Here is a 57,671-nt window from a genome sequence, read left to right on the forward strand (position 1 = left end):
TTGGCCGCCAGTGCGGCGCGCAGTTCGGTCAGACTTTTTTCATGCATTGCGTTTTGTCCTGGAAAGCGCGGCAGCGCGGATCACGCTGCCGTGTAGGCGTTCGATTGCGCGCCGGCGAGCCCGGCCGGGTGTGGGTTCCCAGCAGCACCCGCGAGGGCCGCCCGGAAAACGGCATGCTGTTTTCCGGCGCGCTGCCCGCGGGCCGCGCGGCGCTCGCCATGCGGGTCTTACTCGATCACCTTCGGCACGAGATACAGACCGTCCTGCACGGCCGGCGCAGGACGCTGAAAAGCTTCGCGATCGATCGTTTCGGTCACCACGTCGTCGCGCAGGCGCAGCGCGACGTCTTCGATCTGTTCGATCGGATGGGCAAGCGGCGCGATGCCTGTGGTATCGACCGCCTGCATCTGCTCGACGAGGCCAAAAAAGTCGTTGAGCTGGGCAAGCGTGTGTTCGGCGTCGGCGTCGGCCAGTTCGAGCCGCGCGAGATGCGCGATGCGCTTAACATCGGTCAGGGTCAAAGCCATGCAGTCACCGGAAAAAGTGGCAGACCGCCGCAGCGCGAAAAGAGCGCTGCGACAGTGGGTTACGACGCGGGAGGATGACCTCGAAAAAGGGGCCAGCGGCGGCAAAAAGTGCCGTCCGTTTCCTTCAAAACATCCAAAATTATAAGGTATCATTACGCGTTCGACCCAAACCCGGACCGACTTACCAAGGCCTTTCTGGACAATTCGTAAAGATAGTTCGGATATTTCTGACTCGGCCTTGCTTCGGCCTCCGGTAGACTCCCTCGCAGCTTCAAGTTCCGGTGGCGCCGCTTCGCCCGGTTGAAGCTGTTATTTTTTTCCGCTGCCGCCCTGCGCATCGTTGCGAGGGCCGGCCCCAAGCGAGACAGGATTTTGAATGTTCGGTTTTTTGCGCAGCTACTTCTCCAACGATCTGGCGATTGATCTAGGCACCGCCAACACGCTCATCTACATGCGTGGCAAAGGCATCGTTCTCGATGAACCGTCGGTGGTTTCGATCCGCCAGGAAGGCGGTCCCAACGGCAAGAAAACCATTCAGGCAGTCGGCAAGGAAGCCAAGCAGATGCTTGGCAAGGTGCCGGGCAATATCGAGGCGATCCGCCCCATGAAAGACGGCGTGATCGCCGACTTCACGGTGACCGAGCAGATGATCAAGCAGTTCATCAAAACTGCTCACGAGTCGCGCATGTTCTCGCCGTCGCCGCGCATCATCATTTGCGTGCCGTGCGGTTCGACCCAGGTCGAGCGCCGCGCCATCAAGGAAGCGGCTCACGGCGCAGGCGCTTCGCAGGTGTATCTCATTGAAGAACCCATGGCCGCCGCAATCGGCGCCGGCCTGCCGGTGTCGGAAGCGACCGGCTCCATGGTCGTCGACATTGGCGGCGGCACGACCGAAGTCGGCGTGATCTCGCTCGGCGGCATCGTGTACAAGGGCTCCGTGCGCGTGGGTGGCGACAAGTTCGACGAAGCTATCGTCAACTACATCCGCCGCAACTACGGCATGCTGATCGGCGAGCAAACCGCCGAAGCCATCAAGAAGGAAATCGGTTCGGCCTTCCCGGGTTCCGAAGTGAAGGAAATGGAAGTGAAGGGCCGCAATCTGTCGGAAGGCATTCCGCGCAGCTTCACCATCTCCAGCAACGAAATTCTCGAAGCACTGACCGATCCGCTCAACCAGATCGTCTCGTCGGTCAAGATTGCGCTCGAACAAACGCCGCCGGAACTGGGCGCGGACATCGCCGAGCGCGGCATGATGCTGACGGGCGGTGGCGCGCTGCTGCGCGATCTGGACCGCCTGCTCGCCGAAGAAACCGGTCTGCCGGTGCTCGTCGCTGAAGACCCGCTGACGTGCGTCGTGCGCGGCTCGGGCATGGCGCTCGAGCGCATGGACAAGCTCGGCAGCATCTTCTCGTACGAGTAAGCGAGCGAGATCGATGTCAGTAGCGCGGATCTGGCAAACGGCCCCTTGCGGGCCGGTTTGCCGTTGGCTGGGCCAACCAGCCTCCGTACGCTGAACCCGCGTTTCCAGCGCGCCGCCGCCTCACCCAACCGCTTACGCCCCCGGCGCCGACCATGGAATACAGTCCGCCGCCCCTGTTCAAGCAAGGCCCATCCGCTCTCGCCCGACTGCTGTTTTTCGTCGTGCTCGCGCTGGCTTTGCTGATCTCCGACGCACGCTTCAAAACGCTCGAAATCGTTCGGGGTGTGCTCGGCGCGGGTCTTTATCCGTTGCAACGCGCGGCGCTCGTGCCGCGCGACGTCTTCATGGGCGCCGCCGATCTGGCCGTGACCAGCGCCACGCTGCGCAGCGACAACGAGAAGTTGCATACCAGGAACCTCCAGCTCGCACAGCAGGCGAACACGGCGGCTGAGCTATCCGCTGAAAACGCCCATTTGCGCGCGTTGCTGCAACTTTCGCAACGTGCGACCACGCAATCGCTGCCTGCGGAAATCCAGTACGACACACGCGATCCGTTCACGCAGAAGGTCGTAATCAATCGCGGCGCGCAGCAAGGCATCCAGAACGGATCGCCCGTCGTCAACGAAGACGGCGTGATCGGCCAGGTTACCCGCGTGTTCCCGCTACAGGCCGAAGTAACGCTGCTCACCGACAAAGACCAGGCTGTGCCGGTGCAGATCGTTCGCACCGGCTTGCGCAGCGTGATCTATGGCACGCCGAAGGGCGACACGCTCGATCTGCGCTTCGTGCCGATCAGCGCCGACGTCCAGACGGGCGACGAACTCGTCACGAGCGGGCTCGACGGCGTGTATCCGCCGGGGCTGCCGGTTGCCAAGGTGGTCCGCGTCGATAAGCAGGCGGACACCGCATTTGCGCGCGTCATCTGCCTGCCTATCGCGCCGGTACGCGGCGCGCGTCAGTTGCTGGTGCTGCATTACGTGGCCGACGTGCCGCCGCGTCCAGCCGAAGAGCCGGAGCTGTCCGCTAAAGACGCGAAGGCAAAGAAAGGCGCGAAAGCGGCAGACAGCAAGGCCGCCGCCGATAAATCCGCCAAGCCAGCGGAAAAACCGGCCGCTGACAAGAACACCCCCAAGCCCGCGGCAAGCGCGCCTGGGCAGGCAGGTAAAGCGGCGCCCGCCGACCAGAAACCCGCTGCGTCAAAGAAACCCGCCGCCGTCGAAAAAGCCAGGCCACAAGCCGCGCCGGGGGTGAAGCCATGAACCGTCCGCAATACATTCTGCAGCCGGTCAATCCGTACTTCATCGCGTTCAGCCTCGCTGCGGCCTTTCTGCTGAACCTGATGCCGTGGGGGCGCCTGATCGGCGTGCCGGACTTCGTCGCGCTCGTGCTGCTGTTCTGGAATGTGCATCAGCCGCGCAAGGTCGGCATGGGGATCGCGTTTTTCCTGGGTCTGCTAATGGACGTGCACAACGCCAGCCTGCTGGGCGAGCACGCGCTCGCGTACACGCTGCTGTCGTATGGCGCGATCACGATCCATCGCCGCGTCCTGTGGATGTCGCTCGGCGTGCAGACTTTCGCCGTCATGCCGCTGCTGGTGATCGCTCAACTGGTGCCGTTCGTCATCCGTCTGCTGACGGGCGCGGCCTTTCCAGGCTGGGGTTATCTGATCGACGGGTTTGTCGAAGCCGCGCTGTGGCCCGTCGCGAGCCTGCTGCTGCTGATGCCGCAACGCCGGCCAGCCGACCCCGACGATACGCGGCCGATTTAACCAGCCGTCGAGCGCGCAAGCAGTCCTCATGGAACTCAACTTTTCAGCCCGTTCGACGCCCATCGCTGTTCATGCCTTCCGGTTCAGGCCGGATCAGGCGCACACTCATGATGGCCGTCGCCCGGCCTTTTGCAGAATCGCATGACCGAATTCAAGGACACTCAGCAACAGCTCTCGAAGTTCCGCCTGCGGGTCGCGGCGGCGGGCCTGTTCGTGTTCGTCTGCTTTGGGCTGATCGGCTTTCGCTTTCTGTTCCTGCAGGTGTGGCACTACAGCAAATACTCGCTGCAGGCCGACGAAAACCGCATTTCAGTCGCGCCGATCGTGCCGAACCGCGGCATCATCACTGACCGTAACGGCGTAGTGCTGGCCAAGAACTATTCCGCTTACACGCTCGAAATCACGCCGTCCAAGCTGGGCGCGCCGCTCGAAACAGTGATCGACGATCTGGCCTCGGTCGTGTCGATCGACGCACGTGACCGGCGCCGCTTCAAGAAGCTGCAGGAAGACTCGAAGAACTTCGAAAGCCTGCCCATCCGCACCCGTCTGACTGACGACGAAGTCGCGCGCTTTACCGCGCAGCGCTTCCGTTTTCCGGGCGTGGAAGTGCGCGCCCGCCTGTTCCGCCAATATCCGCTCGGGCCGACGGCGGCGCACGTGATCGGCTACATTGGCCGCATCTCTCAGCGCGACCAGGATCGTATCGACGACGCCAGCGATCAGAACGACAGCGATCCGGAACACTACGATCCGCGTCTGGACGCAAACAACTACAAGGGCACTGACTACATCGGCAAGATCGGTGTCGAGCAAAGTTACGAGACCGAGTTGCACGGCCAGACAGGTTTCGAGGAAGTCGAAGTCACCGCCGGCGGCCGGCCCGTGCGGACGATGTCGCGCACGCAGGCAACGCCGGGCAACAACCTCGTGCTGTCGCTCGACATCGGTTTGCAGCAGGTTGCGGAGCAGGCCTTCGCGGGCCGCCGCGGCGCGCTCGTCGCTATCGAGCCGGCCACCGGCGACGTGCTCGCGTTCGTCTCCGCGCCGAGCTTCGATCCGAATTCGTTCGTCGACGGCATCGACCAGCAGACCTGGGACGAACTCAACAACTCGCCTGACCATCCGCTGCTGAACCGGCCGCTGCACGGTACTTATCCGCCTGGCTCGACATATAAGCCGTTCATGGCCCTCGCCGCCCTATCGCTGCACAAGCGCACGCCGGGTTGGGGTTTTCAGGACCCCGGCTCCTACACTTTCGGCGGTCACACGTTCCGCAACGACGTGCGTTCGGGTCAGGGTTGGGTCGACATGAACCGCGCGATCGTCGTGTCGAACGACACTTACTTCTACATGCTCGCTCACGATCTGGGCGTGAACGCCATTGCCGGTTTCATGAAACCGTGGGGTTTCGGCCAGATCACGGGTATCGACATTTCGGGCGAGGCGCGCGGCATCCTGCCTTCGACGGAATGGAAGCGCAAGGCCTACCGCAAGCCCGAGCAGCAACGCTGGTACGAAGGCGAAACGATCAGCCTCGGCATCGGCCAGGGCTACAACTCGTTCACGATTCTGCAACTCGCGCACGCCACGGCCACGCTCGCCAACAACGGCGTCGTGATGAAGCCGCACCTCGTGCGCGACATCGAAAATCCGATCACCAAAGGCACGCGCCCCGTCGTGCGCGATCCGAGCGACAAAATCGCGGTGAAGCAGTCCGACATCGACATCATCAAGCGCGCGATGGAAGGCGTCATAACAAACGGCACGGCGTCCAAGCTGTTCATCGGCGCGCCGTATGTCGCCGCGGGCAAGACCGGCACGGCGCAGGTGTACTCGCTGCAAGGCGCGAACTACAAAGGCCATGCGATCGCGGAGCACTTGCGCGATCACGCGCTTTTCATCGCTTTCGCACCGGCGGAGCAACCGAAGATCGCGCTCGCCCTGATCGTGGAAAACGGCGGCTGGGGCGCCGAGGCGGCCGGCCCGATCGCGCGCAAGGTGCTGGACTACTACCTCGTCGGCAAGAATAAGCCGGGCGCGGAGGCAGCGGCAGTTGCAGCGGCAGCGTCGGCGACCGAGGACGCGTCCGCGCCGGAAGTCGGCGGTGCGCCGGCGCCGCAGGAAGCCGGGCAGCCGGTCAGGATCGCCGCGGGCTTCACCGCGCTGCCGATGCCCGGAGCGGCGTCAGCCGCGGCTGCTGCGTCGGCTGCGGCCGCAGCCGCTGCGGCGAACGGGGCATCGGGCGCAGGTGCTGCGTCTGAAGCGGCTGCGGCGTCTGCCGTCACGCCCACATCAAAGTTGTCCGCGTCGACGGCGACGACCGCGACCACGCCAAAGCTACAGGCCTCGGCCACTGCGGGCACTGCGGGCACACCCGCGTCGGCGGCAAAGGGTTCCGCACCCCGCAAAACTGGCGCCCCGCGTCAACCGCGACCGGCGAGCGAGCCGGCACCGGTCGCCGCGCGCTCGGGAACCAGCACGCTACGCGATCCATCGCGCGATAACGGCACTCAAGCCACCTCGCCACGCCAGCCGGTTACCGGCGGCATCGACGAGTAAGGAGAAAGGCATGCAATTCGACAAGCGCGCCTGGATCGACCGCATCAAGCGGATGTTCGCAGGCTTCGACCGCCCGCTCGCACTGGTAGTGTTTCTGCTGCTGTGCGTGGGCATCGTCACCTTGTACAGCGCGAGTCTCGATGTACCGGGCCGCGTGGAAGACCAGTTGCGCAACATCATGCTGACGTTCGTGCTGATGTGGGCGCTCGCCAACGTTCCACCCACCACGCTGATGCGCTTCGCGGTCCCGCTTTATACATTCGGGATCGCGCTACTGGTTGCCGTGGCGCTCTTCGGCCTCACGCGCAAAGGCGCGAAGCGCTGGATCAATGTCGGCGTGGTGATTCAGCCGTCGGAGATCATGAAGATCGCGACTCCGTTGATGCTCGCCTGGTACTATCAGCGGCGTGAAGGCGTGATGCGCTGGTACGACTTTCTGGTCGGATTGGTGATTCTTGCCGTGCCCGTGGGGTTGATCGCTAAACAGCCCGACCTGGGCACCGCCGTGCTCGTCTTCGCAGCCGGCTTCTTCGTCATTTACTTTGCGGGTCTGAGCTTCAAACTGATCGTTCCGGTGTTGATTGCCGGCGTAATCGCGGTCGGCTCGATTGCGGCGTTTCAGGACAAGATCTGCCAGCCGGAAGTGCAGTGGCCGCTCATGCACGACTATCAGAAGCACCGCATCTGTACGCTGCTCGATCCGACTTCCGATCCGCTCGGCAAGGGCTTCCACACCATTCAGGCGGTGATCGCGATCGGCTCCGGCGGCCCGCTCGGCAAGGGCTGGCTGAAGGGCACGCAGGCGCATCTGGAGTTCATCCCCGAGAAACACACCGACTTCATCTTCGCCGTGTTCTCCGAGGAATTCGGGCTCGCGGGCGGCGTCGTGCTGCTCACGCTTTACATGTTGTTGATCGCGCGCGGGTTGTATATCGCCGCCAACGGCGCGACGCTATTCGGACGCCTGCTTGCAGGATCTCTGACAATGGCGTTCTTCACGTACGCGTTCGTCAATATCGGTATGGTAAGCGGCATCTTGCCGGTGGTCGGCGTGCCGCTGCCATTCATGAGTTACGGCGGCACCGCGCTGACGACGCTTGGCGTCGCCATCGGCCTGATCATGAGCGTCGCGCGACAGAAACGGTTGATGCAAAGCTAGCCGGTGGGCTGAGCTGATAGAGAGAAGCGGCTTCGTTTAGCTGCGAGACAAACTGCAAGACCGACTGCAACGCGGACTGCCAGCACGCCGCATCGCAAGTTGCAAAACAGAAAGGGCGCATCGCCAGATGCGCCCTTTCTCGTTATTGCGGTTTCACTTCCTTGTGGTCCCGCAGCTGCGCGCTCAGTTGCTGATACTTCAAGCGCGCCGCCGGATCGCCTTGCGCAGCTGCAGCCGCGTAGTAAGCCCGCGCCACGTTCAAGTTCTTGTCGACGCCGTCGCCGCCGCGTTCGTAGAAAGAGCCTGTCACATACTGCGCGGTCATATCGCCGCCCTCGGCAGCCTTCTTGTACCAGACGAACGCCTGCTGGTTGTCCCGATCGGTGCCCCGGCCATCCAGGAACTGATTGGCGAGCGCAAGCTCGGCCTGCACGTGCCCTTGCTGCGCGGCTTTCAGAAACCAGCGGTGCGCCTCGACCGGATCGCGGCCGACGAACTCGCCATCGTCATACATCTTGCCGTACACATATTGCGCGTGCGACATGTTCGCGTCGGCGGCCTTGCGCAGCCACTTCTTGCCTTCGTCGACGTTGACCGCGGTGCCTTCTCCGTTGAGCAGCATCATTGCGTAATTGAACTGCGCAAGCCGGCTGCCGCGCTCGGCGGCCTTGCGGAATTCTGCAAGCGCCGCACCGAAATTGCCGGCGTTGTAGTCGGCGACCGCGGTTTGCGTTTCCGGATCGTTCGGCTTCGCGAGACGATCCTGCGCATGCGCTGCGACGCCCGTGGTCAACGCCGCCGTAATCAACATGCGCGCGACAACGCCTTGCACCATCCACTTCATGACCTCACCTCCTGCAGCGCCTGGCGGGTTGCGCGCAACATCCACATGACGTCGGCGGCCAGAGCGATAAACCGAAAACCTGCATCGCGATGCTGCCTTGCGCTCGCGACGTCCATCGAAAAAATGCCGGCGGCAATGCCCGCCTTGTCCGCGGCGCTGACGATGCGCGCCATGGCCGCTTGCACATCGGCGTGCTTCGAATCGCCGAGATGACCGAGGCTCGCGGCGAGATCGGCGGGTCCGACAAACAGGCAATCGACGCCCGGCGTCGCTGCAATCTTGTCGACCTCGTCGAGGGCGCGCGCCGATTCGATCTGCACGATGGTCGCAATTTGCGCGTTGGCCGTTTGCACGTAATCGCGCCGCATGCCGTAGGCGGCGGCCCGCACGACGCCAGCAACGCCGCGCAGACCATCGAGCGCCTCGGCGCTCGGATATTGCGTCAGGCGCACGGCATGGGCAGCTTCTTCGGCGGACTCGATATTGGGGAACATCAGCGTGCGTGCGCCAGCGTCCATCACGCGCTTGACGAGCCAGCCCTCGTTCGCCGGTACGCGCACCACCGGTTCGCTCGGCAGATGCGCGGCGGCAATCGCACGCAATTGCGAAGTCACGTCGCCGCTGTCGTTGGGCGCGTGCTCCATGTCGATCAGCAGCCAGTCGAAGCCGGCGTGAGCGAGTGCCTCAGCGGCGGAATCGCTGCCGAGCGACAGCCATAGCCCGAACAGCGGATCGGCTTCTTTAAGACGTTGCTTGAGGGGATTGGTGAAGGTGCTCATCGCCACACTCCGTGACGATGACCAGCTTGATTGCCTGACACGAGGGGAAGCGCGCTCGTCAGGCGAGCCAGGCTCGAACGCGGACGGCTCGTTTGGCTGCTGCAACGCATTGCGGTGACCGGCATGTCTCGCTCCGTGTGGTTATCGGAGCGATCATACCGTGACAATAACGCGGCGGTTGGCCCGCGTAACGCGTGTGAGGATTAGTCGCGAACCACGTCGGCCCAACAATTCGGCGTCTCGTACAGACGCAGCTTGTGGAGGCGCAGATTCACGCCATAGTGCGCGTCATAAACGTTCGCAAGAATGTCGAACGCTACCGCCGCGAGGTTTTCCACGGTCGGGATGCGGTCGAGCACCACGGTCTTGTGGCCCGCCATTGTCTCGAGGAAGCCGCGCACTTGCGTATCGCCTTCGTAGACGAGGAACGCGTGATCCCACTTGTCGACGAGATGCTCGACGGCGAGCGACTTGACGTCGGCGAAGTCCATCACCATGCCGCGGTCGGGCGCGCCCTCCGTGTCGACCAGATCGCCTTGCAGCGTGATTTCGATCACATAGCGATGGCCGTGCAGATTACGGCACTGGCTGCGGTGATCGGGAATGCGGTGACCCGCGTCGAATTCGAGTTTTCGTGTAATCGTCAGCACGGCAAATCAGGGAATATTCAGATACTTGTGGGTCTGCATCGACAGGCGCCATTGCGGATGGCGTTTGCACCAGTCGATCGCGAGCTTGGTGTTGATGTCGCGCGACGGGCCGTCCATTGGCTGGACGAGGAAATACTCGAAGTCGAGCTTCGCGTAGTCGGACAGGCGCTGGTTGTCCTGCGGGATCACGACCTTCAGTTCGTTGCCTTTCGTGACGACGAGCGGCGCGTCCGCCTTCGGGCTCACGCAGATCCAGTCGATCGTCTCGAGCACCGGCAACGAGCCGTTGGTTTCGATCGCCATTTCAAATCCGGCCGCATGCAGCGCGTCTACCAGCGGCTGGTCGATCTGCAACATCGGCTCGCCGCCTGTGCACACGACAAAGCGTTGACCCTCGCCTTCGGGCCATTGCGACGCGATCATCTGCACGAGGTCTTCGGCCGTGCGGTACTTGCCGCCGTTCTCACCGTCCGTGCCTACGAAGTCCGTGTCGCAGAACCGGCAGACGGCGTCGGCGCGGTCTTCCTCGCGGCCCGACCACAGATTGCAGCCGGCGAAGCGGCAAAACACAGCCGGACGCCCGGCATTCGCGCCCTCGCCTTGCAACGTATAGAAGATTTCCTTGACCGCGTACGTCATGCTGCCTTCTGCCTAGATTTGTACTTGTGTACCTAAAAACGACTGCTGGAGCCCCGCTGTGGCGAGGCTTTTCACACCGGCTCGGTTACCTTTTCACCGGCGAGATAGGCTTCGTAACCACGCTTACGCAAGCGGCAGGCCGGGCATTCGCCGCAGCCGAAGCCCCATGCGTGCAATTCCGCGCGCTCGCCGACATAACAGGTATGCGTCTCTATGCGCACCAGTTCCACCAGTTCGTCGCCACCTAGCTCATGCGCGAGGCGCCACGTATCCGCCTTGTCGAGCCACATCAGCGGAGTTTCGAGCAGGAGCCGCGTGTCCATACCGAGATTCAGCGCGACCTGCAAAGCCTTCATGGTGTCGTCCCGGCAATCGGGATAGCCCGAAAAATCCGTCTCGCACATTCCGCCAACCAACACCTGCAAACCACGCCGATAAGCGATGGCCGCCGCGATCGTCATGAACATCAGATTGCGGCCCGGCACGAACGTATTCGGCAAACCGTTGGCCGTGGCCTCGATTTCGATCTCGCGCGTCATGGCCGTGTCGCTGATTGCGCCGAGCACAGATAGATCGATCATGTGATCGTCGCCGAGGCGCTCGCTCCACGCCGGGAACGTACGCACTACTGCATTGCGGAAGCCTTCGCGGCATTCAAGTTCGACGCGGTGCCGCTGACCATAGTCGAAGCCGAGCGTCTCAACCGTTTCATAACGTTCAAGTGCCCATGCGAGGCACGTGGCGGAATCCTGGCCGCCGGAAAACAGCACCAGAGCGCTACGTTTAGCGTCTTTGCGGATCACCGTGAAACTCCGTGAATGATGAGTGCCGCGTCGCGCTGCGCGAGGTGCGCCATGCAAGCAACGCGGCGCGACGCGAGCCGGCACTGCTGCCGGCCCAAAGCAGTATAGGCCGCGCCTTCGGCCTGCAAAGTCGCTGGGCGCTTATACCGTTGATCGTCGGGCGAGGGGTTCGGTGCGGATCGCGGCTCGGCCGCGGGCCCTTGAACGAATTCGGCGGGCGACGCACTCGCATGCAAGTGCTTGAACTGGCGCGATTTTATCACGCGATGCCGAACCTCGCCCGGCGCGCCCCGACGTACTACCGGCGAGCACCGAAGCAACGAAAGCTCACCGCAAAAGGAAAAGCCCCAGGAATCTTGCGATTTCCTGGGGCTGAATCCTGGTGGCCTGGGACGGAATCGAACCATCGACACGCGGATTTTCAATCCGCTGCTCTACCAACTGAGCTACCGGGCCAACGAAGAACGAAATGATATCAAAGGGTCATTCGCTGGGCAAGCCCCTTCCCGAAAAAATCTGTGGAGGTGAAATCCGCGCGCGTAACGCGGGGCTCACTCGCCTTTGTTCTTCCCGAGATCGACGCCAAGCTGTTTGAGCTTGCGATACAAGTGCGTGCGCTCCAGGCCCGTCTTTTCCGCGACACGCGTCATGCTGCCGTTCTCGCGCGCGAGGTGATACTCGAAGTACGCGCGCTCGAATGCATCGCGCGCATCGCGCAGCGGGATGTCGAACGAGATGGATGCCGTCTGCGCCGCGAGCACGCCGCTGCCCAACCCATCGGCCGAGGAGAGCATTGGCAATGCCGCCGCCGAAGCCACCGCCGAAGAATTCATCGGCGACGTCAATTTGGCGGCGGTGCCGCCCGGCGCTACTGCCGCAGTGCCGCGAGCGAGGCCTTGCTCCACGGCCTTCAGCAACTTCTGTAACGCGATCGGCTTCTCGAGGAAATTCAGCGCGCCGATCTTCGTCGCTTCGACTGCGGTGTCGATCGTCGCGTGGCCTGACATCATGATTACCGGCATCGTGAGCTGCCCTTGCGCAGCCCATTCCTTGAGCAGCGTCACGCCGTCGGTATCGGGCATCCAGATGTCGAGCAGCACCAGGTCCGGCGCCTGACGCAAACGGAATTCGCGCGCCTGCTGCGCGTTTTCCGCTGCCTCCACGACATGCCCCTCGTCGCTCAGGATCTCCGAGAGCAATTCCCGGATGCCCATTTCATCATCTACCACCAGGATGGTTGCCATTTACGCTGCCTTTGTCTGCACTGTTGCTTTTGTCTTTCCCTGCGACGTACTGCCGTGCGCAGGACGCGGTCCCGCTTCGGGAGCCGCGGCGTCGTCTGCCAGTTGAAGGAAGAGAATCGAAATTTGCGCGCCTTCGATGACATCGCCCGCTTTCAGGCGGTTTCGAATGTCGATGCGCGCGCCATGTTCGTCGACGATCTTCTTGACCATCGCAAGACCCAGGCCCGTGCCTTTCGCCTTGGTCGTGACGTAAGGCTCGAATGCACGGGTGAGGATACGCGTTGGGAAGCCCGGTCCGTTATCCGACACTGTCAGACGTACCGCGACGCGTGCCTTGCCTTCCGCGTCGGGGTCTCCGTATTCTACTGTCCTCGTCTCGAGCACCACACGTGGGTGCTCGATCTCTGCCACCGCGTCCTGCGCATTCTGCAGCAGGTTGTGAATCACCTGGCGCAATTGCGTTGCGTCGCCACGAATCGCGGGCAGCGCGGAGAGTTCGACATGAATCGCGCCCTTGCCTTCCTCGATGCCATACAGCGTCAGCACTTCGGTCACGAGATCGTTTAATTGCAGATGCGCCAGCACGGCGGGAGGCGTGCGTGCGTAGTCCCGGAAATTGTCGACCATCTGCTTCATCGCCGCGACCTGGTTCACGATTGTGGTCGCGCCGCGCTTGAGCACATCTGCGTCCGACGGCGACAGCTTGTCGGCGAGCTTCATCTGCAGACGTTCGGCCGAGAGTTGGATCGGCGTAAGCGGATTCTTGATCTCATGCGCGAGCCGCCGCGCGACCTCGCCCCATGCAATGGAACGCTGCGCGGAAATGACGTCTGAGATGTCGTCGAATACCACGACATAGCCCGACGTCTGCATGTCCTGAGCGTCGCGATCGGTCGCCGACACGAGTCGCGCACCGCGCACGAGTAATGTGAGGGGCTCGCTTTCGCCGGCCACCTGAACCGAGAACTGCTGCTGCCAGTGGCCGCCGTCGTCGTGACCGTCGCCGCTTGCCGCTTCGCGATCGGCAAACGCCTTGCGCACCATGCCGCCGAATTCGCTGAGCACGCCGATCTGTTCGAGCGCCGAGCCCAGCACCTCCTGGAACTGCTGACGGAAGATGCGCTCGGCGCCACGATTCGCGGTGGTGAGCCGGAACTGGCGGTCGAACACGAACACGCCCGCAGTGAGGTTCGCGAGAATACTTTCCAGATACGCCTTCGAATGCTCGAGTGCGATGCGATTATTCTCGACGGCCGCGCGTGCCTCGGACAACTGCCGCGTCATTGCGTTGAACGACTGGGTGAGAAAGCCGAGCTCGTCGCGCGATTTGATTTCGCGCTTCGGCGTGTAGTCACCCTCGGTGATTTCCTTCGTGCCCTGCGCGAGCAGGAACAGCGGCCGCGCGAGCTGATTGCCGAGCGCGAGCGCGAGCATCATCGCGATGAACGTGGCGAGAAAGAGCGCGAGCGTCAGCGTGCCGATATACATCTTGCGCAAGCCGGTTCGTCCGAGCGCTTTTTCCTGATACTCGCGATACGCGCGTTGCACAGCATCGGCGTTGCGTGCGAGCGATTGCGACACTGGCTGTGTGAGTTGCAGGAAGCGTTCAGTGGGCTGCAACAGCGACGCATTCGAGTCGGGAATACGCTGCACGACGCGCAGTCGCAGCGCGCCCTTGCTGCCGTGAGCGCGAGGATCGCCGTCGACTTCGCCTTCTATTGCCGCGTAGCCGCGTCCGCGCGCCTGGTCGAGCATTAGCGGCGTAGGCAAATCGTTCGGTACGAGCGACGCGTAATTGCTGGATGCCTGCGCGACCACATGCATGTCGGGCGTTGCGCCGGACATGCTGCGCGTGGGCTCGACGATTGTCGCGTCCTGCACGCCGAACTGGTCGCGCAGACGCAGCAGCGTGAGCGTCGTACCCGCGGCGTCGGCGCTCGCGAGCTGCTCGGACATCAGACGGCCCTTGGTTTGCAGATCGGACAGCGACGCGTCGAGCATGCCGCGCCCGAGGTTCAGACCGGACGTGAGCGCGGTTTCGACATTCACGTCGAACCACGACTCGATACTGCGCGACACGAACTGATACGAGACCACATAAATGATGCCACCCGGCACCACGCCGACCAGCGCCATGAAGAACGCGAGTTTTGCGAGAAGCCGCGTGCCGAACTTACCCTTTCGTAATCGCGCAATGATGATGATGACGAGCGTCGCCACCACCAGCAGAAAGATCATCGCGACCACGAGATTCGCGGCGTAAAGCCACTGGTAATAGCGGTCGAAGAATTCGGTGTTCGCGCTTGCCGCCGCGAGCAGCACGAGCAGCAACACAGCCGTCACGGCGACGGTGGAAACCAGCACGCGCACGACGATGCTGCTGACACTGGTGGCGGAGCGCACTTTATTTAGCACGTTCGGTCACCGTAAAAGTAAAGCGCTTCCATTCGGAAGCGAGATTCCAGTCGCGGTTGTTGACCGCGTCGATCTGGAACGGCTTGGGCATCAAGGCGATGTCGAGTTGCATACGCACGGACGCGTTGTACGTCTCGCCGGCATGCACTTCGTTGCGGTCGATCACGTGCCACGACGTCACGTGCTTGATGACCGCGAGCGCATCCTTTAGCGTGGTGAAGCCGAGTTGCAAACCGCCCGACGACACGCTGGACACGCGATATTCGCGCGTGAGCGGCTGAAACGACAGGCGAAGGCTTTGCGACACGTTCACCGGCTGCTCGTCGAACCAGTACCAGCGCGGCCGGCTCAACTCGAAGTCGGTTGTGAAATACAACGGGATGCCCTTATTCACGGCGTCTTCGAGATTGCTGTTCAACTCGAAGTCGAAACGCGCGTCCAGGCTCCAACCGGTGTTGTCGGCCTGCAGCGAAGCGCGCTGCACGGCAATCGAGTCGGCGTACGCCGCGCCGGGCGCGACAAGCCAGACGGCCAGCGCGACCCAAAGCACGGCAGCGAGCCGAAGCGGGAAGAAGCGTTTGATGGTCACCGTTTCTGAAAGCGCGCGTAGAAAAATCCGTCGTGGTCTGAGTTCGCGCCGGCGCTGATGTCAGCGAATTCTCCGGCATGGGAACCGGCCGATGTGTCGGCGGGCGCGCGGGCGACCGTAGGTAAAAGTTGCCCCGGCGCGTCCAATCGTACCGCATCCTGGTGCTTGTTTCCAAACCACTGCGCCTGCAACTCGCCTTCTTCGGGAAAGATCGAGCACGTAACGTAGAGCAATTCACCGCCTGGCTTCACGAGCGGCCACAGCGCGTCGAGAATGCGCCGCTGTTCGTCGACGAGCGCGGGAATATCGGAGGCGCGGCGCAACCAGCGAATATCCGGATGACGCCGGACGATGCCCGACGCCGAGCACGGCACGTCGGCGAGAATGCGGTCGAACGGCTGATCGATGTCGTCGTGCCATTTCGACGGCGTGCCCGCGTCGCCAATACGCACTTCCGCCTGGAGCTTCAGGCGCTGCAAATTTTCGCCGATGCGCCGGGCGCGCGTCGCATCGCTTTCGAGCGCGACCAGTTGCAGGTTCGCCAGTTCCAGCAGATGCCCGGTCTTGCCGCCGGGCGCCGCGCAGGCGTCGAGCACGCGCATGCCGTCACGCACGCCGAGCAACTGCGCGGCGAGTTGAGCGCCTGCGTCCTGCACCGAGACCACGCCTTCGCTAAAGCCGGGAATGCGGTCGACGGGCATGGGCGTGACGAGCTTCACCGCGTATTCGCCGGCTTTGCTCGCGGCAATATGATGCTGCTCGAGAACCTGCAGATACGCATCAACCGTCGAATGACGGGCGTTCACACGCAGCGTCAACGGACCTTGCGTGTTGCCGGCTGCGAGCACGTCCTGCCACGCGTCCGGCCATGCGCGTCTTACCGCATCGATCCACCATGACGGATAGTTCCAGCGCGCGACTTCATCTGTTTGCGCCGCTTCGAGCAGCGCCTCGCGTTCGCGCAGGAAGTTGCGCAGCACGGCGTTGACAAGCCCCTTCGCGAACGAGAATTCGCGACGCGCCGAGATCGCGCTCACTGCCTGGTCGACCACCGTGAACGGCGTGTAGGCTGCGCTGGCTTCGTCGTCGATCAGAAGCGCGATCGCGCAGGCAAGCACATGACCGACGTGCGGCGGCGGCGCCTTTTTGACGAGCTTTGCGATCAACCATTCGGCAGTCCCGAGACGGCGCATCGTGCGATAGGCGATGTCCTGCACCGCGCCGCGCGCGGCGGCCGCACTACCCTCGGGCGCAGACACGAAGACAGATTGCAGCGCGGCCGGCAAAGCCGCCCCGAGGCGGACAGCGCCAATCGCTTGCGCTGCGCAGTCGAGCGCAAAGCCGAGCGATTCCGGCGCAAGGTGCAGCACGGACAAACGGGATTCGCGCGGACGCGCCGACGAAGAAGCAGAACGCGAAGAAGGCTTTAGATTCATGGGAAGGCAAAGGCAGGCCGTGCGGTACGCGCGACACAATGAACACACATTGTAGCGTGGCGCGGCTAACGGCCCCCGCACGCGCGGCGGCCGCGGAAGCGCGCGCTGTCACCAAATTAAAAAGGCGAGTCAGAAGACTCGCCTTTGGTCATGCACTGCGCATCGCCGTTATTCGAAGCGCCCGGTTCGGGCCATTTCCATCAAGCGCGCGATGCGCTCTTCTGTGGCCGGGTGCGTTGAAAACAGATTCGCGATGCCGCCGCCGGCCAGCGGATTCATGATCATCATCTGCGCAGTGGCCGGATGCTGCTCGGCTGCCGGAAACGGAATGCCGCTCGCATAACGATGAATCTTGTCGAGCGCCGAAGCCAGCGCTTGCGGATCGCCGGAAATCTGCGCGCCGCCACGATCCGCTTCGAATTCGCGCGCACGCGAGATCGCCATCTGGATCAGCGCACCGGCAATTGGCGCGAGCAGTGCGACCGCAATGCTGGCGATCGGGTTCGTGGGACGCCCGTTTTCGTCGCGGCCGCCGAAGAACATAGCAAAGTTCGCGAGCGCGGAAATCGCGCCGGCCATAGTGGCCGAAATTGTCGAAATCAGAATGTCGCGGTGCTTCACGTGCGACAGTTCGTGTGCCATCACACCGCGCATTTCGCGCTCGGACAGCACGCGCAGAATGCCGGTGGTCGCGGCAACCGCTGCATGCTCCGGATTGCGGCCGGTGGCGAACGCGTTAGGCGCGTCTTCGTTGATCAGATACACGCGCGGCATCGGCAAGCCTGCGCGCGTGGAAAGCTCGCGCACCATGCGGTAGAACTGCGGCGCGCTGGTTTCGTCGACTTCCTGCGCGTTGTACATGCGCAGCACCATCTTGTCCGAAAACCAGTACGAAAAGAAATTCATGCCGAGAGCGATGACGAGCGCGATCGTCATGCCGCGCGTGCCGCCTATCATTCCGCCGATCACGATGAAAAGGGCCGTGATCGCGGCCATCAACATCGCGGTTTTGACCCAATTGAACATGTCTGCAACTCCTTGCCCTAACGCGGGGTTCATTTCCATGCCGCATCGTCGCGGCGCCTGATTGTAAGCTAACTGTTAGATATAGGCGCGCGCGGAAAATTCAATCATCTCGATGCGGTGGCGAGCTTGATTCCCAGGCCGACAAAGGCGCTGCCGACGCCGCGGTCCAGCCACTTCTTCACCGACGGCTTGCCGGAGAAACGCCGCGTCACGATGCCGGCGATCCAGGCGACGAAGCTGTTCCACAGCATGCTCATCACGACGAAGACGGCGCCGAGCGTGAGAAATGCGAGCGCCTTGTGATCCGTGCCGGCAGTAACGAACTGCGGAAAGAAAGAGACAAAGAAAAGCACGACCTTTGGGTTCAGTACGTTTGTCCAGAAGCCTTGCAGGAACAGCTGGCGCAGCGACTTTGGAGCACCCGCCCCGCGCGCTTCGCCGCGGGCCTCGTCTTCGGCAGGTTTCGCGAAGATAAGGCGCACGCCGAGATAAATCAGATAAATCGCACCGACAAACTTGATGACGGTGAACGCCGTGGCCGACGCGGCGAGCAGCGCAGTCAAGCCGAACGCGCAAGCTAGCGAATGGACGCAGCACCCCGCCGAAATGCCCAGCGCCGACATAAGCCCCGCGCCGCGGCCCTGCGCGACGCTACGCCCGACGATATAAGCCGTGTCAGGCCCGGGCGTCACGTTCAGCAGGAAGACCGCGACGACGAAGAATTCGAAATGGGTGATGCCGAACATGAGGATCCTCGGAACATGAGCGTTTGCATAGAGGATTTTAACGCGCGGCGACTGTCGGGCGGGGCCGTTGAGCATCGGCCAAACGGACGATGTTCAGGCGCCGCCGACTGGTGCTACTTTGCTTCGGGAAGCTGAAAACGATGCCCCGCAGCCAGCGCGAAGCCGGCCAGGAATTCGCGTACCGGCAGACGTTTGCCGCCGGGCTTCTGCAGTTGCGTGAGACGCAGCGCGCCGTCGCCACAGGTCACGACGACCCCGTCGGGCGAAACGCTGGTGATCGTGCCGGGCGCATCCCCGGCTTGCGTGGGTTCGGCCGCCGCCGCCCAGATCTTGATCGACGTGCCGTCTTCGAGCGTCGCCACGCTGCCCGGAAAGGGATCGAACGCGCGCACTTGGCGCGCGAGCACCGAAGCCGGGCGGCGCCAGTCGAGCGCGGCCTCGTGCTTGCCGATCTTTTCGGCGTACGTCACGCCCTCGGCGGGTTGCGGCGTCGAGGTCAGCTTGCCATTGCGCTCCAGTTCGACGAGCGCCGCGACTATCAGCTTCGCGCCGTGTTCGGCGAGGCGGTCGTGCAACGTAGCGGTTGTCTCGTTCGCGGAAATCGGCGTGCGCACCTCGGAGATCATGGCGCCGGTGTCGAGACCGGCATCCATTTGCATCAGCGTGATGCCGGTTTCAGCGTCGCCCGCTTCGATCGCGCGATGGATCGGCGCGGCGCCGCGCCAGCGCGGCAACAGCGACGCGTGAATGTTGATGCAGCCAAGCGGCGCGATATCGAGCACTTCCTGCGGCAGGATCAGGCCGTAGGCTGCAACCGCCATCACGTCGTGCGGCGTGGCGCGCAGGAGGTTGATGGCGGCTTCGGCCTCGGCTGGGTATTTCCCTTCCCGGCGCAGCGAAGGCGGTTGCGCGACGGCCAGCCCATGTTCTTCGGCGTAGCGCTTGACCGGGCTCGCCTGCAGTTTCATGCCGCGCCCGGCCGGGCGGTCGGGCTGCGTCAGCACGAGCGGTACCGGAAAACCGGCGTCGTGAATTGCGGCCAGCGCGGCCGACGCAAATTCCGGCGTACCGGCAAAAACAACGCGCAACGAATGGCTCATGAGCAGGGGCAGAAGCAGGAAGCGGAATGAACGCGCATTACATTGCGTGGGCGAGCTTTTTCATCTTGCTCTTGATGCGCGTCTGCTTCAGCGGCGACAAATACTCGACGAACACGCGGCCCATCAGGTGATCCATTTCGTGCTGGATGCACACGGCGAGCAAACCCTCGCAGTCCATTTCGAAGGTTTCGCCCTTTTCGTTCAGGGCGCGCACGCGCACTTTCTCGGCGCGCTCGACGTTGTCGTAAATGCCCGGCACCGACAGACAACCTTCTTCCGACAGCTTTTTCTCGTTGCTGGACCAGACGATTTCCGGATTGATGAAGGCGAGCAGTTGATCGTGCGCATCCGACACGTCGATCACGATCACGCGCTCGTGCACGTCCACCTGGGTGGCCGCAAGGCCAACGCCGGGCGCGGCATACATGGTCTCGGCCATGTCCGCGACAAGACGGCGGATGCTGTCGTTGACCTGTTCGACCGGCTTCGCGACCTTGTGCAGGCGCTTGTCCGGGTAATTGAGAATGTTCAGTAAAGCCATGATTTCGAATGTGATTTTTCGGCGCCGCCAGCCGTGTGAGGGCTCACGTTGGCCATTCGGCCAGGTTGTCGGCCCGTCGCAATACGCACACGATAGATGGTGTCGAACCGGTTCGATTCAACGCGCCAGATGCGCCAAACGACGAGCCCGCGCGGGTGGGCGCGGCGCCGCAGTTATTTCGGATGATGAAAATTTTAGCATGGCGCCCGTCTGCCCGCTGGCCCTGCACGAGGATCGCCCCGCAATGCACACCTTGCCTGCAACCCATATCGAACTCGCCGCGTGGCTGCGGCTTTCTCTCGCCGCGGGGCTCAAACCCGCGGCGCTGCGCCTGCTGCTGAGCGCCTTCGGGCTGCCGGAAGCAATTCTCCAGCAGGACCATGAAACGCTCGCCGCGATCGCCGGCGAGGCTGCGGCACGCGCCGCCCTGGCTCCCACCGGCCCTGAATTCGACGCTCAGCTCGACGCGGTAATCGCATGGCGGGAGCTGCCGGGCAACCATCTGGTTACGCTTGACGACCCGGCCTATCCGCCGGCGCTCCTCACCATGCCCGATCCACCTCCGTTGCTATATATAAAGGGCCGGCTGGACCTGTTGCATACACGAGCCGTCGCGCTGGTCGGCAGCCGCAGCGCCACGCCGCAAGGCATGGAAGACGCCGAACGGTTCGCGCGGACGTTCGCGGCGGCGGGCGTCACCGTCGTGTCGGGGCTGGCGCAAGGCATTGACGGTGCAGCTCATCGGGGCGCGCTCGAGGGCGTCGGCAGCACCGTCGCCGTGATCGGCACGGGCGCCGATCTCGTCTATCCGGCTGCGCACCACGCTCTCGCCCGGCAAATCGCGATGCAAGGCGCCATTCTGTCGGAATGGCCGCTCGGCACGCCCGCGCGCGCCGCCAACTTTCCGCAGCGCAACCGGCTGATCGCAGGACTCGTCAGCGGTGTGCTGATCGTGGAGGCGGCCATGCGTTCGGGCTCGCTCATCACGGCGCGCCTCGCGAACGAAATGGGCCGCGATATCTTCGCGCTGCCGGGCTCGATCCACGCGCCGCTGTCGCGCGGATGCCATCGCATGATCAAGCAGGGGGCGAAGCTCGTGGAGACGCCAGACGAGGTTCTGGAGGAATTGGGCTTCGCGATAACCACGCCCGTTCGGGCAAGCGCCCGGCGGGAAAGGGCGGCGACACAGGCAGCCTGCTCCGCTGCACCCGACAGTGCGGCAACCGCTCGTGCGCAGGGTGAAGAGTCGACGCTGACGGTGGCACCGGCGCGGGCATCGGACATGACCGCCTGTCGGGACCCGGACGCCCAGCGACTGCTCGCCGCCCTCGGCTACGCCCCAACGCCCCTTGAAATACTGGCCACGCGCACCGAAATGGATTACGCCCTACTACAAACGACGTTGCTGCAGCTGGAACTGGCCGGCGAGGTCAGCGCGCTGCCCGGCGGGCGTTACACCCGCGCAAGCCAAGGCCGGACCGCCGCGAACTGCTTTGACCCAGCTTGACCACTCTCCGGGATCGGCCATGCTACATTCGCGCCAAAGCATCCGACAAAGCACCTGAGGAACCACCATGCCCGCGCTGAATCTCGACACCGACCAAGACCGGATCGCCGAGCGCGTCAACGAGCCCGACACGCTGTTCGTTGCCTGCCTGTGTGCGCAATGGTGCGGGACCTGTCGCGAGTATCAGGAGGCGTTCGACAAGCTGGCCGAGCGGCATCCGGAAATCTGTTTCGCATGGATCGACATCGAAACGCATGCCGATCGCTTCGACGATCTGGATGTCGAGAATTTTCCCACCATCCTGATCGAAGACTCAGTAACGACACGATTCTTCGGCACCGTTTTGCCGCAGGCAGCGATCGTGGAGCGGATGTTGTTGGATTTGACCGCCTTGCCAGGCGTGAGCGGCGCGCCGAAATTGCGGCCCGCGCTGACCGTCGCCTGAGAGCGATCGGCCGCCTGTAGGCGCCGTTACGGCGTAGGCATTGCGGCCCGCGCGGAGCATGTTTGACGCTGCCTGGCCAGTTGCCAGGCGCGCAATTTTGATGGCGCGCTTTTATGGCAGTTGACACGCCGCGTTCGCGCCGTGTGCTATAAAGCGGTCGTTAATGGGTCGCAAGGTCGCAAACGAGGGTCGCGCCAGAAGGGCGCGCTCAAGGCCACCAACCCGGATATACCAACCTCACATCGAGTCATGTCCAAAGCACTGATCATCGCCGAAAAGCCTTCCGTCGCGAACGACATCGCGCGCGCTTTGGGCGGTTTTACCAAGCATGACGAATACTACGAGAGCGACGAGTACGTGCTCTCTTCGGCAGTGGGTCACCTGCTGGAAATCGCCGCGCCCGACGAGTACGAAGTCAAACGCGGCAAGTGGAGCTTCGCCAACCTGCCCGTCATTCCGCCGCATTTCGATCTGAATCCGATCGCCAAGAGCGAGTCGCGCCTGAAGGTGCTGACCAAGCTGCTCAAGCGCAAGGATATCGACCGCCTCATCAACGCATGCGACGCGGGGCGCGAGGGTGAACTGATTTTCCGCCTCATCGCGCAACATGCGAAAGCGAAACAGCCGGTTCAGCGTCTGTGGCTGCAATCCATGACGCCGGCCGCCATCCGCGACGGCTTCGCACGTCTGCGCAGCGACGAAGAAATGCAGCCGCTCGCCGACGCCGCACGCTGCCGCTCGGAAGCCGACTGGCTCGTCGGCATCAACGGCACTCGTGCGATGACCGCGTTCAACAGCAAGGGCGGCGGCTTCTTCCTGACCACGGTCGGTCGAGTACAAACGCCAACGTTGTCTATCGTCGTCGAACGCGAAGAGAAAATTCGCCGCTTCGTGCCGCGAGACTATCGGGAAGTGAAAGCGGAGTTCGTCTGCGCGGCCGGTTTCTACGAGGGCCGCTGGTTCGACCCGAAGTTCAAGCGCGACGAGTTTGATCCGGAAAAGCGCGACTCGCGTCTGTGGGCGCTGCCCGCAGCCGAGACGATCGTCGCCGCATGTCGCGGCCAGATCGGTACGGTGAGCGAGGAATCGAAGCCGTCCACGCAGTTGTCGCCGGCGCTCTTCGACCTCACCAGCTTGCAGCGCGAAGCGAACGGCCGCTTCGGCTTCTCGGCCAAGAACACGCTGGGCCTCGCGCAGGCGCTGTACGAAAAGCACAAGGTGCTGACCTATCCGCGGACCGACGCGCGCGCGCTGCCCGAAGACTATATGGATACGGTCAAGCAGACGCTCGGCATGCTCAAGGAGAGCAACAACTATCTCCCGTTTGCCAAGCAGGTGCTCGATAAGGGCTGGGTGAAGCCGAACAAGCGCATCTTCGATAACTCGAAGATCAGCGACCACTTCGCAATCATCCCCACGCTGCAGGCGCCGAAGAATCTGTCAGAGCCGGAACAGAAGCTCTACGATCTGGTGGTGAAGCGCTTCCTGTCGGTGTTCTTCCCGGCAGCGGAATTCAAAGTAACCACCCGCATTACCGAAGTGGTCGGGCATCACTTCAAAACCGAAGGCAAAGTGCTCGTCGAGCCGGGCTGGTTGCAGGTGTACGGTCGCGAAATCAGCGGTGAAGATGCCAACCTCGTGCCGGTGCAGAAGGACGAGAAGGTCAAGACCGACAAGATCGCCGCCCAGCAACTCGTGACGAAACCGCCTGCGCGCTACAACGAAGCCACGTTGCTGTCCGCAATGGAAGGCGCGGGCAAGCTCGTGGAAGACGACGAGTTGCGCGAGGCGATGGCCGCAAAGGGGCTGGGTACGCCGGCCACGCGCGCCGCCATCATCGAAGGTCTGCTTGGTGAGAAGTATCTGATTCGCGAAGGTCGCGATCTGATTCCGACCGCGAAGGCATTCCAGTTGATGACGCTGCTGCGCGGGCTCGGTGTGAAGGAATTGACCGCGCCGGAGCTCACGGGCGAGTGGGAATACAAGCTGTCGCAAATGGAACGCGGCAACCTGCCGCGCGACGCGTTCATGCAGGAAATTGCCCGCATGACGCAGACCATCGTCAAGCGCGCGAAAGAATACGATTCAGACACGATCCCCGGCGATTACGCGACGTTGCAAACGCCGTGTCCGCACTGCGGCGGTCAGGTGAAGGAGAATTACCGTCGCTTCGCGTGCTCGAAGTGCGAATTCTCGATTTCGAAAATCCCCGGCGGCCGCCAGTTCGAGATCGAGGAAGTCGAGGAACTGCTGAAGAACAAGACGATCGGTCCGCTGTCGGGTTTCCGCAGCAAGATGGGCCGTCCGTTCTCGGCGATCCTCAAGCTTTCACTCGACGACGAGATCAAGAACTACAAGCTCGAGTTCGACTTCGGTCAGGACGCGGGCGGCGAAGACGGCGAACCGCCTGACTTCTCCGACCAGGAATCGGTGGGCGCATGTCCTAAGTGCAAGGGCCGTGTGTTCGAGCACGGCATGAGCTACGTCTGCGAGAACTCGGTCGCGAGCCCGAAAACGTGCGACTTCCGCTCGGGCAAGGTGATCCTGCAGCAGGAGATCGCCCGCGAGCAGATGGCGAAGCTGCTCGAAGAAGGCCGCACCGACCTGCTGACCAATTTCAAGTCGTCGCGCACCGGCCGTAACTTCAAGGCGTTCCTCGTCAAGCAGAACGACGGCAAAATCGGCTTCGAATTCGAGAAGAAAGAGCCCTCAGCCAAGACGGCGGCGAAGACCGCCGCGGCGAAGTCAGCCGCAAAGGCTGGAGCAGAGCTCGAGTCGGACGAAGGCGACGCCACGGTCGCGGTGAAGGCAGCGCCGGCGGCGAAAAAGGCCGCGGCGAAGAAAGCGCCGGCAACCAAAACCGCTGCGGCAAAGAAGGCGCCAGCCAAAAAGACGGCGGCTCGTAAGACGGGCTCCTGATCGAGCGACAAGGCGGGCGTGCACGGCCCCTGCGCCGCTGCCTGCCCGATCTCAAGTTGACGATAAAAAAGCGCGATCACCAAAGGTGACCGCGCTTTTTTTTCGCCCTGCCCAACGCGCTTGTACTGCGCGGCCTGGACTCTCGAACGACGCCTTTACAGCGGAGTCAACGCCGAGAGCCGCGTGCGGTTCGACGTCTTCGCCAACGTCTTGGGCACCGGTGACAATTCGCTGTCCAGCAGACGCGACAGCGGCTCGGCGCCGTCAAAAGCTTCGGGCGGCATGGCCGAATCCGCCGCTTCGAATGACGTCTGCGATGCCGGCCGCCCGACGCCGTCTTTGATCCACTGTTCGCCGAGCAGGCTGTTCGGCGTCTGGCTGAAATGCTCGACCAGGTGATCGATGAACGTGCGCACCTTCGCGGGCAAGTGACGGCGGCTCGGATAAGCGATGTTAATCTCGACTTGTGGCAAACGGTAGTCGCCGAGCAAGCGCACCAGCCTGCCGCGCGTCATGTCGCGGCCGATCAGATAACTCGGCAGAATCGCGATGCCCATGCCGAGCAGCGCAAACTGACGCAGCATCTCCGTATTGTTTGCCACGATCACGTTCGACGGACGCACGCGCACTTCGCCTTCCGGGCCCGTAAATACGCGCTCGTCGCCCCAATATTCTGACGGCAGGCTCAGGCACGGATGCTCCAGCAAATGCTCGGGACGCGTGGGCGTGCCGTGCTTTTCCAGATACGCTGGCGTTGCACACACGGTCATGCAGCCCGTGGTCAGACGCCGCGTGACAATGCTCGCGCTGCGCATTTGCCGGGCAATGACGACACCCACGTCGAAGCCTTCTTCCACCAGATCGACCTGACGGTCCACCAGCGTCACGTCGGGAATCACTTTCGGATACCGCTCCGCGTACGTCTGCAGCACCGGAGCCAGATTGTGCAAGCCGAACACGACCGGCGCGACGATCCTCAAGGTGCCGACGGGCTCGTGATTTCGCGCGACCACCATCTGCTCGACGTCTTCTAGTTCATCGAGAATCTGGCGCGCGCGCTCGAGATAAACCTGACCGGACTCGGTCAGGGACAAGCTGCGAGTTGTTCTGTTGAGCAGCCGCGTGCCTAGACGCCCCTCCAGGTCGGCAACGTGACGGGTGGCAACTGCGTTGGAAATATCCATCGCGCTCGCGGCGCGGGCAAAACTGCCGAGATCCGCCACCTTGACGAAAACTCGCATCGACTGCAAATGGTCCATATGACAACTCCTGCCGTGTTACGGCTTCCTGACAATTGGTGATAACCAGTGGAAGCGAACTAGGGATTCTCCTACGACTCGCGCAATCGTGCAGAAGTTGCCCGCAAAAGCGGAAATTTCGTCAATTTTCGTGCGACTGTGCGCCCTAATGTGGGGCGCGAGTGTCGATTGTTCCGCAAACGGAAACAAACGTGCTGCGGCGCAGCTTGGGACAGGCCGTTGTGCGAATAGACACGACTTGGCTGTGGTCCGGTTTGCGCGTCGCCGCTTCGCACGCAACACGGCCAAAATGCTAAAAAGCCGCCCGAGGCGGCTTCCAGTTGGTAGTGACCACTCACATGGCTAGGCGGCCAGTTTGCTTTCCAGCTGGGTTTTGGCTTGCGTCAGTGCGGGCGGCAAGCCTTGCTGCAACGTGTCGAAGAGTTCGGCATGGAGCGCGAGTTCAGCGCGCCAGGCTGCGTCGTCGACGGAGATGACCTGCTCGAACTGCTCGCGGCTGAAGTCCAAACCGCTCCAGTCGACGTCTTCGTACCGCGGCGACGTGCCAAACGCATGCTCCTCGCCCTGCGCGGTGCCCTCGATGCGGCCGACCATCCAGCCAAGCACGCGCATGTTTTCGCCGAAGCCCGGCCAGACGAACTTGCCGTCGGCACCCTTGCGGAACCAGTTGACGCAGAAGATTTTCGGCAGCTTCGCGTTGATCTGCTGCAAGCGCTCGCCTGTCTTCAGCCAATGCCCGAAATACTCGCTCATGTTGTAGCCGCAGAACGGCAGCATCGCGAATGGATCGCGCCGCACGACGCCCTGCTGCCCGGCGGCTGCGGCGGTGGTCTCAGAGCCCATGGTCGCCGCCATGTAGACGCCCTCGACCCAGTTGCGCGCCTCCGTGACGAGCGGCACTGTGGTCGACCGGCGGCCACCGAAGATGAACGCGTCGATCGGCACGCCAGCCGGGTTTTCCCAGTCCGCGTCGATAGACGGACATTGCGACGCCGGCGCCGTGAAGCGCGCATTGGGATGCGCCGCCTTGCGCCCGCTCTCCTTCGCGCTCGCCGGCGTCCAGTCTTTGCCTTGCCAGTCGATCAGGTGCGCGGGCGGTTCGTCGGTCATGCCTTCCCACCAGACGTCGCCGTCGTCGGTGAGCGCTACGTTGGTGAAAATCACGTTTTCCTTCAACGTAGCCATTGCGTTGAAGTTGGTCTTTTCACTCGTGCCGGGGGCCACGCCGAAGTAGCCTGCCTCCGGATTGATCGCGTACAGGCGGCCGTCCTTGCCCGGTTTGATCCACGCGATATCGTCGCCGATGGTGGAAATTTTCCAGCCGTTCAGCCCTTCCGGCGGAATCAGCATCGCGAAGTTGGTCTTGCCGCACGCCGACGGAAACGCCGCCGCCACGTGATGTTTGCGCCCCTCGGGTGAAGTCACGCCGAGAATCAGCATGTGCTCGGCAAGCCAGCCTTCGTCGCGGCCCATTGTCGATGCAATGCGCAGCGCAAAGCACTTCTTGCCCAGCAACGCGTTGCCGCCGTAGCCGGAGCCATAACTCCAGATTTCGCGTGTTTCGGGAAAATGGACGATGTACTTGGTCGGATTGCACGGCCAGGGCACGTCTTTCGCGCCTGCCTCGAGCGGCGCGCCCACCGAATGCACGCACGGCACGAACTCGCCGTCTTCGCCGAGCACGTCGTACACCTTGCGGCCCATGCGCGTCATGATGCGCATGTTGGTGACCACATACGGGCTGTCGCTCAATTCGACGCCGATATGCGCGATCGGCGAACCCAGCGGGCCCATGGAGAACGGAACCACGTACATGGTGCGGCCACGCATCGCGCCGTCGAACAGGCCGTCGAGCGTTTCGCGCATTTCTTGCGGCGCGACCCAGTTGTTAGTCGGTCCCGCGTCTTCCGGACGTTGCGCGCAAATGAACGTGCGATCTTCGACACGCGCGACGTCGGAGGGATCGGACCATGCGAGGTATGAGTTCGGACGTTTAGCGGGATTGAGCTTTCTGAGCGTGCCGGCTTCGACCATCTGTGCGCACAGCCGGTCATACTCTTCCTGCGATCCGTCGCACCAGACGATGTTGTCCGGCTTGGTCATAGCGGCAACGCGCTGAACCCAGTCGATCAGTTTTCGATGTTTGACCCACGCGGGCGCTTCTACTGACGCTTTGACTGTGGGTTGTCCTTCGAATGATGGATGATTCATCGACTTGTCTCCGTTTGTAGTGAATAGGAAAACGGTACAAGCCCGGCGATGCTGCATGCGAGAGGCATTTAATTGGTTGCGCCAGTTCTACGAACCGACGCGCAATTGCGCAGGTCATCACGGGCTTCAACACAGTCTGTTGGGCCGATACGCGCTGGACAGGCGATGCAACCGTCTGTAAAGCGGCTTGCCTCAACACGCAACAAACTGTTAAAAACGATGTGAATCGGCCTTGCCGTCACGCTGTCGTTCTATGCGGCAGCTTCTACGGTAAGGCAATCAGCCAGACCGCCATGTGACCTGGGTCACATGATGGGACAGTCAGCATAACATTCCGTTCCGCACCAACGTGGTGCGACGCAGACACATACCATGAAGATTGCCATCCTCGACGATTATCAGGACGCCGTTCGCAAGCTCGACTGCTTTCAATTGCTGGCCGACCATGAGGTCAAAGTTTTCAATAACACCGTCCGCGGACTCGGCCAACTGGCGAGCCGTCTCTCGGAGGTCGACGCGCTTGTCCTGATTCGGGAACGCACTCGCATCAGCTCACAACTCCTCGATAAACTGCCCCGTTTGCGCATGATCAGTCAGACGGGCAAGGTGTCCAATCACATCGATCTCGCGGCTTGTACGGAGCGCGGCATCGCCGTGCTGGAAGGCAGCGGCTCACCGATCGCGCCCGCGGAACTCACGTGGGCTCTCATCATGGCGGCGCAGCGGCGCATTCCGCAATACGTGGCGAACCTTAAGCAAGGAGCCTGGCAGCAGTCGGGGCTGAAGACGTCAGCACTGCCGCCGAATTTTGGATTGGGCCAGGTGTTGCGCGGTCAGACGCTGGGCATCTGGGGTTACGGCAAGATCGGGCGGCTCGTTGCCGGCTACGGCAAGGCGTTCGGCATGAACGTATTGATCTGGGGCCGCGAGCATTCGCGTGAAGCCGCTCGCGAGGATGGGTATGGCGTGGCCGAGAGCCGCGAAGCGCTGTTCGAGCAGAGCGACGTGCTGTCGCTGCATCTTCGTTTGCACGACGACACGCGCGGCATCGTCAAGCAGGAAGACCTGATGCGCATGAAGCCGACTGCGTTGCTCGTGAACACGAGCCGCGCCGAACTGCTCGACGAGAACGCGCTGGTCAATGCGCTTTCGCACAACCGTCCGGGCATGGTCGCAATCGACGTGTATGAAAGCGAGCCGATTCTGCAGGGCTACAGCCTGCTGCGCATGGAAAACGTGATCTGCACGCCGCACATCGGCTATGTCGAGCGCGAGAGCTATGAGCTTTACTTCAGCGCGGCGTTCAGGAACATCCTGGCTTTCGACGCCGGCGATACCGCCAGCGTGGCAAATCCCGAAGCATTGCAGGGCGGACGCCGGCGTTAAGCGGCGATTTCCAGCAGATCGGGCATGCGTTGGAGAAACATCTCGCCGTCAGCGCGGCCGAGGTTGTATGCATGCACCATCTGCGAAGGACTCGTGTAGTCCCAGCTCGAAATGGGCACTTTGCGCGAGGGCTGCACGTAAAGCCGTTGTTGCGCGCCGTGAGGCACGACGAACATCTGCGGCCGCGGATAGAGACGCGTGACCATTACGAGTACGTTGCCGGGCGCGTCGGCGTCGAGCGCGCCGACGGGCACGTTGTCGACCATGCCGCCGTCGAGCACCGGGCGGCCATTGCGCCGCAAGACCGGCGTGAAAGGCGGCGTGCTCGACGACTGGAGGATCAGGTCCGCCAGATCTTCGACAGTCGCGCAATCTTGCGCGCGCACGAATTCCGGATGAAAACCAAGCGTCTGACCGAGCGTAGGGTGCAGCGTCTTGCGTACGTACTTTTCGATGTTGTACGCGATCAGGCCGGCCGCCACCGCGCTGCGCGCGCCCAGCCAGCGCGGCAGATGCGAAACGCCGATGCGAATTTCCGGCGCTTGCGCGAGCGATGAAAACTTCTCACCGTAAATGTCGAGCAGCGCCTGACGGTAGATGCGGTAGTGCGGAAAGACCGACTCGCCGCGCAGCAGGTTGCCCCAATAGGCGTTGCGTGAATTGTGACGTAGCGCGTCTTCGTAGTAGCGCATGACCCACTGTGAGTCGCGCGTGTAGAGCATGCACGCGGTCGCGGCGCCAGCGGAAATGCCGGCGATCACGCGTGGACGGATGCGCAATTCCGGTTGCACGACGTCCCAGAAACCCGCCTGCCACCAGCAACGATTGCCGCCGCCCGCGAACACAACCTGGTCGAACATCTCGATTTCCTCTAATGCTGTCTGGCGCGCGGTTTATGCGAGCAACGCGTAGGTCGTGGTTGCGTGAACGGCCATGTTGCCGGTCTCGTCCAGCAGCTCGACTTCGCCGAACACGAGATTGCGGCCGAGACGCAGCACGCGGGCCGTGATCAGCACGTCGCCGTTGCGTACAGCACGCATGAAGCTGATGTTGAGCGACACGGTTGTCATCGGCTTGAAGCCGCCGAGCGCGGCTGAAATGGCGACGATCATCGCCGTGTCGGCCGCCGCCATGAACACCTGCCCGCAGATGACGCCGCCTGAATGGCGCAGCTCGCCTGAAAAAGGCAGGCGAAGCGTTGCGCTGTCCGCGTCGACCTTCACGGGAGTCAGCGTCAGCGAACGGACCCAAGGCGCGAGGACGCGGTCGAGCAATTCGGTGATCTCTTTGTCATCCATGGCAATTCCCCGTTGAAAGCCGCGCTGCGCAGAAGCGGCGAGTGTCCGCGACATGATACCGGGACGCCGAAGGCGGCGCGTTCTCGCGGGCGCCCGTTTTGGCGAGCGACGACTCTATTGGAACGAAGCGGTATTTTTAAGAAATCTGCTAAAGGGGGCTTGGCAATGGGTGGAACATGCTGCATAATTTCGCTTCTGTTGGGGCGTTAGCTCAGTTGGTAGAGCAGCGGACTCTTAATCCGTAGGTCGAGTGTTCGAGTCACTCACGCCCCACCAAAGAATTTGAAAGGCCGGTTAGCGAAAGCTAACCGGCCTTTTTCGTTTGCTGAGGCGCGCCGGAGAGACCGCGGCAGCGCCTCGCACTTGCTCCGCCCAAAGCTCGGAAAGCACGCCTTCTCCCGACCAGCCCTCCTCATCGCATCCGCCGCGCCCGACGCCGCAACCCCAATTCGCCCGCACAGAAATTTCCAATGCGTAACGAATTATTGCGAACTATTATCATCCGTGTAATGATACTGATTCTCATTTGAGAACAAGACGATGGGTCCATCACCTTCCGGGGCAGGCAGACCGCCTGCCGGTGCCGCACGGGCGCTGGCATCCGTCGAATCAGAAAAATAGCGACAACGACAGGGTTATCGATGTTCCGAAACACGCCTCTCGCGGCGGCCGTTCTGGTCGCGTTCGCGACGCCGCTCTACGCTCAATCGACCGCAACGCCCGCGACCGGCGCCCAACCGGGATCGCCCGCCTCTGCGCCGAGCGTAAGCGCGGAAAGCGCCACATTGCCCACCGTCAAGGTGACCGGCCAAAACAGTCGATCCGCGGACTTCGCGCCTGACGTCTCCAGCGTCGGCGCAAAAGTGCCGACCGCGCTGCGCGACATTCCGCAAGCCGCGGTCGTGGTGCCGAAGGCCGTGCTGCAATCGCAGGCCGCAAGTTCGTTCACCGACGCGCTACGCAATGTGCCAGGCATCACGATCGGTGCCGCTGAAGGCGGGCAGATCGGCAACAACATCAACCTGCGCGGCTTTTCGGCGCGCACCGACATCTACCTCGACGGCTTCCGCGATCGTGGCCAGTACTATCGCGACACGTTCAACCTCGAATCGATCGACGTGCTGTACGGCCCGTCGTCCCTGTACTTCGGGCGCGGCTCGACGGGCGGCGTCATCAATCAGGTCAGCAAGCAACCGACCCTCAAGCCCCGCGCCGATGTCTCCCTGCAGGCCGGCACGCACGACCGCTACCGCACGACGGTCGACCTGGACACGCCGATCACATCGACATCCGCATTCCGGATCAACGCGTTCGGCCAAAGCCTGGGCTCGTCGCGCGACGTGATGAAGAGCAAGGACTACGGCGTCGCACCCGAAGTGAAATTCGGCATCGGCACGCCCACGGAAATCACGCTGTCCGCGCTGATCCAGCACAACCGCGATCAGCCCGACTACGGCATTCCGGCGCTCAACGGTCATCCCGCGCCGGTGAATCGCGGCACGTTCTACGGCTTCACCGACGACCGCACGATCCAGGACGTGCAGACGCTGAACGCCCGCATCGAACACCGCTTCAACGACAACCTCAAACTGCGCAACCAGACCCAGTTCAGCCACTACAGCACGGAAGCGCGCGCGACGAACGCGGCGTCGGTGCTGACAGGTCCGCTGCCTACCTCGACGGCGTTGACCAACGGCAACTACACGACGATCGATCCGTCGCGACTGTTCGTGAAGCTGCAAGGCAAGGACCGCAACATCAACGATCACTCGGTCTACAACTCGACAGACGTCGAGGCCAAGTTCAACACCGGCTTCATCAAGCACGATGTCGTCGCGGGCGTCGATCTGAGCCACGAGACGTACAGCAATCAGAGTTTCGCCACCACTACGCCGGGCCTGCCGTCGAACACGATCGCTATCGTGCCGCTCGTCGACCCGACTTATACGACGCGCCCGTCGAACGCGAAAACCGTCGCGACGAACCTTGCGGAGTCGAGCGCGAACGGCGTCGGCATCTACGCGAACGACACGGTGTCCATCGGCGAACATTGGAAGATCGTGGGCGGCCTTCGCTGGGACCGCTACGAAGCGTCGATTCATAACTCCATCAATGCGCCTTCATACGCCACGCAAACAAACTACTTCACGAGCGTTCGCGGCGGCGTGATCTGGCAGCCGGCCGATTGGCAGTCTTACTACGTGTCGTACGGTACGTCGTTTAATCCGTCGCTCGAAGCGCTCACGCTCACGAACAACACGCAGAGCCTGCCGCCCGAGCACAACAAGTCATATGAGGTCGGCGCGAAGTGGGATCTGCTGGGCGGCGGCCTGTCCGTCACCCAATCGCTCTTCAACATCGAGAAGACAAACGCGCGCACGCTGAATGCCGACGGCAGTTACACGCTCGACGGCGACGTCCGAGTGCGTGGCTATCAGCTTGGCCTCGCGGGCCACATCACCGACAAGTGGCAAGTGTTCGGCGGCTACACGTACATGGACGCGACGATCCTGAAGGCGCTAGACGGCACGACCGGCAAGACGCCAGCGAACACGCCGCGCAACATGCTGACGCTGTGGACGACGTATGCGTTCACTCCGCATTGGGAAATCGGCGGCGGCCCGATCTACACATCGTCGCGTTATGCCGCGAACAACAACTTCGTGAAAGTCGGCGGCTACACGCGTTGGGATGCAATGGCCGCGTATCACGCGAAAAAGTACGACGTCCAGTTCAACGTGCTGAATCTCACGGACAAGAACTATTACGACGCGCTGATTCCGTCGGACGGCGGACGCGCGGTGCCAGGCAACGGCCGCACATTCCTCGCGACGTTAAACTACCGGTTCTTCTGATCGCCGGAACGAGCGACCAACGTCACTCACGCCGCGCGCTTTCCCGCTCCGTCAGGCAGCGGAAAGCGCGCGGTTTCGCAGGAAAGTCCAACCATGATTGTCTCGATACCTGACGTATTCAGCCCCGCCGACGCCGCCGCCATGCGCGCGCATCTCGAAGCGTCGACGGACGCGTGGGTGGACGGCCGCGCGACGGCCGGCTATCAGGGCGCGCCAGTCAAGCGTAACCAGCAGATCGCGGAAGGCTCGCCAATTGCGCTGGAAATGGGCGACCGGATCATCGCGGCGCTCGAGCGGCACCCTCTCTTTATCAGCGCAGTGCTGCCGAACAAGGTCTATCCGCCGCTGTTCAACCGCTATGAAGGCGGTATGCATTTCGGCAGCCACGTGGACGGCGCCATTCGTCTCGTGCCCGGCAGCGGCGCGCGCGTACGCACGGACGTATCGGTCACGCTCTTCCTCACGCCTCCCGACGAATACGACGGCGGGGAACTGCTGATCGAAGACACCTTCGGCGTCCAGGAAGTGAAGTTGCCCGCCGGTCATGCGATCGTTTATCCCGGCACCAGTCTGCACCAGGTGCGGCCCGTCACGCGCGGCGCGCGGGTGTCGAGCTTCTTCTGGGCGCAAAGCCTCGTGCGCGACGATACGCAGCGCGCGATGCTGTTCGACATGGACGGCGCAATCCAGCGTCTGAACGCGTCGAACGCGGACGATGCCGCGCGTCGCACGCTCGTCGGCTGTTATCACAACCTGCTGCGCATGTGGAGCGATACGTAAAGTCGTACTAAACGGGCGGATTTGTCCTGCAAGCTGGCTAGAGCGGCGCGCATTTTTGTCCTACGCTTTAAGCGCGACGCGTAGCGCATCGGTATTTCGGCTTCGCAGTATCCAGCGAAAAATTCTGCATTCGCTGCGTTCGCATGGTCCTCCCGCGCAAATACAGTCCAACCGGCAGGAGGCAGATGTGAGACAAGCAATTGCCTGATGGAACGGTCAGGCAGCCCGGGGACCGCCTCCTCGACGAGCGGCATCGGTGCCCGGCGCACCCTCATGGAGGAAGACGATGTCGATTCGACTTGGAGAAGAAGCCCCCGATTTCACTGCCGAAACCACCGAAGGCACGATTCATTTCCACGAATGGATCGGCGACCATTGGGTGATTCTGTTTTCGCATCCAAAGGATTTCACGCCCGTATGCACCACTGAGCTAGGCTATCTGGCCGGCCTCAAACCCGAGTTCGACAAACGCAATACGAAGATCATCGGGCTAAGTGTCGACCCCGTCAGCGATCACCAGAACTGGGTGAAGGATATCGAAGAGACGCAGGGCCACGCGGTCAACTACCCGCTGATCGGCGATGCGGACCTGAATGTCGCGAAGCTCTATGACATGATCCACCCGAACGCGAGCGGCGGCACGCGCACCGCAGTCGACAACGCAACGGTACGCTCGGTGTTCATCATCGGACCGGACAAGAAGGTCAAGGCGATGCTGGTGTATCCAATGAGCGCAGGGCGCAACTTCGACGAAGTACTGCGTCTGCTCGATTCGCTGCAGCTCAACGCGAAGCATACGGTGGCGACACCCGTGAACTGGAAGCCCGGAGAGGATGTGATCATTCCGACATCCGTCTCGAACGATGATGCAATGAAGAAGTACCCCGAAGGATTCAAGACCGTAAAGCCTTATCTGCGGTTCGTCACACAGCCGCAGTAACATTGCCGTGCAATGAACCGGGCGCATTGCATGCGCCCGGTCTTTTTCGACGACGCGGGCCACGGAGCAAAATCGTGTTGATCTTCCGGCAGCTATTCGACCAGCAATCGTCGACGTACACCTATCTTCTTGCCGACAGCGCAACGCGCGAGGCCATTCTCATCGATCCGGTTTTCGAGCAGGTGCGCCGCGATACCGCGCTTATCGAGGAACTCGGGTTGCGTCTGCTATACACGATCGACACACACGTGCACGCCGATCACGTGACGGGCGCGTGGCTACTCAAACGGCGCACAGGTAGCCAGATTGCGATATCGGCTGCGAGCGGCGCGCAAGGCGCCGACCGCTATCTGAACCATGGCGAGCAATGCGTGTTCGGCTCGCGCCATCTCGAAGTTCGCGCAACGCCCGGTCACACAAATGGCTGCATCAGCCTCGCGCTCGACGACGGCAGCATGATGTTCACCGGCGATTGCCTGTTGATAAGAGGCACGGGCCGCACCGACTTCCAGCACGGCGACGCGCACGCAATGTTCCGCTCAGTTCAGAACCAGATATTCATTCAGCCGGACACGTGCCTGCTTTACCCTGCCCACGACTATCGCGGCTTGACGGTCACGAGTGTCGGTGAAGAGCGGCGTTTCAATCCGCGCCTCGGCGGTGAGCTATGCGAAGACGATTTTGTCGGATACGTGACGAACCTGCGTCTGCCGCATCCGAAGCAGATCGACATTGCGGTGCCGGCGAACCTCAAATGCGGCGTTGCGACGAACGACCCGACGCAGACCGCCGAACCGGAGTGGGCGCCGCTCGCCTACACCTTTGCAGGTATCTGGGAAATCAGTCCGCAATGGCTCGAGGACAATCTCCGCTCTGTGCAGATCGTCGACGTGCGCGAGCCGGATGAATTCAACGGACCACTCGGCCGCATTCCCGCGGCCCAGCTTATTTCCCTTGGCGATCTTGCCGCGCGTGCGAGTGAGCTCAAGAGAGAACGTCCGATCGTTGCGGTGTGCCGTGCGGGCGGCCGCTCTGCGCAAGCCACGGTAATACTGCGGCAAGCAGGATTCAACGACGTTGCGAATCTCGCCGGCGGCATGCTGCGTTGGCGCGCCGAAGGCCGCGTCGTCGAAAACGCCGCGATGTAGCCGTCAGAAAGGCCACGAACCAGCGAATTGAGCGCCGCGCAAAAGCAATTTCCTTCAATACACCTTGCCTCGCCGCCGATACCGTGAAGCCGCGTCAATCCCGCGCATTCACGTATCGAGGCACCCGATGTCCGCTTTGCTTTCCATGGCCGCGTTCGCGCTGGCTTCGTCCATTTCGCCTGGGCCCGTCAATGTCGTCGCGTTGAGCGCCGGCGCACAGCACGGATTCGCCGCGAGCCTGCGCCACGTCAGCGGCGCGACCGTCGGCTTCACGTTGCTGCTTCTGCTCATCGGCTTGGGACTGCATGAACTGCTCGTGCATTTCCCCAATCTCATTAACGTCGTCAAATGGGCCGGGGTCGCGTTTCTGCTGTACATGGCCTGCAAACTGGCGCTCGACGACGGCCATCTCGGCGCCGACAAGCTCTCACGCGGGCCGTCGTTCGCCTATGGCGCGGCGCTGCAATGGCTCAATCCGAAAGCATGGCTCGCTTCGCTGGCGGGCATGGGCGCGTATGCAGCCGAAGGCGATGGTGCACTCGTCTGGCAGTTCACCGCGATCTATTTCGTGATCTGCTATGTATCTATTGCCAGTTGGGCTTTTGCCGGTACTTTCTTGCGCAAGTACTTGCAGGCGCCAAAGCGAGTCAGGCTATTCAATCGGGTCCTCGCCGCGTTGCTCGCCGCGAGCGCGCTTTACCTGCTTGCGACGTAACGCGCCGGACAAGCGGCCTCAACTGCGATATTGCCCCGGCGTCGCGGCGACGAGCCGCTTGAAAGTGCGCTGCAGATGCGCCTGATCGGCGAAGCCTGCATCGAGCGCGACGTCTGCGATCAGACGGCCGCGCTTCAGCTGCGAACGGCTGTATTGAATCCGGCGATTGATCAGATACGCGTGCGGCGTCATGCCGTAGCGCTGCTTGAATGCGCGGATCAGATGCGATGCCGACAAGCCCGCCGCGTTGCAGATGTCCTCCAGTTTCAGCGAACTTCTGCAGTTTTCAGCGATAAATTCCGCCGCTCGCGCAAGCTGCCGGCTCGCATCGTCGTCGGAAAGAGGTGCGGGGTTTAAGCGGTGTTGTACTTCGGAGAAAAACGCAATTGCTGCGCTTTGCTTGCGCAGCAGATCCGTCTTTGCGTCGACGAGAATCGCATGCAGCCCGTTCAGTGCATTGAACAGCGCCGCATCTGTCGTCATGATTTGCGAGAACGCACGAAACGCGTGGTTCTCACTGAAGCCCAGTTCGTGCTGCAGGCCAGTGAGCCAGGCAACGTCGACGTGAAGCATGCGATACGACCAGCACTCGTCTGCAACGGGATTGCACGCGTGAACGTCGTCGGGATTCATCAGGACAACCGCACCCGCGCCAGTCCATTCGCGCGCGTGGCGGTTCACGTACAGGCTGCGTCCGCCTGTGACCGCGCCGATGGAGAACGTTTCATGAGAGTGTCTGGCGTAGCAGATCTCGCGGCCGTCCTCGATGGAACGCGCCTCGATGTGCGGCAACGCCGCGCTACGCCAGAAACGCGGCTCGCTGGCGCGCTTCGCGTGACTGATCGCCTCTGTCGTTCCGCTCATTCGTGCGCCTCCGGCTTTTACGTGGACCTCGCAAAAGCAGCAGCCGCAGCGAGGCCACTTATCGTAGCCGTCAAACGTTCAGTCAACAAGCGGACTCAGACGCTAGCCAGCCTGGCGTGAGCCGTAAGCCGTTACTTCGCCGAGATGTCGATATCGCCCAGGTATTTCGCCGCGAGCGTTTTGACGGTGCCGTCGGCCTGCACCTTTGCAATCGCCGCGTTCAGCCGCTCGCGCAGCGCCGTATCGCCTTTTCGGATGCCGTATGCGATACCGCTGCCCAGAATCTTGTCGTCACGCACCGGCTGACCGACGAACGCGTAGTCCTTGCCGTTGGGCTTCGACAGAAAACCGGTTTGTCCTGCGGGCGCCAGCACGAGCGTTGCGTCGAGACGTCCCGCGACGAGGTCCGTGTACACCTGGTTCTGATCCTGATACGGGACGACGGTAACGCCAGCCGGTTCCCAATGCGCCTTCGCGAACGTCTCCTGAATCGACGCCTGCAACACTCCCACGCGCTTGCCTTTCAACGCTTCGGGCGTGGGCAGCAGGCTGCTGTCGCGCTTTGCGATCAATTGCGTCGGCACGCGATAGACAACCGTGGTGAAATCGATCGTCTGGCGGCGCTGGTCCGTTGCGTTCATCGCCGAATTGATCGCGTCGAATTTGCGGCCTTGCAGCGCCGGAATCAAACCGTCGAACGACGTCTCGACCCACTTGCACGTCATATGCGCAGCGACGCACACAGCATTGCCGACGTCGATATCGAGACCTTGCAATTCGCCGTTAGGACCTTTGGATTCGAACGGCGGATACTGCGCTTCGAGCCCGAAACGCAGCGTCGATGTATCGGCGGCAACGGCAGCAGACGAGGCCGCCACCGATGCGAATGCGCAGGCCAGCGCCAAAAGAGGCTTGAGCAGTTTCATAGCAGGTCCCTTCTCTTCAGTTTCGTTGTAGTGCAAGCACGCTTCGTGTGGATGTAATACGGCGCGACGATCATACTGCGTTCAAAATACACCGCCGGCGCGGCCGACGTGAAGGCAGTTTCAGATCTCGCACAAACGGCGCGCGCCTTCAATCAGCGTAGCGTCGTCTTTCGAAAAGCTCAGGCGAATCAGGCCCGAATCGGTGCCGTCGCTGTAGAACGCGGACAGCGGAATCGTCGCGACGCGCGCATCGCGAATCAGGCGCAACACGAAATCGCTGTCGCTCTCATCGGAGAATCCGCGAAAACGCGCGAGCATAAAGAAGCTGCCCTCGCTCGGCAACAACTCGAAGCGCGATTCGGAAAGCGCATGCGCGAGCAGATCGCGCTTTTGCTGATAAAACGCGGACAAGCCGAGGTAACTCTCGCGATTGGACAAGGCGTCCACAAAGGCGTACTGCATCGGTGTATCGGCGGAAAACACCATGAACTGATGCACTTTGCGGATCTCGTTCATCAGCTCGGCGGGCGCGAGGCAATAGCCTACGCGCCAGCCGGTGACGTGATACGACTTGCCAAACGACGACACGATGACGCTACGTTCCGCCAATTCACTATGGCACGCCATGCTCTGATGTTTAGCGCCGTCGAACACCACGTGTTCGTAGACCTCGTCGGCGAGAATCACAATGTCCGTGTTGCGCGTGATCGCTTTCAATCGCGCGACGTCGGCTTCGCTGAACACGGTAGCGGTCGGATTGTGCGGCGTGTTGATGATGATCATGCGAGTCTTCGGCGTGATCGCGGCGGCGACCTCGTCCCAGTTCACACGAAAATCGCTCAGCGACAATTTGATCGGCACGGGCGTCGCGCCTTGCAGCCGAACGATCGGACCATAGCTGTCAAACGAAGGCTCGAAGTAAATCACTTCGTCGCCTGGGTGCACCAACGCACTGATCGTCGAATAAAGGCCTTCGCTCGCGCTCGCGATCACCGTCACTTCGCTCGTCGGGTCGTAGCGCACGCCGTAGAGCGTTTGCACTTTGTCGGCGAGCGCTTCGCGTAACGCCGCGATGCCGGCCATCGGCGCGTATTGGTTATGGCCGTCGCGCATAGCCTGCGCGACGCCGTCTACCAGCTTCGCGTCCGGCGCGAAGTTCGGCGCGCCCTGCGACAGGTTCAGCGCATCGTGTTGTGCGGCCAGTTGACCGATTACTGTGAAGATTGTCGTGCCAACATCAGGCAATTTCGAGCGGGCTTGCGTAGCGCTCTGCATAAGGCTTCTCCCTGTCTCCATCCGGCGGCGGACTGGCGGGCGCGGATCGCGCGGCCGAACAATCCAGTCGAGTGCCGGTTGAGTGATTAGGCATCAGCCAAAGAACCGTCACAATCGAAACTTTGTCATGCGCGGCATGCGTTTATGTCATGGCATGCGCGAGGGCGCGCGAGCTCTTGGAAACGGCCGCACAGGATGTTCGACGGGAGAAAGACCCACCTGCGGCCGAAGACGAACGTCCTGGAGGTATGACCGGAGGTGATGCACTAGCAGTCGCGGGCACAGCGTAGAAAGCGGCCAGCGTGACGCAGGGCTCGGGCCGATGCGCCGCAGCAATGGTAGCGGCGAGAGCGCTCAGCAAAGGTTTGCCGACGCGCCGCCCTCGCCACTTCGCCGCCGAATCAGGCGTCGTCCATCAAGCGAACCTTGACCTTCTTGCCCTTCACCTTGCCCGCGCTCAGCTTGCGCACGGCGTCACGCGCCACGCTGCGTTCGACCGCTACATACGTCGACATCTCGGTCACGTTGATCTTGCCGATCTGCGAGCCGGCGAAGCCCGCCTCGCCGGTCAGCGCGCCGAGAACGTCGCCGGGGCGAATTTTTTCCTTGCGGCCGCCGAGAATCTGCAGCGTTTCCATCGGCGGCAATAGCGGCTCGTTGCTGGCCGCGGTCAGTTCAGACAGCTTATGCCATTCGACTTCGCGTTTTTGCGCGTGCTCGAGACTGCCGACACGCCCCATCTCGTTCATGCTCGCAAGGCTCAGCGCCCAGCCCTCCTGATCGGCGCGTCCCGTGCGGCCAATACGATGCACATGCACTTCCGGATCGGGCGTCACGTCTACGTTGATTACTGCCTCCAGTTGCGCGATGTCGAGGCCACGCGCAGCGACGTCGGTTGCGACGAGCACCGAGCAGCTGCGGTTTGCAAACTGGATCAGCACCTGATCGCGTTCGCGCTGATCGAGTTCGCCATGCAGCGCGAGCGCATGAAAACCCTGGGCGCGCAAAACGTCCAGCAGATCGCGGCATTGCTGCTTGGTGTTGCAGAACGCCAGCGTGCTCACCGGACGATAGTGGTTCAGCAACAGGCCGACGGCATGCAGACGTTCGTCTTCGGTCACTTCGTAGAAGCGTTGACGGATCTTCGTATTGTCGTGCCGTTCGGCGAGCTTCACTTCCTTCGGATTTCGCAGGAATTGCTGACTGAGCTTGACGATGCCCTCAGGGTAGGTCGCCGAGAACAGCAGCGTCTGCCGCTCTTTCGGGCATTGCTTGACGACTGTTGCGATGTCGTCGAAGAAACCCATGTCGAGCATGCGGTCCGCTTCGTCCAGCACGAGTGTATTCAGCGACTGCAAAGGCAGGCTGCCGCGCTCGAGGTGATCCATGATCCGGCCCGGCGTGCCGACGACGATATGCGCGCCGTGTTCGAGGCTCGCGGTTTGCGGACGCATTGGCGTGCCACCGCACAATGTCAGCACCTTGATGTTTTCTTCCGCGCGCGCGAGACGGCGAATCTCCTGCGTGACCTGATCGGCGAGTTCGCGCGTCGGACATAGCACCATGGCCTGTACGGCGAAGTTGCGCACATCCAGACGCGCGAGCAGCGCCAGTGAAAACGCCGCGGTCTTGCCGCTGCCGGTTTTCGCCTGCGCGATCAGATCGTGGCCGGCGAGCGCGATCGGCAAGCTCGCGGCCTGGATCGGCGTCATCTCGACGTAGCCGAGTTGCGTGAGATTCGCGAGCGCGGCGGGCGGCAGTGGCAACTCACTAAACGGAGCGCCGGCGGTGGTGGGACTATTCATAGATGGTGACTCGTTATCGGCTTGAGGCCTGGGAACTATTCGGCGACGGGGCCGGGAAAGGGACGGCCTTCCATCTGCTCGTACAGCACCGAGCCGTCGTCCCCTTCGAAGCGCTCGACATAATTGCGCGCGCCGCACATCGGGCAGCGGAATAGCAGACCCTGTCCCTCGTTCTTGATGACGACGTCTGACTGATCCCACTGTGCGCCGCAGGACTGATTTCTACATGTGAACACGTTGCTTCTCCAACTGGATTCGATTATTGACTCGACTGGACGCATTACCCGAGATGGGTGTGCCGCGCACGCGGCGCGCTCACGTCCATGTCGCTGAGACCTTGAACGATGCCGCAGTCTTCTACGGCCTGTTCGCCGTGGCATTGCTCACGCAGCGTGCGCAGTTGCGCCTTGAGTTGCTGCAGTTCGTCGATGCGCGTATCGACGTGGGCAATATGCTCGTCGATCAGATCATTGATGCCGCCGCAGCCGTGACCCGGCGCGTCGGTGAGACGCAGCAGCGCGCGGATTTCGTCGTGAGTCATGTCGAGCGCGCGGCAGTTGCGAATGAAGCGCAGCCGCTCGACATGCTTCGCGGTATAGCTGCGGTAATTGGCCTCCGTGCGCTCCGCTTCGGGCAATAGCCCTTCCTTCTCGTAGAAACGGATGGTTTCGGTCGTGCAATGGGCGATTTTCGCCAATTCGCCGATTTTCATGGACCCTCCCGAGACCGGCCTTGACCTTGTAGTGGCTTCAAGGTGTTTACTAGACCACAAATCGAACGAGGAAGCCACCATGCCGCACGCTCACGAGGCACATGCCGAAACTGCCACACAGCACGACGCCTGCGCCCATAACCACGAAAAGCATCGACATGATCATGCGAGTGGAGGCTGTTGCGGCGCCTCGGCCCATGCCCCCGCGCAGTTGGAGGCACAGTTGCGGCCGTCCGAAGCGATTGGCGACGACGTGCGCACCGCGATCCGCATCATGCAAATGGATTGCCCGACCGAAGAAGCGCTGATCCGCAAGAAATTCAGTCGCATGCCGGACGTGCGCAGCATGGAGTTCAATCTCATGCAGCGCGTACTGACCGTCGTGCACGCGCACGGCGCGCTCGACTCGATTCTCGCCGCGCTTCGTTCGCTCGACTTCACGCCGGAAATCGCGGCTCCGGATTCACCGTCTTCGCAGCAAGACGCTAAACAGCGCACTCAACCCGCCGCGCCTCCACAGCCGAAGCCTTGGTGGCCGCTTGCTTTCGCGGGCGTCGCTGCGGCAGCTTCAGAGGCCGCGGGCTGGCTCGGCGCGCCCGCCTGGATGGCAGCAAGCCTCGCGCTCATCGCGATCGCTTCCTGCGGCCTGACAACGTACCGCAAGGGCTGGCTCGCCATTCGCCACGGCAACCTGAACATCAACGCACTGATGAGCATTGCGGTGACCGGCGCATTGATCCTGCGCCAATGGCCTGAAGCGGCGATGGTGATGGTGCTCTTCACCGTCGCCGAACTGATCGAAGCGAAGTCGCTCGACCGCGCCCGTAATGCAATCCAGGGGCTGATGCAACTCACGCCCGAACAGGCGAGTGTGCAGCAACCGGACGGCACGTGGCGCCTCACCGATATCAACGCGATCGCGACGGACGCCCTGGTTCGCGTGAAGCCGGGCGAGCGGATTGCGCTCGACGGAGAGATCGTTGCAGGGCGTTCTAGCGTGGATCAGGCGCCCATCACGGGAGAAAGTCTGCCGGCGGACAAGACCGTCGGAGATGCCGTGTTCGCAGGCACCGTCAACCAGACCGGCTCGTTCGACTACCGCGTGACCGCGGGGGCCAGCAACACGACGCTTGCGCGCATCATTCACGCCGTTGAGGCAGCGCAAGGCACTAAAGCGCCCACACAACGTTTCGTCGATCAGTTCGCGCGCGTCTACACGCCATGTGTGTTCGCCGTTGCGCTACTGGTGGCGCTCGTGCCGCCGCTCTTTTTCGACGGATTGTGGCAAGCGTGGATCTACAAGGCGCTGGTAATGCTGGTGATCGCGTGTCCGTGCGCGCTCGTGATTTCCACGCCGGTAACGATTGTCAGCGGTCTGGCCGCAGCCGCGCGCAAGGGCATTCTCATCAAGGGCGGCACTTTCCTGGAGCAAGGGCGCAAGCTGACCCGCATGGCATTCGATAAAACCGGCACGATCACGCACGGCAAACCGGTGCAAACCGATTTCGCGATGCTCGCCGATGCCGATGCCGACGCCGCACGTTGCCGCACGCTTGCCGCGAGTCTTGCGGCGCGCTCGGATCATCCTGTGTCGATGGCAATTGCGGCGGCGGCAAGGAACGACGGCGTGGGTAACGTCACTGTCGATTCGTTCGAAGCGCTTCCGGGGCGCGGCGTGCGCGGCGAGATAAACCGCTTGACGTACTGGCTGGGCAATCATCGGCTCGCGGAAGAACTCGGGCGGTGCTCGCCTTCACTTGAAGCGCGGCTCGGCGCGCTCGAACGTCAAGGCAAGACGGTGGTGTTGTTGAGCGACGCCGAACGCGTCCTCGCGCTCTTTGCCGTGGCGGATACGGTAAAGGAGACAAGCTCCGCCGCTATCGCCGAGTTGCACCGCGTGGGCGTCGTCACGGCCATGCTCACCGGCGACAACCCGCATACCGCTGCCGCAATCGCAGAGCAAGTGGGTGTCGACGAAGCGCGCGGCAATCAGTTGCCGCAAGACAAACTGGATGCGATCGCGCAGTGGTCGGCCGAGGGCGCGAAAATAGGCATGGTGGGCGACGGTATAAACGACGCACCCGCGCTTGCACGCGCCGACATTGGCTTTGCGATGGGCGCGATGGGAACCGGCACGGCCATCGAAACCGCCGATGTCGCGTTGATGGACGACGACCTGCGCAAGATCCCGCTCTTCATCCGCCTCTCTAAAGCGACGCATGGCGTGCTGGTGCAGAACATCGCGCTCGCGCTCGGCATCAAGAGCGTGTTCCTGGTGTTGACCGTGATGGGTCTCGGCACCATGTGGATGGCAGTGTTCGCCGATGTCGGCGCGAGTCTGCTCGTAGTGGCCAACGGCCTGCGCTTGCTGCGCAAATAGCGACGCGCAACGCGTCACGCTGTGAGGCAACTAGTGCGCAGATGAACGGCTGCTCGCGACGGATTGAGCGCCAATCGCAGCCTTCAATGTGTCCGAGGGCCGCATGCCGAAGAGCTTGCGGTAATCGGTTGCAAACTGGCTCATATGCCAGAAGCCCCAAGCGGCCGCGACGTCCTGCACCGAGCGGCAGTCTCGCGACGCATTGCACAGATCGCGGCGCGCGCCGTTCAGGCGGATTGATCGCACATAGGTTGCCGGCGCCATGCCGAGCACATCCTGAAAGCAGTATTGCAGCGTACGCCGGCTCACATGCAGACGTTCGCAAAGCTCCGGCACACCGACCGCGCGATCGCGATTCGCGAGCACATAGTCGCGCGCGTCAGAGACGATCGACTGACGGCGCGCACGCGCCGGCATTGCCGTCGGTTTAGAAGAAGCCGGCAAAGCGCCCGCGTCGAACAATTCCGCCAGCACCGACGCCTGCAAGTTCTCCCGCGCAGCCGACGACAACGGCGCAGCGCTCGCCGCACCAGGTGCGAGAAGCTCGCGCAGCAAAGCGCACATCCGCTCCTTGCGGGCCATGCCGACCGTGACGACTTCGGTTTCCGGCATTGGCTCGACAAGACTCACGCGCTCCACGTCCGCCGCGTAGCGACGCAACATCTCTCCCTTCACGACCACACCGAAAATCTCGTAGCCTGCCGACGTCAGCAGTTCGAACTCGACGCCGCCCGGACGAAAGGCGAGCGCGTCGCCGCCGATGATTTGCGCGTCGATGCGGCCGGAGCCCGCGCGGCACGTCGGAATACCGAACCAGTACGCGTCTTTCTGCACTTCGCAGGTTTGCCTCAAGGTGTGACTCGTTGTTTCAACAAACACCTGCATGTGATCGAGGCACAACTCCGTCAAGCCGCCAACAAAGCTTCCCGCCGTCAACTGGTCGTACGTCTGGTGCCAGCCATGGAGATTGCGGGCCTGCTCGTCTGCGTCGTGGGCGACACGGGTCTGCACGCAAAAGCTTGGCTGCGGCACGAGCGTGGAGCTTGCGCACGCGACGCTCGCCGGGTTGCTGCTGAGGGTTCCGATCGTCATGGCGAATCCGCGCAATGGAGTATCGAAGAGAAAAAACAAGGCAAGTCCCATGCCGATCGCACGCGCCTGCTTACTGCAGTGACTGGCTCGGCACGCGCCGCGCCGCTGTTCAATTCGTGAACAGCAACAACCGCGTTGATCAGAAACGACGCGCCGCCCTCCGTCGACTGGAGGCCAAAACACGCGCCCCGGTGCGCCGGTGCCTGCTGCGCGTGCACGTCTCACCAGCCGGGTGCATTGGCATAGATCTGGCTCTACGGTGACGCGGCCGACTTCAACGGATTGCAACCGAGCGCAACGTCGCGCCGGCTATTGCCCATTCAGACATGTGAGGAGCACACAGATGAATCACGCGGAGATGCAGTTTCTGACGACCGAATTCCCCTTCAAGAAGCAATATGCGAACTTTATCGGCGGCGAATGGGTGAAGCCCGCAGGGGGCGAATACTTCGACAACGTATCGCCGATAACAGGCGAGCCGTTCACCTCGATCCCACGTTCGCGCGAGGCCGACGTCGAACTCGCGCTCGACGCAGCGCACCGCGCTAAAGCGGCTTGGGGCAAAACCTCGACGACCGATCGCGCGAACATTCTGAACCGCATTGCGGACCGGATGGAAGCGAATTTGCAGCGTCTCGCCGTTGCTGAAACGATCGACAACGGCAAGCCGCTGCGCGAAACAATGGCCGCCGATATTCCGCTTGCCATCGACCATTTCCGCTATTTCGCGGGCGCGGTGCGCGCCCAGGAAGGCTCGATCTCCGAGATCGACGACGACACCGTTGCATATCACTTCCACGAACCGCTCGGCGTGGTGGGTCAGATCATTCCGTGGAATTTCCCGATCCTCATGGCCGTGTGGAAACTCGCGCCCGCGCTCGCGGCCGGCAACTGTGTCGTGCTCAAGCCGGCAGAGCAAACGCCCGCGTCGATTCTCGTACTGGTGGAACTGATTCAGGACCTGCTGCCCGCCGGCGTGCTGAATGTGGTGAACGGCTTCGGTCTGGAAGCGGGCAAGCCGCTGGCTTCGAGCAAGCGCATCGCGAAGATCGCCTTTACCGGTGAGACTACGACCGGCCGCCTCATCATGCAGTACGCGAGTCAGAACATCATTCCTGTGACGCTCGAACTCGGAGGCAAGAGCCCCAACATTTTCTTCGCCGACGTGATGAATCAGGACGACAGCTACTTCGACAAGGCGCTCGAAGGCTTCGCGATGTTTGCGCTTAATCAGGGCGAAGTATGTACGTGTCCGTCGCGTGTGCTGATCGACGAAAAGATCTACGACAGTTTCATGGAGCGAGCATTGAAGCGCGTCGCGGCGATCACGCAAGGTCACCCGCTCGACACGCGGACGATGATCGGTGCGCAGGCTTCGCAGGAACAGCTGGAGAAGATTTTGTCGTATGTGGATCTCGGCAAGCAGGAGGGCGCCGAGTGCCTGATTGGCGGCGAGCGCAACACGTTGAGCGGCGAGTTGAGCAAAGGCTATTACGTAAAGCCGACCGTGTTTCGCGGTCACAACAAAATGCGCATCTTCCAGGAAGAGATCTTTGGGCCGGTTGTTTCAGTGACCACGTTCAAGACCGAAGACGAAGCACTCGAGATCGCCAACGATACGCTTTACGGTTTGGGCGCCGGTGTATGGACTCGCGACGGCACGCGCGCTTATCGCTTTGGCCGACAGATCCAGGCGGGCCGGGTGTGGACCAATTGCTATCACGCGTATCCGGCGCACGCGGCGTTTGGCGGCTACAAGCAATCGGGCATCGGCCGGGAAAATCACAAGATGATGCTCGACCACTATCAGCAAACCAAGAACCTCCTCGTCAGCTATAGCGAGAAGCCGCTCGGTTTCTTCTAAGCGTTCGCGGCGAAGTGTTGATTGCAGAGCGAGCCGCATTGTGCGGCTCGCTGTGTTTAGCGAGGGTACGATGACCGACCGAAAAGAAGTAGCGCGCGTAATTGCAACTCCTGCCGCTATCCAGTTGATCGACTCGTTGCGCGCGGAACATGGCGAGGTGCTGTTTCACCAATCCGGCGGATGCTGTGACGGCAGCGCACCTATGCTGTTTCCGCAGAGCGAATTCATGGTCGGTTCGTCCGACGTGAAACTCGGCACCCTGGCAGGCGTGCCGTTTTACATGAGCGATTCGCAGTTCGAGTACTGGCAGCACACGCAGTTGATTATCGATGTGGTGCCGGGCAACGGTGGCATGTTCTCGCTGGAACGGCCAAGCGGTCTGCGCTTTCTGACGCGCTCGCGCTTGTTCGACGACGACGAGAATGCGTGGCTCGAAGCGCATCCCGTACAGCGTGTCGATGCGTGAGTTATTCCGCAGTTGAGTTTGGGTTCGGGTTCGGGTTTGCGCTTGGTGCCGCCTCAGCGCCGATTGCGGCTGTTGCCGGCGCGCCCGGCAGCGATGCGTCGCTATCGTCTTTCAGGCCCACGCCGGTGACGCCCAGCCGCCGTGCATGTGTAAGCAGATAATGTAGTTTGTGCGCGGCGAGCGGATAGTCGAGTCCTTCAGGACGCACGTTTGAAATGCAATTGCGTTGTGCGTCGCTGCAGCCCACTTTCGGCGCGTAGGTAATGTAGACGCCGAGACTATCCGGCGAACTGAGACCCGGCCGCTCCCCGATCAGCATCACGACGATCTTTGCATTCAGCAACTCGCCGATCTCGTCGCCGAGTGCAACCCGTGCCTGCCGCGCGACGACAACAGGGCCGATCGCCCAATCCACGAGTTGCGGAGTGACGGCTTGCAACAACGGAACGGCTTGTTTCGACGCGGCAAACGCCGACAAGCCGTCGCCGATCACGAACACTACATCGGGCGACTCGTCGGGTAATTGCCCGAGCGCTGCGCGACTCTCTTCGGATAAGCGCCGACCAAGGTCGGGACGCCGCAAGTAGTGCTCGCGGTCGGGCGCGGCGCTGTGCACATCCAGCGTGCTGAAGTTCTGCGCACGTAGTTGCGCGTGCAATGCGTCTGTGTCGAGCGGATGGTGCACGGCGTCACGCGCTTGTGCATGCGAAAGATTGAACGCGAGTAAAGGCGCAGTGGGGAGGCTGTTGCCTGCTCGACCCAATGCAATACGCGCGTTGGTGAACTGGCGCAGTGCATTCCAGGGGTTCTTGTCGACAGAGTCGCTCATTCGATACCCATCCAGTCGCGCACACCTTCCAGCAACGGTTGTTGTGTCGACGCACTCAGCAATGCGCCGCGCGCGTCGGCGATCTGCATCGACTCGAGCCATTCTTCAAACTCGGGTGCGCGGCGCAAGCCGAGAACATCGCGCACATAGAGTGCATCGTGGAAAGAGGTGCTCTGATAATTGAGCATCACATCGTCTGCACCCGGAATGCCCATGATGAAGTTGATGCCTGCCACGCCGAGCAACGTGAGCAGATTGTCCATGTCGTCCTGATCGGCTTCCGCATGATTCGTGTAGCAGATGTCGCAACCCATCGGCACGCCCAGCAGCTTGCCGCAAAAATGATCTTCGAGACCCGCGCGCGTGATCTGCTTGCCGTCGTACAGATATTCCGGGCCGATAAAACCCACCACGGTATTCACGAGAAACGGATTGAACTTACGCGCGACCGCATAGGCGCGCACTTCGCAAGTCTGTTGGTCGACGCCGAAATGCGCGTCCGCCGACAACGCACTGCCCTGCCCCGTTTCGAAGTACATCAGGTTGTTGCCTACAGTACCGCGCTTGAGCGACAGCCCCGCTTCGTACGCTTCCTGAAGCAGCGAGAGTGAGATTCCGAAACCGGCGTTCGCTTTCTCGGTGCCTGCAATCGACTGAAACACGAGGTCGACGGGCGCACCTTTTTCGATGGCGGCGATCGTGTTGGTGACGTGCGTCAGCACGCACGATTGTGTCGGCACCTGATAGCGCTGCCGGAATTCGTCGACCATCACCAGCAGTCTGGTGATCGCTGCAAGATTGTCGCTGGCCGGGTTGATGCCGATCATCGCGTCGCCACAGCCGTACATGAGGCCGTCGAGCATCGAAGCCGCGATGCCCTTCACGTCATCCGTCGGATGATTTGGTTGCAAACGCACCGACATGTGTCCCGGCAAGCCGACCGTGTTGCGAAAGCGCGAAATCACCGGACGCTTGCGCGCCGCTGCGATCAGATCCTGGTTGCGCATGAGCTTTGACACGGCTGCGACCATTTCAGGCGTGAGGCCGGCGGCGATGCGCGTGAGCGCATCGGCATTCGTCGTTGTGCTCAGGAGCCAGTTGCGAAAGTCGCCTACCGTCAGATGCGAAATCTCGGCGAACGCCTGCGGCGAATGATCGTCGATGACGAGACGCGTGACTTCGTCGCTTTCATACGGAATCAGCGCTTCGTTGAGGAACGTGCGTAGCGGCACTTCGGCGAGGGCCATCTTCGCGGCCACGCGCTCCTCTTCGCTCGCCGCCGCGACGCCTGCGAGTTGATCGCCGGAGCGTTGCGGGCTCGCCTTCGCCATGAGTGTCTTCAGATCGGCGAAGCGATAGGTACGGCTGCCGATTGTCTCCGTGTAGCTCATTTTTACGACTCCAGCGCCGCTGCTCGCGCAGCGGCTTCATCCGTCATTCTTCGAGCAATGCGTCCGCCGGCGCGGCCTCGCGTTGATGGCGCGTCAACAGAAAATAGACGTAGCCTAGCGCGAGGAAGATTGCGAACACTACTGCCACCAGAAAGTTGAAGTACACCATGGTCGCCAGACAGATTACCGCGGCGACCAGCGCGAACGCCGGGAACAGCGGAAACAGCGGCGCGCGGAACGGACGCTCCATGTTCGGCTCAGTGCGGCGCAGCTTGAAAAGCGACAACATACTGATGATATACATCACGATAGCGCCAAACACGGACATCGTCACGATGTTCGCCGTGAGTGTCTGCCCGCCGAACTGGATCAGCTCGTCACTGTAGATCGCTGCGATGCCGATCACGCCGCCGGCCAGAATCGCGCGATGCGGCGTCTTGAAGCGCGGATGTACCTTGGAGAGCCACTCAGGCAGATAGCCCGCGCGTGCCAGCGCGAAGATCTGCCGCGAATAGCCGAGGATGATCCCGTGAAACGACGCGACCAGACCGAACAGGCCGAGCCACACGAGCATGTGCATCCAGCCGCTGTGTTCGCCGACGATAAACTTCATCGCTTGAGGCAACGGATCGTTGATGTTCGACAGCTTGGTCCAGTCGCCGGCCGCGCCTGCGAACACCATCACACCGATGGCCAGCACGACGAGCGTCAGGATGCCGGCGACGTAGGCAATCGGGATCGAGCGTTTCGGGTTTTTCGCTTCTTCCGCGGCCATAGCAACGCCTTCGATTGCGAGGAAGAACCAGATCGCGAACGGAATGGCCGCGAACATGCCGTTGAACGAGCCCATGCTGAATGTATCCGCGCCGGCCCATCCGCCTTTCGTGAAGTTAGACCACTGGAAGCCTGGCGATACGACGCCCATGAAGACGAGCAGTTCGAAAATCGCAAGCAAGGTCACACACAACTCGAAAGCCGCCGCGATCTGTACGCCAACGATATTGAGCGCCATGAAGATGAGATACGCGCCCATTGCCGCGTGTTTCGGCTCGAGGCCAGGAAACTGCACGTGCAGATAGGCGCCGATTGCGAGCGCAATGGCCGGTGGCGCGAACACGAATTCGACGAGCGTCGCCGCGCCGGCCAGATAACCGCCGGTCGGACCGAACGCGTGACGCGCGTAAGCGAACGGGCCGCCCGCGTGTGGAATCGACGTGGTGAGTTCGGTGAAACTGAAAATGAAGGTCGTGTACATCGCGGCAATAAAGATCGCCGTGACGACGAAGCCAAGCGTACCGGCGCTCGCCCATCCGTAGCTCCAGCCAAAATATTCGCCGGAGATCACGAGGCCAACCGCGATGCCCCAAAGCTGCCACGTGCCGAGCGTCTGCTTCAACTCGTGATGCGTGACTTTACCGACGTGCTGACCGCTGGACTCTGATTTCATCGGGCGCTCCGTGAGTTTGCCGCTGCTCGACGCCGCAAGGCTTTGCGGTGTGCGGGCAGGCAGGCTTTCGCCGATGGTAGTGAGCCATTATTCGAGGTGGTATCGAAATTCGGCAAAGATGGGGGGTGGTGGGAGGGGTGGGTGGTTTGCTGGGGGTTTGTGGGCGCTCCCCCTTTGGTTCTTATAATTTTTGTATGTGCAGGCGCGTTGATGCTTGTGGAGAAAATCATGGCTGCATCCGGCTGGATCCAAACAGCATCATCAACGTCTACTTGGACACGCGCACCCGACTGACATAGCTTTTAGAGGTTCAACACCTGCCACAGTACAACTCGCCGTCTTCAACATCAAAAGCGGGCAAGGAAACCATGCTTCGTGTCCGTTCGCTCGATCTTCGTCCCTGCGTCGATATACACGTCGACCCGGCTGTAGGGTGGCTTGATGTCTACACCGTCGCGACTCGCAAAAGGCAAACTCACTTCGATCCACGCATCCCGCGATGCAAACATGGGCGTATAGAATTTTTCAGTCTGCCCAGGTGCCAGTTCACCGCGAGTGATTTGATCATTTTCGTTCAGGAAATAGGCCACCGGCTTCTGGGCGTCGGCCGAGTAGTGCAGCACGATCACCGGCCGGCAGAAGAACCATGCAGCCAGCGCGATTGCGCACAGCAAGACAATCCATTTAAGTCGTCGAGAAAGCATTTGCTAGTCGGTCACTGGGAGCATTGATGCGGCCTCTTGGCCGCAGCGTCACCTGCGCCCCAAGGCATGGGAACGGCAGATATCTTGCGAAGCAGAAGGTCGGTCGTCAACTCGTTCGGCTTCGCGGACGCATAGAGATCAATGCCGAGTTGGATCGAAATATGATCAGGCACATCGTCGGCGCTGCTCGGCCATGTGCCGTTTTGCGGATGATTCTGCATGGTCGGCCAGCGTCCGTGAGACACATCGCGACTAGCGTCACTGGCAGCCTGCGCGAGACCAGCACCGCCAATCAGCTCACTCGCGCTGAAGCCGACCGCCACGCCGACATAGCCGTAGTGAATGTTCGACCAGATATCGTAAAAGTAGTCGTCCTGTCCGTATTTCTGCCAGCCGCGATTGAAATTTCCTTTTGCTTGCAGTGCATGGCGGATGATAGGTTTGTGGTCCCACGGACGATTCGGTGCGACCCGATCCGCCCACATCTGATATGCGGCAAGTTTTTGCCCTGCGGCCATGCCGTAAAAATCGGGCATCCCGCCAAGCTTTGCGTACCACGGCAGGGCGTTCCACTTTGCCGTTTCCGCGGTTGGATCAAAACGATTTGCCTCCGCAATCTTCCTCCCTTCGGCCGTGAACGGATTTTTCTTCATTTCGTTCACGATGAATTCCGCTACGGCAATGGCATCGTTCGGATCCGCACAAAGCCGGACTTCTTTTGGGTCGACGTCGGCGATCGGCGTCGTCTGAAACGCAGCGACAAAACGCATTGGTTTCCGCCCGGCAGCGTTGCGTTGCTGGCTCCTGCAACCACGTGGCAGCGCCTGGTGCACGACATAGCCGCGCCATCGAACGCAAGTTGCTGGCCGTGGCTGCTGAAAGTCGGATCACCTTCCGTGACCGTCGCTCCACATGCAGCGCGGTCGCCCTGACGAATCCAGCCGCGGATTTTCATAGCCCATTCGCTCCCGAAACCGCATCTTTTTCGATACGCCGCGCCCCTCCTGTGCTCGAGGCAAACGACGTCAATGCGAGTGAACGCACCGTTTGCATGGGCAACAAACTTATTTGGCTGTGCATGCGTTGAAGAACATTTCGACACTTCGCAGCGATAGGGGGCGCTCGTCTTTCACAAAGGTGATCGAAAGTCTGGTCAGTTGCTGCGACATTACGCACGGGCCAGTGGGCACGTCATAGTTGACTTCCTGAACGCATTCGTCTTTCGGAAAGCGCTTGGATGTGCGCAGATTGTCGACTGACGGCTTGCCACCTCTGAGCTGCCCTTTCATATAGGTGAAGTCCGGCCTCTCGAATGCAAAGCCTGAAAATAGCTCGCTGTGAGCGTTAAACGTGCGGATCAGCCAGTCGATCCTGTCGCCGGTCGGGCTCCCCCCTTGTTCCAGGCGGCGTCCCTCGGGCGCATTGGTCAGCAATTCAAAGTTCGACTTGTCCACAGATTTGGCGAACGCATTGGCATTTGGAAAATGCGCGAAGAAATCCCGTTGCAGAGACTGCAGATCGGACGGAGTAATACAACTTTCCTGAGGCTGGGCCAACGCCGAATTGCATGCCCAGAGGGCCCATATCACGAGTGCTGCCGCGAAGGATCTTTGTACTGCCTTAACGTGTTCCATGACCTTTGGGATCTTTAATGTGATGCAGTTTGTTGAGTTCTTCAGCACTTGCTTCGGGTAGCTGCGCTCCCAAACTTCACTGCGCAGAATAAACGATCATCATATTCAGGGCACAACATCTCAGGATAGCCAACGCAGTCTTTCGGCCAGCGCTTCCGAAGAACGTTGCCGGGCTTCTCAGCTTTCCCGCCAGCGAACTTGTTATGTGAAATTTGTTACCAACCCAGTTGATGAAATACCCGCTATCTGACTGGCGCCAGTACAAATTTGGCCTTGCAGCAGTTGCAAACGGATACGACTGTCAAAATAACTGTTTGACAGATTACCGATATGCGAAACACATACGCGGGTAGCGGAAATAAATACCGCTTTACACTTGTTAATATTAGTTGGCTGGCTGATTAGTCTGAAGTTTTGTAGAATTCGCGCTGAGCGCGATGGCTCAGTCAGCTAACAAAAGAGGCGGCATGGGAGCGCAGGACATAATCGGGGTTATAATTGGCGGACTCGCCCAAGGTGAGCGCCTCTTGAAACTGGACAGCCCACTCGGCGAAAATATTTTGCTGCCGCAGCGGATTGTCGGTTATTCACGCGTTGGCCGCCAATTCGAATTTACTGCCGACGTCGTTTCCGTATCTGCAAATCTCGAGCTCAAGACCTTAATTGCGCAGCCCGTCACGTTGTGGATCCAGCAAACTGACAAATCCTATCTTCCACACCATGGCTACGTGCACACGGCGCGACGTCTCGGATCGGAAAGCGGACTGACAAGCTACCAGATTGGCTTTGCGTCGTGGACGCATTTCCTGCGCTTTCGCAACGACGCGCGGATCTGGCAGGACAAGTCCGCGGACCAGATTCTGGCCGATGTCTTTACCTTGCATCCCCAGGCGCAAGGGGCATTTCGCTTCACGCTGAGCAAGCCGCTACCCTCGCGCTCGTTCTGCATGCAATATGAGGACGATTGGAACTTTGTCCACCGGTTAATGGAAAGCGAAGGCCTTTTCGGATACTTCGAACAGGCTTCCGACGGCAAGTCGCATACGCTCGTCGTCACAGATAACCTCGACTCATTTCCGCCACTTTCACCGCAAACCGTTCAGTTCTATCGGGCGGGCACCAACAGCGAAATCGACGCGCTCGTGCAGTGGTCCGGCACGCGGACACTGCAAAGCACGACGCTCACAACACGCACCTTCGATTACAAGGCACCGAGTTCCCCGGACAATCCGAAAGGCACGACTGTGCCGACCCTCACGACCCAAGGAAATCTGCCACAACAAGCAGAGGTCTACGAATACACCGGCGCCTATACCTACGGCGAACAGTCCCGCGGCGATCTTCTTTCGAAGACCCGGATGGAGGAATGGGAATCTCGGGCAAAGCGATACTTCGGTGCAGGTGGTGCGCGAAGCGCGGATGCCGGCCACTGGTTCCAACTGGACAATCACCCCGAGCACGAAACAGATAGCGTGCAGAAACGGCAATTCGCGATCATCGAGACCACCTGGTTCGCTGAGAACAACCTGCCGGCATCAACCCAGGCCGCAGACTTCCCAAATAGCCTGAAGAGCGAACTGGCGTCGGTCAGGGCCAGTCACGCGTCCGAAAACGAATTAAAGGTCATATATGCGGACGGCAGCGAAGGATTCTTCCTTGTTGTACTTGAAGCGCAACGCAAGGTCGTCCCGTATCGCAGCCCATTCGAACACAACAAGCCGAAAATGTATCTACAGTCGGCGCTCGTCGTTGGACCAGGCAACGAAGAGGTCTATACGGATTCGCTGAATCGGATCAAGGTACATTTTCATTGGGATCGGCTCAATGCCGGCGACGAGAGGTCGACTTGCTGGGTACGCGTCGCCATGTCCGATACGGGCAGCGGATACGGTGCCGTCCATGTGCCGAGAGTCGGCGAAGAGGTTCTGGTCGATTGGGTAGACGGCGATTGCGATCGACCACTGGTAACCGCGCGAGTCTATAACGGCGCGGCGCAACCGCACTGGCATTCCAATGGACTACTGTCTGGCTACAAATCCAAAGAATATCAGGGCAGCGGCTATAACCAGATGGTGATGGACGACGCAACGGGACAGAACCGCATTCAGCTTTATAGCAGCAGCACGAATGCGCATCTGCATCTGGGGTATCTCATCGATCAAAGCGGCAACATGCGGGGCAGCTACCTTGGCAGCGGGTTCGATCTGAAATCAGATGCATATGGCGCACTTAGGGCGAGCCGCGGCTTCTATGTTTCGGCACACCCCGCCGTCAGTCAGCCGCTTGATGCGCGGGAAGCCAGCAACCAGTTGGCTAACTCGGAAGGCGTGATCAGCGCCCTGTCACAGGCTAGCGAAACCGCCCAAACCGAAAGTCTGAAGGACGGTCACGCTGCTCTGCGCAATTTCGCCGATGCCACACAAAACAGTACAACCGGGGCAATGGCAACCGGCGGTAACACGGCAGGTGGCGGCACAGGCAGCGCGAACACGTTCAGGCAGCCAATGATGTTGATGGCTGCGCCCGCGGGTATCGCGTTCGCAACGCAGAAGTCGGTTCATGTTACGGCTGACC

General features: G+C 61.6%; 50 protein-coding genes and 2 tRNA genes (2 of these 52 only partly in view). 19 read left to right on the forward strand and 33 right to left on the reverse strand.

Features of this window, described 5'->3' with window-relative positions; all coding sequences use genetic code 11:
* On the reverse strand, nucleotides 1–47 hold the start of the coding sequence (gene gatA, locus J2W46_RS17830) for an Asp-tRNA(Asn)/Glu-tRNA(Gln) amidotransferase subunit GatA (RefSeq protein ID WP_020067258.1). It extends 1,441 nt beyond the left edge of the window; the window shows 47 of its 1,488 coding nt (coding positions 1–47); it begins with the start codon at nucleotides 45–47; its stop codon lies beyond the left edge, outside the window.
* Nucleotides 48–227: 180 nt separating this feature from the next.
* A complete protein-coding gene (gene gatC / locus J2W46_RS17835) occupies nucleotides 228–527 on the reverse strand; it encodes an Asp-tRNA(Asn)/Glu-tRNA(Gln) amidotransferase subunit GatC (RefSeq protein ID WP_204522632.1) in 300 nt (99 codons plus the stop codon).
* Between the two features lie 376 nt (nucleotides 528–903).
* On the opposite strand from gatC, the gene J2W46_RS17840 reads away from it, so the two are divergent.
* The 5 genes from J2W46_RS17840 to rodA all read left to right on the forward strand — a co-directional run bounded on the left by J2W46_RS17840 (nucleotide 904) and on the right by rodA (nucleotide 7,433).
* Nucleotides 904–1,947 (forward strand): rod shape-determining protein, encoded by a 1,044-nt coding sequence (locus tag J2W46_RS17840; RefSeq protein ID WP_004189550.1) that lies wholly within the window; start codon nucleotides 904–906, stop codon nucleotides 1,945–1,947.
* A gap of 152 nt (nucleotides 1,948–2,099) precedes the next feature.
* Complete coding sequence (gene mreC / locus J2W46_RS17845) at nucleotides 2,100–3,206, forward strand: rod shape-determining protein MreC (protein ID WP_310355326.1); 1,107 nt, start codon at nucleotides 2,100–2,102, stop codon at nucleotides 3,204–3,206.
* On the forward strand, nucleotides 3,203–3,715 hold the full coding sequence (mreD, locus tag J2W46_RS17850; RefSeq protein WP_020067261.1) for a rod shape-determining protein MreD: 513 nt from the start codon (nucleotides 3,203–3,205) through the stop codon (nucleotides 3,713–3,715). The genes mreC and mreD overlap by 4 nt, the downstream gene beginning before the upstream one ends.
* 141 nt (nucleotides 3,716–3,856) lie before the next feature.
* Nucleotides 3,857–6,274: a penicillin-binding protein 2 gene (mrdA, locus tag J2W46_RS17855; RefSeq protein WP_310355327.1), complete on the forward strand. Its 2,418-nt coding sequence runs from the start codon at nucleotides 3,857–3,859 to the stop codon at nucleotides 6,272–6,274.
* A gap of 10 nt (nucleotides 6,275–6,284) precedes the next feature.
* On the forward strand, nucleotides 6,285–7,433 hold the full coding sequence (rodA, locus tag J2W46_RS17860; RefSeq protein WP_020067263.1) for a rod shape-determining protein RodA: 1,149 nt from the start codon (nucleotides 6,285–6,287) through the stop codon (nucleotides 7,431–7,433).
* 142 nt (nucleotides 7,434–7,575) lie between these two features.
* On the opposite strand, the gene J2W46_RS17865 is transcribed toward rodA, so the two are convergent.
* From J2W46_RS17865 to def, 14 genes are all read right to left on the reverse strand, one after another.
* Nucleotides 7,576–8,277 (reverse strand): tetratricopeptide repeat protein, encoded by a 702-nt coding sequence (locus J2W46_RS17865; RefSeq protein WP_020067264.1) that lies wholly within the window; start codon nucleotides 8,275–8,277, stop codon nucleotides 7,576–7,578.
* Nucleotides 8,274–9,056 carry an HpcH/HpaI aldolase family protein gene (locus tag J2W46_RS17870; RefSeq protein WP_088176089.1) on the reverse strand — a complete coding sequence of 261 codons (783 nt, stop codon included), beginning with the start codon at nucleotides 9,054–9,056 and terminating at the stop codon, nucleotides 8,274–8,276. Before J2W46_RS17870 ends, J2W46_RS17865 begins: the two co-directional genes overlap by 4 nt.
* 203 nt (nucleotides 9,057–9,259) lie before the next feature.
* The gene (gene queD, locus J2W46_RS17875; protein WP_027776811.1) at nucleotides 9,260–9,703 is read right to left on the reverse strand and encodes a 6-carboxytetrahydropterin synthase QueD; all 444 of its coding nucleotides are present in this window, start codon (nucleotides 9,701–9,703) and stop codon (nucleotides 9,260–9,262) included.
* 9 nt (nucleotides 9,704–9,712) lie between these two features.
* Nucleotides 9,713–10,345 (reverse strand): 7-carboxy-7-deazaguanine synthase, encoded by a 633-nt coding sequence (queE, locus tag J2W46_RS17880; RefSeq protein ID WP_310355328.1) that lies wholly within the window; start codon nucleotides 10,343–10,345, stop codon nucleotides 9,713–9,715.
* A 71-nt stretch (nucleotides 10,346–10,416) separates the two neighbouring features.
* On the reverse strand, nucleotides 10,417–11,148 hold the full coding sequence (queC, locus tag J2W46_RS17885) for a 7-cyano-7-deazaguanine synthase QueC (protein WP_027776813.1): 732 nt from the start codon (nucleotides 11,146–11,148) through the stop codon (nucleotides 10,417–10,419).
* 380 nt (nucleotides 11,149–11,528) lie between these two features.
* A tRNA-Phe gene (locus J2W46_RS17890) sits at nucleotides 11,529–11,604 on the reverse strand.
* A 95-nt stretch (nucleotides 11,605–11,699) separates the two neighbouring features.
* Nucleotides 11,700–12,392: a response regulator transcription factor EsaR gene (esaR, locus tag J2W46_RS17895; protein ID WP_027776814.1), complete on the reverse strand. Its 693-nt coding sequence runs from the start codon at nucleotides 12,390–12,392 to the stop codon at nucleotides 11,700–11,702.
* Nucleotides 12,393–14,807 (reverse strand): sensor histidine kinase, encoded by a 2,415-nt coding sequence (locus tag J2W46_RS17900; protein ID WP_204522629.1) that lies wholly within the window; start codon nucleotides 14,805–14,807, stop codon nucleotides 12,393–12,395. It lies immediately after the preceding gene.
* The gene (locus J2W46_RS17905; protein WP_020067272.1) at nucleotides 14,797–15,396 is read right to left on the reverse strand and encodes a DUF4390 domain-containing protein; all 600 of its coding nucleotides are present in this window, start codon (nucleotides 15,394–15,396) and stop codon (nucleotides 14,797–14,799) included. Before J2W46_RS17905 ends, J2W46_RS17900 begins: the two co-directional genes overlap by 11 nt.
* Complete coding sequence (gene rsmB, locus J2W46_RS17910; RefSeq protein WP_310355329.1) at nucleotides 15,393–16,832, reverse strand: 16S rRNA (cytosine(967)-C(5))-methyltransferase RsmB; 1,440 nt, start codon at nucleotides 16,830–16,832, stop codon at nucleotides 15,393–15,395. The genes J2W46_RS17905 and rsmB overlap by 4 nt, the downstream gene beginning before the upstream one ends.
* Before the next feature lie 168 nt (nucleotides 16,833–17,000).
* Entirely contained in the window at nucleotides 17,001–17,858 is an 858-nt protein-coding gene (gene htpX / locus J2W46_RS17915; RefSeq protein ID WP_020067274.1) for a zinc metalloprotease HtpX, read from the reverse strand.
* Between the two features lie 104 nt (nucleotides 17,859–17,962).
* Entirely contained in the window at nucleotides 17,963–18,604 is a 642-nt protein-coding gene (locus tag J2W46_RS17920) for a LysE family translocator (protein WP_310355330.1), read from the reverse strand.
* 113 nt (nucleotides 18,605–18,717) lie between these two features.
* Nucleotides 18,718–19,704 carry a methionyl-tRNA formyltransferase gene (fmt, locus tag J2W46_RS17925; RefSeq protein ID WP_310355331.1) on the reverse strand — a complete coding sequence of 329 codons (987 nt, stop codon included), beginning with the start codon at nucleotides 19,702–19,704 and terminating at the stop codon, nucleotides 18,718–18,720.
* Nucleotides 19,705–19,741: 37 nt separating this feature from the next.
* Complete coding sequence (gene def, locus J2W46_RS17930; protein ID WP_310355332.1) at nucleotides 19,742–20,245, reverse strand: peptide deformylase; 504 nt, start codon at nucleotides 20,243–20,245, stop codon at nucleotides 19,742–19,744.
* Between the two features lie 244 nt (nucleotides 20,246–20,489).
* Here def and dprA point away from each other — a divergent pair, with 244 nt between their 5' ends.
* From dprA to J2W46_RS17945, 3 genes are all read left to right on the forward strand, one after another.
* Nucleotides 20,490–21,752 carry a DNA-processing protein DprA gene (gene dprA / locus J2W46_RS17935; protein WP_310355333.1) on the forward strand — a complete coding sequence of 421 codons (1,263 nt, stop codon included), beginning with the start codon at nucleotides 20,490–20,492 and terminating at the stop codon, nucleotides 21,750–21,752.
* Nucleotides 21,753–21,819: 67 nt separating this feature from the next.
* Nucleotides 21,820–22,197 (forward strand): thioredoxin family protein, encoded by a 378-nt coding sequence (locus J2W46_RS17940; protein ID WP_288826897.1) that lies wholly within the window; start codon nucleotides 21,820–21,822, stop codon nucleotides 22,195–22,197.
* A 249-nt stretch (nucleotides 22,198–22,446) separates the two neighbouring features.
* Nucleotides 22,447–25,116 (forward strand): DNA topoisomerase III, encoded by a 2,670-nt coding sequence (locus J2W46_RS17945; protein WP_310355334.1) that lies wholly within the window; start codon nucleotides 22,447–22,449, stop codon nucleotides 25,114–25,116.
* 155 nt (nucleotides 25,117–25,271) lie between these two features.
* Here J2W46_RS17945 and J2W46_RS17950 read toward each other — a convergent pair whose 3' ends face one another.
* Both J2W46_RS17950 and J2W46_RS17955 read right to left on the reverse strand, forming a co-directional pair.
* Nucleotides 25,272–26,375 (reverse strand): LysR family transcriptional regulator, encoded by a 1,104-nt coding sequence (locus J2W46_RS17950; RefSeq protein WP_310355335.1) that lies wholly within the window; start codon nucleotides 26,373–26,375, stop codon nucleotides 25,272–25,274.
* A 342-nt stretch (nucleotides 26,376–26,717) separates the two neighbouring features.
* The gene (locus tag J2W46_RS17955) at nucleotides 26,718–28,586 is read right to left on the reverse strand and encodes a phosphoenolpyruvate carboxykinase (GTP) (protein ID WP_204522624.1); all 1,869 of its coding nucleotides are present in this window, start codon (nucleotides 28,584–28,586) and stop codon (nucleotides 26,718–26,720) included.
* A 372-nt stretch (nucleotides 28,587–28,958) separates the two neighbouring features.
* On the opposite strand from J2W46_RS17955, the gene J2W46_RS17960 reads away from it, so the two are divergent.
* Nucleotides 28,959–29,972 carry a D-2-hydroxyacid dehydrogenase family protein gene (locus J2W46_RS17960; protein WP_128594027.1) on the forward strand — a complete coding sequence of 338 codons (1,014 nt, stop codon included), beginning with the start codon at nucleotides 28,959–28,961 and terminating at the stop codon, nucleotides 29,970–29,972.
* Here the strand turns inward: J2W46_RS17960 and J2W46_RS17965 are convergent.
* Both J2W46_RS17965 and J2W46_RS17970 read right to left on the reverse strand, forming a co-directional pair.
* Nucleotides 29,969–30,832 (reverse strand): patatin-like phospholipase family protein, encoded by an 864-nt coding sequence (locus tag J2W46_RS17965; protein WP_310355336.1) that lies wholly within the window; start codon nucleotides 30,830–30,832, stop codon nucleotides 29,969–29,971. The two genes, J2W46_RS17960 and J2W46_RS17965, sit on opposite strands and share 4 nt — an antisense overlap.
* A gap of 33 nt (nucleotides 30,833–30,865) precedes the next feature.
* Nucleotides 30,866–31,270, reverse strand: coding sequence for a PaaI family thioesterase (locus J2W46_RS17970; RefSeq protein WP_020067285.1), 405 nt, complete (start codon nucleotides 31,268–31,270; stop codon nucleotides 30,866–30,868).
* 200 nt (nucleotides 31,271–31,470) lie between these two features.
* Here J2W46_RS17970 and J2W46_RS17975 point away from each other — a divergent pair.
* From J2W46_RS17975 to J2W46_RS18000, 6 genes are all read left to right on the forward strand, one after another.
* Nucleotides 31,471–31,546 (forward strand) — tRNA-Lys (locus J2W46_RS17975).
* A gap of 365 nt (nucleotides 31,547–31,911) precedes the next feature.
* Nucleotides 31,912–34,125, forward strand: coding sequence for a TonB-dependent receptor (locus J2W46_RS17980; RefSeq protein ID WP_131315954.1), 2,214 nt, complete (start codon nucleotides 31,912–31,914; stop codon nucleotides 34,123–34,125).
* Between the two features lie 93 nt (nucleotides 34,126–34,218).
* Entirely contained in the window at nucleotides 34,219–34,905 is a 687-nt protein-coding gene (locus tag J2W46_RS17985) for a Fe2+-dependent dioxygenase (protein ID WP_110405274.1), read from the forward strand.
* A 286-nt stretch (nucleotides 34,906–35,191) separates the two neighbouring features.
* Entirely contained in the window at nucleotides 35,192–35,845 is a 654-nt protein-coding gene (locus tag J2W46_RS17990; RefSeq protein WP_020067321.1) for a peroxiredoxin, read from the forward strand.
* A 77-nt stretch (nucleotides 35,846–35,922) separates the two neighbouring features.
* A complete protein-coding gene (locus J2W46_RS17995; RefSeq protein ID WP_088176137.1) occupies nucleotides 35,923–36,993 on the forward strand; it encodes an MBL fold metallo-hydrolase in 1,071 nt (356 codons plus the stop codon).
* A 127-nt stretch (nucleotides 36,994–37,120) separates the two neighbouring features.
* Nucleotides 37,121–37,708, forward strand: coding sequence for a LysE family translocator (locus J2W46_RS18000; RefSeq protein ID WP_204522622.1), 588 nt, complete (start codon nucleotides 37,121–37,123; stop codon nucleotides 37,706–37,708).
* Nucleotides 37,709–37,726: 18 nt separating this feature from the next.
* On the opposite strand, the gene J2W46_RS18005 is transcribed toward J2W46_RS18000, so the two are convergent.
* From J2W46_RS18005 to cadR, 6 genes are all read right to left on the reverse strand, one after another.
* A complete protein-coding gene (locus J2W46_RS18005; RefSeq protein WP_204522621.1) occupies nucleotides 37,727–38,572 on the reverse strand; it encodes an AraC family transcriptional regulator in 846 nt (281 codons plus the stop codon).
* 131 nt (nucleotides 38,573–38,703) lie between these two features.
* Nucleotides 38,704–39,498, reverse strand: a complete 795-nt coding sequence (locus J2W46_RS18010) for an ABC transporter substrate-binding protein (protein ID WP_088176074.1) — start codon at nucleotides 39,496–39,498, stop codon at nucleotides 38,704–38,706.
* A gap of 120 nt (nucleotides 39,499–39,618) precedes the next feature.
* Nucleotides 39,619–40,773 carry a pyridoxal phosphate-dependent aminotransferase gene (locus J2W46_RS18015; RefSeq protein ID WP_020067326.1) on the reverse strand — a complete coding sequence of 385 codons (1,155 nt, stop codon included), beginning with the start codon at nucleotides 40,771–40,773 and terminating at the stop codon, nucleotides 39,619–39,621.
* A 401-nt stretch (nucleotides 40,774–41,174) separates the two neighbouring features.
* Nucleotides 41,175–42,578, reverse strand: coding sequence for an ATP-dependent RNA helicase DbpA (dbpA, locus tag J2W46_RS18020; protein ID WP_204522620.1), 1,404 nt, complete (start codon nucleotides 42,576–42,578; stop codon nucleotides 41,175–41,177).
* Nucleotides 42,579–42,613: 35 nt separating this feature from the next.
* A complete protein-coding gene (locus J2W46_RS18025) occupies nucleotides 42,614–42,814 on the reverse strand; it encodes a hypothetical protein (RefSeq protein WP_020067328.1) in 201 nt (66 codons plus the stop codon).
* A 44-nt stretch (nucleotides 42,815–42,858) separates the two neighbouring features.
* The gene (cadR, locus tag J2W46_RS18030; RefSeq protein WP_020067329.1) at nucleotides 42,859–43,290 is read right to left on the reverse strand and encodes a Cd(II)/Pb(II)-responsive transcriptional regulator; all 432 of its coding nucleotides are present in this window, start codon (nucleotides 43,288–43,290) and stop codon (nucleotides 42,859–42,861) included.
* Between cadR and J2W46_RS18035 the strand changes: the two genes are divergently transcribed.
* Nucleotides 43,241–45,670, forward strand: a complete 2,430-nt coding sequence (locus J2W46_RS18035) for a heavy metal translocating P-type ATPase (protein ID WP_374726846.1) — start codon at nucleotides 43,241–43,243, stop codon at nucleotides 45,668–45,670. The two genes, cadR and J2W46_RS18035, sit on opposite strands and share 50 nt — an antisense overlap.
* A gap of 30 nt (nucleotides 45,671–45,700) precedes the next feature.
* Here the strand turns inward: J2W46_RS18035 and J2W46_RS18040 are convergent, their stop codons facing one another.
* Nucleotides 45,701–46,762: a helix-turn-helix domain-containing protein gene (locus J2W46_RS18040; RefSeq protein ID WP_310355338.1), complete on the reverse strand. Its 1,062-nt coding sequence runs from the start codon at nucleotides 46,760–46,762 to the stop codon at nucleotides 45,701–45,703.
* A gap of 343 nt (nucleotides 46,763–47,105) precedes the next feature.
* Between J2W46_RS18040 and adh the strand changes: the two genes are divergently transcribed.
* Complete coding sequence (adh, locus tag J2W46_RS18045) at nucleotides 47,106–48,626, forward strand: aldehyde dehydrogenase (RefSeq protein ID WP_310065954.1); 1,521 nt, start codon at nucleotides 47,106–47,108, stop codon at nucleotides 48,624–48,626.
* A gap of 70 nt (nucleotides 48,627–48,696) precedes the next feature.
* Nucleotides 48,697–49,092, forward strand: coding sequence for a DUF779 domain-containing protein (locus J2W46_RS18050; RefSeq protein ID WP_310355339.1), 396 nt, complete (start codon nucleotides 48,697–48,699; stop codon nucleotides 49,090–49,092).
* A gap of 1 nt (nucleotide 49,093) precedes the next feature.
* Here the strand turns inward: J2W46_RS18050 and eutC are convergent, their stop codons facing one another.
* The 6 genes from eutC to J2W46_RS18080 form a co-directional block, all read right to left on the reverse strand.
* Entirely contained in the window at nucleotides 49,094–49,921 is an 828-nt protein-coding gene (eutC, locus tag J2W46_RS18055) for an ethanolamine ammonia-lyase subunit EutC (RefSeq protein WP_310355340.1), read from the reverse strand.
* Nucleotides 49,918–51,312 carry an ethanolamine ammonia-lyase subunit EutB gene (locus tag J2W46_RS18060; protein WP_310355341.1) on the reverse strand — a complete coding sequence of 465 codons (1,395 nt, stop codon included), beginning with the start codon at nucleotides 51,310–51,312 and terminating at the stop codon, nucleotides 49,918–49,920. Before J2W46_RS18060 ends, eutC begins: the two co-directional genes overlap by 4 nt.
* A gap of 43 nt (nucleotides 51,313–51,355) precedes the next feature.
* Nucleotides 51,356–52,759: an ethanolamine permease gene (gene eat / locus J2W46_RS18065; protein WP_020067337.1), complete on the reverse strand. Its 1,404-nt coding sequence runs from the start codon at nucleotides 52,757–52,759 to the stop codon at nucleotides 51,356–51,358.
* Between the two features lie 347 nt (nucleotides 52,760–53,106).
* Nucleotides 53,107–53,433 carry a hypothetical protein gene (locus J2W46_RS18070; protein WP_310355342.1) on the reverse strand — a complete coding sequence of 109 codons (327 nt, stop codon included), beginning with the start codon at nucleotides 53,431–53,433 and terminating at the stop codon, nucleotides 53,107–53,109.
* Nucleotides 53,434–53,474: 41 nt separating this feature from the next.
* On the reverse strand, nucleotides 53,475–54,233 hold the full coding sequence (locus J2W46_RS18075) for a polymorphic toxin type 44 domain-containing protein (RefSeq protein ID WP_310355343.1): 759 nt from the start codon (nucleotides 54,231–54,233) through the stop codon (nucleotides 53,475–53,477).
* A 294-nt stretch (nucleotides 54,234–54,527) separates the two neighbouring features.
* Complete coding sequence (locus J2W46_RS18080) at nucleotides 54,528–55,097, reverse strand: hypothetical protein (RefSeq protein ID WP_310355344.1); 570 nt, start codon at nucleotides 55,095–55,097, stop codon at nucleotides 54,528–54,530.
* Between the two features lie 467 nt (nucleotides 55,098–55,564).
* Between J2W46_RS18080 and J2W46_RS18085 the strand changes: the two genes are divergently transcribed.
* Nucleotides 55,565–57,671, forward strand: partial view of a type VI secretion system Vgr family protein gene (locus tag J2W46_RS18085; RefSeq protein WP_310355345.1) — the 5' portion only. The gene runs 749 nt beyond the window's last position; 2,107 of the gene's 2,856 nt are visible here — the first part of the coding sequence; it begins with the start codon at nucleotides 55,565–55,567; the stop codon falls past the right edge of the window.

It is taken from the genome of Paraburkholderia strydomiana (assembly GCF_031456815.1).
GTDB lineage: Bacteria > Pseudomonadota > Gammaproteobacteria > Burkholderiales > Burkholderiaceae > Paraburkholderia > Paraburkholderia caledonica.

Excerpts from the sequence above, each read along its gene's own strand:
- J2W46_RS17955 (WP_204522624.1), bottom strand. The coding sequence starts at position 28,586 with ATGAATCATCCATCATTCGAAGGACAACCCACAGTCAAAGCGTCAGTA.
- rsmB (WP_310355329.1), bottom strand. The coding sequence starts at position 16,832 with ATGAATCTAAAGCCTTCTTCGCGTTCTGCTTCTTCGTCGGCGCGTCCG.
- esaR (WP_027776814.1), bottom strand. The coding sequence starts at position 12,392 with ATGGCAACCATCCTGGTGGTAGATGATGAAATGGGCATCCGGGAATTG.
- adh (WP_310065954.1), top strand. The coding sequence starts at position 47,106 with ATGAATCACGCGGAGATGCAGTTTCTGACGACCGAATTCCCCTTCAAG.
- queE (WP_310355328.1), bottom strand. The coding sequence starts at position 10,345 with ATGACGTACGCGGTCAAGGAAATCTTCTATACGTTGCAAGGCGAGGGC.
- mrdA (WP_310355327.1), top strand. The coding sequence starts at position 3,857 with ATGACCGAATTCAAGGACACTCAGCAACAGCTCTCGAAGTTCCGCCTG.
- gatC (WP_204522632.1), bottom strand. The coding sequence starts at position 527 with ATGGCTTTGACCCTGACCGATGTTAAGCGCATCGCGCATCTCGCGCGG.
- J2W46_RS18060 (WP_310355341.1), bottom strand. The coding sequence starts at position 51,312 with ATGAGCTACACGGAGACAATCGGCAGCCGTACCTATCGCTTCGCCGAT.
- J2W46_RS18000 (WP_204522622.1), top strand. The coding sequence starts at position 37,121 with ATGTCCGCTTTGCTTTCCATGGCCGCGTTCGCGCTGGCTTCGTCCATT.
- J2W46_RS17965 (WP_310355336.1), bottom strand. The coding sequence starts at position 30,832 with ATGTTCGACCAGGTTGTGTTCGCGGGCGGCGGCAATCGTTGCTGGTGG.
- J2W46_RS17985 (WP_110405274.1), top strand. The coding sequence starts at position 34,219 with ATGATTGTCTCGATACCTGACGTATTCAGCCCCGCCGACGCCGCCGCC.
- J2W46_RS17870 (WP_088176089.1), bottom strand. The coding sequence starts at position 9,056 with ATGAGCACCTTCACCAATCCCCTCAAGCAACGTCTTAAAGAAGCCGAT.
- def (WP_310355332.1), bottom strand. The coding sequence starts at position 20,245 with ATGGCTTTACTGAACATTCTCAATTACCCGGACAAGCGCCTGCACAAG.
- J2W46_RS17980 (WP_131315954.1), top strand. The coding sequence starts at position 31,912 with ATGTTCCGAAACACGCCTCTCGCGGCGGCCGTTCTGGTCGCGTTCGCG.
- J2W46_RS18035 (WP_374726846.1), top strand. The coding sequence starts at position 43,241 with ATGGTTTCGGTCGTGCAATGGGCGATTTTCGCCAATTCGCCGATTTTC.
- J2W46_RS17960 (WP_128594027.1), top strand. The coding sequence starts at position 28,959 with ATGAAGATTGCCATCCTCGACGATTATCAGGACGCCGTTCGCAAGCTC.
- J2W46_RS18010 (WP_088176074.1), bottom strand. The coding sequence starts at position 39,498 with ATGAAACTGCTCAAGCCTCTTTTGGCGCTGGCCTGCGCATTCGCATCG.
- J2W46_RS18075 (WP_310355343.1), bottom strand. The coding sequence starts at position 54,233 with ATGCGTTTTGTCGCTGCGTTTCAGACGACGCCGATCGCCGACGTCGAC.
- mreC (WP_310355326.1), top strand. The coding sequence starts at position 2,100 with ATGGAATACAGTCCGCCGCCCCTGTTCAAGCAAGGCCCATCCGCTCTC.
- cadR (WP_020067329.1), bottom strand. The coding sequence starts at position 43,290 with ATGAAAATCGGCGAATTGGCGAAAATCGCCCATTGCACGACCGAAACC.
- htpX (WP_020067274.1), bottom strand. The coding sequence starts at position 17,858 with ATGTTCAATTGGGTCAAAACCGCGATGTTGATGGCCGCGATCACGGCC.
- J2W46_RS18040 (WP_310355338.1), bottom strand. The coding sequence starts at position 46,762 with ATGACGATCGGAACCCTCAGCAGCAACCCGGCGAGCGTCGCGTGCGCA.
- J2W46_RS17970 (WP_020067285.1), bottom strand. The coding sequence starts at position 31,270 with ATGGATGACAAAGAGATCACCGAATTGCTCGACCGCGTCCTCGCGCCT.
- eat (WP_020067337.1), bottom strand. The coding sequence starts at position 52,759 with ATGAAATCAGAGTCCAGCGGTCAGCACGTCGGTAAAGTCACGCATCAC.
- J2W46_RS18005 (WP_204522621.1), bottom strand. The coding sequence starts at position 38,572 with ATGAGCGGAACGACAGAGGCGATCAGTCACGCGAAGCGCGCCAGCGAG.
- J2W46_RS17920 (WP_310355330.1), bottom strand. The coding sequence starts at position 18,604 with ATGTTCGGCATCACCCATTTCGAATTCTTCGTCGTCGCGGTCTTCCTG.
- J2W46_RS17945 (WP_310355334.1), top strand. The coding sequence starts at position 22,447 with ATGTCCAAAGCACTGATCATCGCCGAAAAGCCTTCCGTCGCGAACGAC.
- eutC (WP_310355340.1), bottom strand. The coding sequence starts at position 49,921 with ATGAGCGACTCTGTCGACAAGAACCCCTGGAATGCACTGCGCCAGTTC.
- J2W46_RS18015 (WP_020067326.1), bottom strand. The coding sequence starts at position 40,773 with ATGCAGAGCGCTACGCAAGCCCGCTCGAAATTGCCTGATGTTGGCACG.
- J2W46_RS17840 (WP_004189550.1), top strand. The coding sequence starts at position 904 with ATGTTCGGTTTTTTGCGCAGCTACTTCTCCAACGATCTGGCGATTGAT.
- dbpA (WP_204522620.1), bottom strand. The coding sequence starts at position 42,578 with ATGAATAGTCCCACCACCGCCGGCGCTCCGTTTAGTGAGTTGCCACTG.
- dprA (WP_310355333.1), top strand. The coding sequence starts at position 20,490 with ATGCACACCTTGCCTGCAACCCATATCGAACTCGCCGCGTGGCTGCGG.
- fmt (WP_310355331.1), bottom strand. The coding sequence starts at position 19,704 with ATGAGCCATTCGTTGCGCGTTGTTTTTGCCGGTACGCCGGAATTTGCG.
- J2W46_RS17940 (WP_288826897.1), top strand. The coding sequence starts at position 21,820 with ATGCCCGCGCTGAATCTCGACACCGACCAAGACCGGATCGCCGAGCGC.
- J2W46_RS17950 (WP_310355335.1), bottom strand. The coding sequence starts at position 26,375 with ATGGACCATTTGCAGTCGATGCGAGTTTTCGTCAAGGTGGCGGATCTC.
- J2W46_RS18050 (WP_310355339.1), top strand. The coding sequence starts at position 48,697 with ATGACCGACCGAAAAGAAGTAGCGCGCGTAATTGCAACTCCTGCCGCT.
- mreD (WP_020067261.1), top strand. The coding sequence starts at position 3,203 with ATGAACCGTCCGCAATACATTCTGCAGCCGGTCAATCCGTACTTCATC.
- rodA (WP_020067263.1), top strand. The coding sequence starts at position 6,285 with ATGCAATTCGACAAGCGCGCCTGGATCGACCGCATCAAGCGGATGTTC.
- J2W46_RS18080 (WP_310355344.1), bottom strand. The coding sequence starts at position 55,097 with ATGGAACACGTTAAGGCAGTACAAAGATCCTTCGCGGCAGCACTCGTG.
- J2W46_RS17990 (WP_020067321.1), top strand. The coding sequence starts at position 35,192 with ATGTCGATTCGACTTGGAGAAGAAGCCCCCGATTTCACTGCCGAAACC.
- J2W46_RS17865 (WP_020067264.1), bottom strand. The coding sequence starts at position 8,277 with ATGAAGTGGATGGTGCAAGGCGTTGTCGCGCGCATGTTGATTACGGCG.